Raw genomic sequence first — 54,795 nt, 5'->3', positions numbered from 1 at the left:
GGCGGCGGGTCGAGCCGGCGCACGAAGACGTGCACGCCGGTGAACCCGGCACGCGCGCGCGGTGCCTGCCCCAGCCCTGGATGCGCGATGCCTTCCGTCTCGACGGCAGCCTGAGGGACATTCGGGTCCTCGACACGACCCGGGTCGAGTGGATCGCGGTCCTCGAACGTCTGCGTGTCGCAGCCGACGAGACCGAGGTGGAGCACCCTTACTCCGCGCTTGATCCCGTGCGTCCGGCCTTCGCCGACCTCTTCCGCGTCTGGGCAGACGAGCCGGAGGGCCGGGGGACGAGTTTCGCCTTCCGGGCCCGCTTCGGCGCCGTCTGGTTCTTCGCCCTGCCCCACGACGAGGAGGAGATCGAGTTCTCCGTCCGGCCCGAGAGCGTCCTCGACGAGGCGGGGGTGGCCTCCGTGCTGCGGTTCCTGGCCGAAGTCGCGACGGCCGGCCGACGACGGGCCCTGATGACCGGCGAAACCGTTCGGTACGCCCCGGGGATGCCGACGCTGATCTCCCACGACCCCGTCACCGGCCTCACTTCCCACATCTGACCACATCTGAAGGGGCTCGTGGACGTGCACGCGACAAGGCTCTGTCGGGGGTCGTGCGCTGTCGCGGTCAGCTCACGGGCCGGGCCGCACCCGGCACATGTCCCTGGCCTTCGGTGACCACCCTGGTTTTCACGCCGGCCTGTTTGTTCCTGCCGGACGATGTGCGCCAGGACCTTCAGGCGAGAGCACCTGTCGGTGGGGTCACCGGCACTCGTTCTGGTCACGCCCGGTCCTGCCACACCCTCCCGCCGACGTCTTTGTCACCGCTGGCCGCACGCCGCTGACAGCGCAGGTTGAAACCGGTGTTCCCCTCCACCGTGCCGAGATAGAACTTGGAATCGTCTCCCGGATCGATGTAGACCCAGGACAACAAGCCGATGCCGTCCACGTAGAGTCGGCACCTTTCGCCCAGTGCGGCGTGGTCGGTCACCGTAATGGAGATTTTGCGCGGGCCCGAAGTCTTCCAGGCCGGCGGATACGGTTCGCACACCGTTCCCGCCGTCACAGCGGGATAGCAGTAGAAGGTCGTCGGCACTGTCGAGACCGCTGCCGAACTGTCGGGCGCCCCCGTGAAAGCGGCGGCACTCGCAACGACCAGTCCGGCCAGCCCTACAGCTGCACGTTTCATTCGTCTCTCCTGACGCGTTTCGTCGGCTGGGGACAGCGTGCTCACTCGCTCGGTCGGCCGTGCCAGTGAGAAGGGACGACCGGCCAGGATGTTTCCGTCGAACAGCACACTCCCCCGTCCGCTGCGGGGGCGGAGCCCCGGCCTCTCCAGCATCCACCGGGACGCCGACCGGGTACAAGGGGCGCACGCGCGCCCGGAGCCCGTCGAGACGGCGCACGCCGGCTGAGTGATCACACATGATGCTGCTGAGAGCCCGACCGCTCGGGTGGGAGACCCCGAAGGGGAAGTGGTGCATGCGCTGTTCCGCGAATCCACCTGCCGTACGGCGGTGATCCGGCCCTCGACTTCATCGTGTTCATCGTGCGAGCGCGGCCGGTGTTCATCGTGTGAGCGCGGCCGCCGGGTGAGCGTCGAGCCCCCGGTGCGCACCTGGGACGGCGACCGCCTCGACTGCTTTCACGGGGGGCCGATTCAGCCGATCACCTTTGCCGTTCGCTGGAGTTCGCGGTGCCGACGGGGGACGAGGCCGCCGACTGGCCGACTACCCGTACGTCGGAACGCCGGGATATCGACGTTCCGGCCCTGCCGAAAGCGCGGGCGCTCTCAGCTCGTCCGTCCGCATGCCGGACCTTCGGGCCAAGAACACAGCCGTCACCGGCGTTGACGGCCCGACGCCGGCGTACCGCCGGGACTCGTGCCGGCGCGGCCGTTCCCGGCGACGACGGTGCCGTCGCCGGTTTCGCCTGAAAAGGCCGGTGTCCTGCGATGCCCGGCCCGCGCGGCATGGCCGAACGGGCCTTCCACGTACGCCCGGAGGCCGACGGCCGCGTGTCCCCGGACCGGGTGTGGTCGGCGTGGTTGTGCGGTGGCCGCCCGGTGTCCGAGCGGCCCGAGGTCCTGTGCCGGTGCGCCAGCTACAGGGACGCGGTCGGCCGCCGGGGCCGACGCGCCTTCCTCGTCGGCGGAAGGGCTCGACACTCATGGGCCGGGTGGCCTGCGGCATCTCCCTGGAGGGGGCGCGACACCAGCACGAAGCCGAAGTGGAATGTGAATTCAACTTGAGAAGAGGTTTTCCACTTGTTACGTTGTGCGCATGGCAGAACGCCCCCTGCGCCGCGACGCGGAGCGCAATCGCCGACTCCTGCTGGAGACGGCCCACGCCCTGATGGCGCGTGACGGACTGGAGGTGACGTACGAGGAGATCGCCACCGCTGCCGGTACCGGCATGGGCACCGTCTACCGCCGGTTCCCCGATCGGCAGGAGCTCGTGGACATCCTGTTCGCCGAGCACATCGACGCGGTGGTCGAGCTCGCCCGGCAGGCGTGTCAGTACGACGACCCATGGGCCGGACTCACCTGGTTCATGGAGCAGCAGCTCGAACTGGAGGCGGGCAACCGTGGCCTCGGCCAGCTCTTGCGCGGCGGTCACCAGTCGTCCGAACTCGTGATCCGCGGGCGCGCTCGGATCACGCCGCTCGCAGCGGACCTGCTCAAGCGGGCGATCCGGGCCGGACAGCTGCCGGCCGCGGTCCTGCCCGCCGACCTGGTCACCATCCACCTCATGGTCGGTGCGGTGATGGATGCCGCCCGACACGTCGACCCGGACCTGTGGCGGCGCGCCCTGACTGTGGCACTCGCCGGGCTCCAGCACGCCGAGCTGCCCGCCAGGCAGCCGGACGACAACCTCATCGATCGCCTCTTCGGCGTCCCCGCCGCACCGCGAGACAAGAAAGCCGCCCATGAACCTGCCGAATGACCTGGTCGATGTCCTGCACACCCCGGCCCTCTGCTTCCTGACCACCCTCATGCCCGACGGCTCTCCGCAGATCACCCAGACCTGGGTCGACACCGACGGCGACAACATCCTCATCAACACGGTGACCACGCACCAGAAGACGAAGAACATCGCCCGCGACCCACGCGTCGCCGTCGCCATCGCCGACCCGACCGCGCCGGCCCGCTACTGGGCAGCCCGTGGCACCGTCACCTCGTCCACGACGCAGGGCGCCGAGCAGCACATCGACAAGCTGGCGCACAAGTATCTGGGGCGCCCCTACCCCCAGTTCGGCGGCCCACAGCAGGAACGCGTCCTGCTGACGATCAGTGTCGACACGTTGCACACCCCTCGGCGCTGAGCAGGCAGCGGAAGCCGGGGTCCGAGCGATCCGTTCGGGCCCCGGCCCCCGTCACGGGGTGCGCCGGATTCCCCGGCGCGTTCCATGAGCGGACCACCCTGCTCCCCGTCTCGACACCTCACGGCGCACGGCACGAGTTCGCAGCCGTGGAGAAGCCCGTGGCGGACGAGTCGTCGGTCCGCCGTGCCTGTGGCGACCGGCGTCCGCCTCCCGCCCGGTTCGGCTATCGCAGTTCGTCGTCCCCGGCCTCCGGGGCCGGGGGCTCCTGCCACGTCAGGGTCTGCAAGGGCGACCGCAGGCGCCGGGACGGGCCGGGCAGGGGTCTCATCACGGCGGAGGCTTCGTCGCTGAAGTAGGCGACAGGTCTGCCGGGGGCGCCCGCGGGCCCGGGTCCTGCTGTGCGTGGCATCTCGGTGGTCATCTGGTTCCCCTGGTTCGTCGCGGGCCATGCCCGGTTGAAGGCCGCCGCACCGGCCGGCTGCGAAAGCGTAACCAGTGGAAAGCCCCGGTCCGGCTCGGCGGGCGGAGCGGTCGGCGAAGATGAGGGGAACTGTTCACCCGTCATGTGCAAGGAGCGTCCGCGCAGATGCATCACTCCGGTTCCGGTTCCCGCCCGAGGCCGCCGACGATCTCCGACGTCGCTCAGGCAGCCGGGGTCTCCCGGACCACGGTCTCCCATGCGCTGAACGGCATCGGAAAGGTCGATCCCCGGACCCGTGAGCGCATCAAGCGGACCGCCGCCGAGCTGGGGTACCGGCCCAACCTCCGCGCCCAGCGGCTGCGGCGGGGCGAGGCGAAGACCATCGCGCTCGCCTCGTCGATGCCGTTCGCCGTGGCGGGCGGGCCGTCACGGCTCGGGTTCTACATGGAGGTCGCCGCGGCCGCCGCGGAGAGCGCGCTGCTGCACGACTACGCGCTGGTGCTCGTGCCGCCCGTGCAGTCGACGTCCGCGCTGTACTCCGTGGACATCGACGGGGCCATCGTGGTCGAGCCGGACGTGGGCGACGCCGCCGCGGCGCAGCTCGCGGAACGGAACCTCCCGTACGTGGCGCTGGGGCGGCCCGTATCGGAGGCCGAGCGGGTGCCGTACGTCGACCTGCGGGGCGGGCTCGTCGCCGAGCTCCTGCTGCGGCACCTGTACGAGCAGGGGGCCCGGCGGCCCGCGCTCATCGTCGGCGCCGGCGCGCGGCACTCCTCGGTCGACGCCCTCGCCGCGTACGAGCGGGTCGCCGGGCGGTACGGCTGGGAGCCCGTTGTGGCGAGTGCTCCGGAGGAGGGCGGCGAGCAGGCCGGTTACGAGAGCTGTGCGGCCCTGCTCGCCGCGCACCCCGGGCTCGACGCGGTGTGCGCCATGGTGGACGCGTTCGCGGTGGGCGCGGTGCGGGCCGTGACGGACAGCGGGCGGTCCGTACCGGACGACGTGCTGGTCGCCACCCGCTACGACGGGCTCCGCGCGCGCACCTGCGAGCCGCCGTTGACCGCCGTCGACCTGCATCTGGACCGTGCCGCGTCGGACGCCGTCGCCCTGTTGCTCGGCCGGCTGCGCGGCGAGGACGCCGCCGCGGTGGCGACGGCGCCCGAGCCGCGGGTGGTCGTACGCCGGTCGACGACGCGGTGAGTCCGCGGCAGCGGAACTCGCCCGCGCGGGCTCACCCCGTACGTCCGGGAGCGGTCACAGGCCGATGATGAGGACCGCGCCGGAGACCAGGGCGAAGACGAGGACGCACAGGCGCATGCGGCGCGCGTCGAGCCGGTGGTGGACCAGGCGGCTCAGCCAGGCGCCCACGGCGATCACCGGTATCAGCGCCGCCGCCAGGCCGAGGTCGGCGGGCCGCCCCTCCCCCGTCGCGAACAGCAGGAGCAGCGAGGCGACTTCGCCGACCAGGAAGCAGGCGGCGACGGTCGAGCGCAGTTCCGCGGGCGGCCGGTGCTGGTAGACGAGGGCGAGCGGGGGGCCGCCGACACCGGTGGCGGTCTCCGTCAGGCCGGTGACCGCGCCCGCCCCCACGTACGCCAGCCGGCCGGGGGTGAACGCGGGCGCGGCGAGGCTGACGACGGCGGCGAGCACGGTGGCGACGCCGACGAACAGGCCGATGCTGCGGTCCGGGATCAGCCAGAGCAGCGCGAGCCCGCCCGGTGTGGCGGCGAGCCGTGCCGCCGTGACCCATCCCGCGCCGCGCAGGTCCAGCGAGGCGCGTTCGCGCCAGGCGACGTACAGGTTGAGCGGGATCATGGCCGCGAGGACGAAGACCGGGAGCAGGCCGGGGTCGAGTATCCCCGCCACCGGGGCGACGATCAGGGCGAAGCCGAGGCCGCTGCTGCCCTGGACGAACGCGGCGACCGCCACGGTGACGGCGAGGATCAGGAGTGCTTCGGTGCTCACAGCGCGCGGCTCCGCTCGCGGGCGGCGGTGGAGGTGGGGTGCGCGCGGGTGATGGGTGCCTTGGCGACGGTGGCGCGGGCCAGCCGGGCGGCCTGCTCCACGAGGGCGGGGCCGTCCCAGTCGACGGGGTCGCCGCGCCACAGGCGCAGGCGTCCGGCGACGTACACGGCGGTGATCTGGTCGCGGTTGCCCCGGCGGACCAGTTCCCAGGGCACGTCCCAGGAAAGGGCGAGTTCGGGGCCGGTGACGTCGACGAGGAGGAAGTCGGCGGCCAGTCCCGGGGCGACGGTTCCGGTACGGGCGCCGAGGCCGGCCGCGTCGGCGCCGCCCGCGGTGGCGTGCTCCAGCCAGGTCCAGCCCGCGCCGCAGGAGGAGTCGCCGGTGGCCAGGCCGTACGCGATGCGCTGGGCGAACTCGGCCGCGTCCGCCAGCCGGAAGCCGTCGCCCCGGGTGCCGTCGGTGCCCAGGCCGAAACGGATGCCGCGCTCGGCCATCGCGGTGGCCGGGGCGACGGCGTTGCCCTTCCAGGCGCTGGCGACGGGGTTGTAGCTGACGGCGGTTCCGGTGTCGGCGAGCAGGGTCAGCTCGTGCGGGGTGAGCAACGTGACGTGGGCGGCGAGGAGTTGGGGTCCGAGGGCGCCGATGCGGTGGAGGTGTTCCAGGGGGCGCAGTCCGTGGCGTACGAGCGAGCGCTCGACGCTCGCCAGGTGCTCGTTGACGTGGATCTGCACGATCGCCCCGGCGTCGGCGGCGAGACGGGCGGTGCGGTGGAGGGTGTCCGGGGTGGCCGCCTCGGGGATGGAGACGGCGAGGGACGGGTGGATGAGGGGGTCGTCCGCGAACCGGGCGAGGTGCTTCTCGGCCGCTTCGGCGACGGGGGCGGCCGGGGCGGCGGGGCGTCCGGCGTCCGGGACGTCGTTGCAGACGAGTCCCAGCACACAGCGGATTCCGGCGTCCCGGGCGGCCGAGGCGACGACGCCGACGTCGACGGCCGCGCGCGTACCGGCGTCGGTCACGGTGGTGAAACCGCCGCGCAGGGCTTCCAGGGCCGCCAGCTTGGCGGAGACGTAGGCCGCTTCCTCGTCCAGCGCGCCTTCGAGGGGCACCCAGACCCGGCGGAAGATCTCCGACGGTTCCCCGAAGGCGAGTGCGGAGCCGAAGCTCTGGGTCAGGTGGTGGTGGGCGTCGACGAAGCCGGGCATCAGGAGGTGGCCCGGCAGGCGGACGGCGTCGAGTCCCGGATGCGCGCGCCGGAGGGCGTCGACGGGGCCGACGGCGCGGAAGACGCCGTCGGCGACGACGACCGCGTGGCCTTCGGCGAGGCCCTCGGGCAGGAGCACGGCGTCGGGGGCGAGGAGGACGGGGTGCGGGGTGTGCAGGAGGTCTGCCATCGCGGGCAGGGCGGGGGTGCGGGCCGGGTGCGGGGAGAGCTGGTTCATCGGTCGCTTTCCGTGCGTGCGGGGGTCGGCCGCGCGGCGATGCGCGGCCTGACGTGGTGGAAGAGGATGTTCAGTACGGCGGCGACGAACGCGCCGACGGCGACCCCGCTTTCGAGGAGGATGCGCAGGTTCGGCGGGAAGCCCGCGTACACGCCGGGGAGCAGGATCGGCAGCAGGCCGAACGCGAGGGCGACGGCGCAGATGAAGGTGTTGGTGTGCTGGTCGAGGTCGGAGCGGCCGAGCATCTGCACGCCGAGCACGGTGATCACCGCGAAGACGATCATGGCGGTCCCACCGACGACCGCCGAGGGGACGACGCTGATCGCCCGGGTGACCGGTGCGCAGAAGCCGATCACGACGAGGACCACTCCGGCGGCCGCGGTGACGTAGCGGCTGCGTACGCCGGTGACGCGGACGATGCCGATGTTCTCGCCGCTGGTCACCATCAGCGGCAGGCCGAAGAATCCCCCGAACACGGAGGTCAGGGCGTCCCCCCGGACGGTCCGGGGGACGGCGTCGCGGGTGTCGATCTCCTTGCCGACGGCTTCGGCGTTGATGACCGTCTGGCCGGTGGCCTCCGCCATCGAGGCGAGGCTGTAGAGCATCAGCGGCAGCGCGGCGACCAGGCTGAACTGCGGGGAGCCGAAGGGCATCAGCTCCGGCAGGCTCACCAGGCCGCCCTCGGCGGCGGCGCCGAAGTCGACGTGGCCGAGGAGGGCGGCGAGCACGGTTCCCGCGAGGAGGCCGAGCATCACGGCCAACTGCCGCAGCAGGCCCGTGAACAGGAGGTAGAAGACGACGGTGAATCCGATGGTCGCCATGCCGAGCATCAGGTTCGTCGGATCGGCGAAGCCGCTCTCGCCGGGCCGGCCGGTGACGAGCACGGCGCCGACCTTCACCAGGTTGACGCCGACGATGACGATCATCGTGCCGATCACCAGGGCCGGGAAGAACCGCAGGAGCCGCGCGAAGAGCGGCAGTACGACGAAGCAGAACACGGCGGTGAGCACGACCGCGCCGGTGGCGGTCCGTACCCCGTGCTGCTCGGCGATCGCGAGGAACAGGATGAGCGGCGCGCCGCCCGGCAGCATCACGAAGGGCAGCTTGGGCCCGAACTTCCAGGGTCCGAGCGACTGGATCAGCGATCCGACGCCGGAGAGGACGAAGGCGGCGGAGAGGAGGTTGACGGTCAGTTCGGGGCCGAGGCGCAGGGTGGCGCTCATCAGGAAGATCGCCGAGATGGGGGTGGCCGCCATGACCAGGACGTGCTGGATGCCGAACAGAACGATCCGCCCGGGGGGCCGGGCCTCGTCGACGGGGTGGACGGCGGGGCGGGGTGTGCCGGCGGGGGGCGTGGGGGCGGTTGGTGCGGGCTCGGGCGGCGTGGAGTCGGCTTGCGTGGAGTCGGCCTGCGCGGGGGCGGGTTGCGCGGGAGCGGGTTGTGCATGGTCGGCTCGTACGGGGTCGGCCTGCGCGGGGGCGGCTCGTACGGGGCTGGCGTGTGCGGGGCCGGCTTGTGCGGCGTCGGGGTCGTCGGCCGGACTGGTCCGTGGGGGTTCCGTCCCGGGCGGGGGCGTGCGGTGACTGGACATGTTCGAGCTCCGATCGGGCGTGGGACATGCTCGGACAGCAGAAGCGCTACGGCCCTGGACGGAGGGCCAAATCGATTTGGCCAAACCGATTTGGCCGTCAGTATGTGAGGCCGCTTCGACAGCCGTCAAGGGGTGTGCGTCGTCGCGCAGGACAGGCCGGAGCATCGGATTCGGCGGTCCGGGGAGGGGCGGGACGCCGGGTGACCAGGGGCTGGGCGCGGGTGAGGGTGGCCCGGACGTCGGTTGTTTCAGAGGCCGTGAGGCGGTGGTGTGAGTCGAATGACGGGCGGGGTGAGACGTACCAGCGGCGACCCGGGGGCGTACAGCGGCACGGGCCGGGCCGGGGGCCCGTGCCGGCCGTTCGCGGAGGCGGGTTGTGGCACTCGGCGACGGGTGGGGGCCGTGCGCGGGCACGCGCCGCCACCTGGGACGACTGCCGTGCGAGGGCACGCGCCGCCACCCGGGTGGCTACCCGTGGACGGGCGGAGCACGGAGGGAACGGACCTCTTCCGGCAACGCTCTGCCGAACGGGGGTCTACTACCGCTCCTCCGCGGGCGCCCGTCGGTCCGGCCGTCCTTCCGGGGCCGTCGGCCGGCGCAGCGGCCAGAGGGGGGCGGCGGCCGGGCGGTCGGGGGTCGACGCGGCCAGGTGGCGGAGGAGGAGGGCTGCCTGAGCCGGTGTCAGGGCGAGTTCCTCGGTGATGCGCCGCGTGGTCACGTATGCGATGCCCCGCAGCGCGGTGTTCCGTTCCCATGCGGCGTGCCGTGCCAGGAGGTCCGCGGGATCGGGGCCGGGAGCGGGGGCGGGCGGGGCGGTGGGGAGTCGGCGGGCGGCGCGGTCGCGTTCTCGGGCGATCTCGGAGAATCCGCAGACGGCCAGGGACGCCTGTTCCGCCCCGGCCAGATCGGTCGTCCGGGCGAGGGCGCGGGCCAGCGGGTTCAGGGCGAGGGCGCGGTCGAGGGTCAGTTCGTGCACGTGGGCGCTCGCGGGGCCGAGGAGGACCGGGTGCGGGAAGTCCCGGGTGCCGCACACCCCGCGCACCCCGCGCGCCGCCGCCACCAGCAGGGCGCTCGCCTCGGAGGGGTGCCACTGGAAGACCGCGTCCACCGCCTCCGTGTCCCCCGCGGTGAGGGTGAAGGCAGCGGGCCCGAGCCGCGGCAGCAGATCGCTTTCGGGCACTTCGCCGTCCAGCCCCGGCCCCGCGACGAGCACGCGCACACGCAGGCCCGTACGGGCGCAGGCGGCCAGGACGAGGGCGTCGCCGAGCGGGCTGCGCAGGGTGGGCTCGCGTCCGTCGGCCACCACGTCCCCACCGACGTCGACGACGTCCACCTCCCGCGTCCCGCAGAACACGGCCGCTTCGGCGATCTGCCGGGCCAGCGACTCCGCACCGCCGTAGGGGTCGAGCAGCCCCAGGCCCGGAGCCAGGTCGCGGGCGAGGCGGGGCAGCAGCGAGCCCGCCGGGGGGCGGGGCGCCGACCCCGCGACGACGAGGTCCAGGTGCGGCGTCACGGGCACGGTGCCGGTGAAGTCGGCGGGGCGGCGGGGACCCGGCACCGGGTCGACCACCAGGCGTTCCCAGGCGTACGTGAGGACCAGCGCCGGTGTCCGGGGCCCGTACAGGGCGCTGTGCACCATGGTCGTGGCGATGGCGTCCCCGCCGCCGCCCGCGGCGATGAGCAGCCGCCGGCCGGTGCTCGGCCCCCCGGCGTCCCTCGGCGCCCGCGCCGTCTCCCGCGTCATGCGCGCCCCCTCGTGTCCCGCTTTTCCTCGGCTCATGGGCACGACTTCTATCCCATCCGGACCCCGCATTTCCGGGGGCGGAGAAGAATGGCTGTTTTCCGACCTCGCATTGCTCGTACCAGCCGCCGCGGACAAGAAAGGGAAACAGCCCGTTTCGCATGTGCGCACGTTTTCCACAAGGGCAGGATCATGCAAATTCACCGGATGTCGAGATCGTCATGTTGTGGTTTCCGACCATATCCCTCCATGACGTTCCGTCACTAACCTTGCACACGGCGCGACATGGCCCGACACGACGAAGGGAACCACCCCCGTGGCCAACTCCGTACCGTTACACCTGACCTCCCGCGCACCCGAGGCCCCGGAGACGCCGTACAAGCAGTACGTGTACGCGTATCCGCACCAGAAGTCCTACCGGCTGCTGACGGACGGGCCCCTGCTGAGCGAGCTGTGGTCCCGGGAGCGGCTCGACGCCCTGTCGCTCTACGTGCACATCCCGTTCTGCGAGATGCGCTGCGGCTTCTGCAACCTGTTCACCCGCACCGGGGCCCCCGAAGAGGTCACCGGAGCTTTTCTCGGCACCCTGCAGCGCCAGGCGCGGGTCACCCGCGAAGCATTGGAGGCCAAGGGCGAAGAGATACGTTTCACGCTCGCCGCATTCGGCGGCGGCACTCCCACCTATTTGACGGCCGCCGAACTGACCCGGCTGTGCGACATCTGCGAAACGGAAATGGGGGTGGACCTCGACGCCGTGCCCTGGTCGGTGGAGACCTCGCCCGCCACCGCGACGGCGGACCGCCTCGCGGTCCTGGCCGAGCGCGGCGCGACCCGGCTGAGCATCGGCGTGCAGAGCTTCATCGACGCGGAGGCGCGCGCCGCCGTACGCCCGCAGAAGAGGTCCGAGGTCGACGCCGCGCTGGAGCGGCTCAAGGCGGCGGCGTTCCCCGTCCTGAACATCGACCTGATCTACGGCATCGACGGCCAGACGGAGGAGTCCTTCCAGGTCTCGCTCGACGCCGCCGTGGGCTGGGAGCCCGAGGAGATCTACCTCTACCCGCTCTACGTACGCCCATTGACGGGCCTGATGGCGCGTCACGACAAGAGCGGGGAGCTCTGGGACCAGCAGCGGCTGCGCCTGTACCGGTACGGGCGCGACCACCTGCTGGCGTCGGGGTACGAGCAGACGTCGATGCGGGTCTTCCGGCGGCTGGGCTCGGCGGCGGCGGAGAGCGCCGAGGACACCAGCATCAGCGAGTACAACCAGCAGGCGGGCATGGTCGGACTCGGCGTGGGGGCCCGGTCCTTCACCACCGACCTGCACTACACCACCGACTACGCGGTCGCGGTGCCGGAGGTGCGGCGCATCATCGACGACTACATCGCGACCCCTGACGAGACGTTCCGGCGGGCGCAGTGGGCGTTTCGGATGGACGACGACGAGCGGCGCCGGATGTTCGTGCTCCAGCAGCTCCTGGAGTCGGTGGGCATGCGCGGCACCGCGTACCGGGAGCGCTTCGGCACCCGCTTCGAGGACGACTTCCCCGCCGAGTTCGCCGAACTGTCCGCCGAGGACTGGGTGCGCGTGGAGCCCGGCGGGCTGCTGCGGCTGACCCCGGAGGGGATGGCCAGGGCCGACGCCATCGGGCCGATGTTCTTCTCGTCCCGGGTGAACGAGGCGATGGCCTCCTACCAGGACCGCTGAGGACGCGGGCGCCCACCGGGCCGGGTCGCACACCGGCACGGTGGGCACCCGTGGGGTCTCTTCAGTGCTGGTACTAGCGGCGGGCCGGGCGCTACGGGGCTGCGGCCGGCCCGTGTCAGCCGGGCGTGTTCCGGTCGTGGGGCTCCGGGGCGCGGCGTGCCGGCGCGGAGGGGACGCGGCCGGCGGCGGGGCGGACCCGAGCGGGCGGCACCGCGTTCGGCGCGGGCGCCGGGGTCCGGGGGCGGCGCGCGGGAGCCGGTACGGAGACGACGACCAGGCCCGCGAGCAGCAGGACGGCTCCCGCGCCGGCGGCCGGGCTCCAGTGCTCCCCCAGCAGGACCAGGCCGAGCACGGTCGCCACCAGGGGCTCGGCCAGGCTGAGGGTGCCCGCCGTGGCCGCGCTGATCCTGGTGATGCCCCGGGTGAACAGCAGGTAGCCCAGAGCCGTGGTCGCCAGGGCGAGCCAGCCGACCAGGAGCAGGGTGCGCGGCTCGGTCAGCCCCTCGGGGGCCACGAACAGCACCGGCGAGACCAGGAGTCCGGCGCAGACCACGCTGACGGGTGCCGCGGGCCTGGTGTCCGCTCCCCGGTCGGCGATGCGCTTGGTCATCGTGATGTAGACGCCGAAACTCGTTCCGGCCACCACGGCGAGGAGGATTCCGGCCGGATCGACCCGGCCCGATGAGCCCGGCACCAGCAGCAGGGCGATGCCGGCGATCGCGCAGGGAGTACCCGCCCACCAGGCCCGGGAGAGCCGCTCCCCCGTCAGGACGTAGGTGCAGATTCCGGCCACCACCGGCACCGTGCCGAAGGCGGCCGCGGTGGCCAGCGCGGCGCCCGCCTTGGCCACCGCCGCCAGGAAACAGGCCTGGAAAGCGGCGGTGACCAGGATGCTGACGGCCATGGGGCCCCGCACCCCGGGTCGCCACAGCGTGCGCAGTCCCGGCAGGCGTGCGGTGAACGCTCCGAGCACCAGCCCCCCGAGGAGCATCCGGCAGGCCCCCACCGCCACCGGCGACGCGCTCGATCCGGCCAACACCTGGGCGGGTCCGACCGTGCCCCACAGGAGGGCGGCGGCGAGCACCGGCGCCACTCCCGCGTAGCCCGCGTTCCGCGCGTCGGCGACACCGCCGCTGCTGTCCTTCACCTGTTCGCTCACCCCGTCCACCGGTTCCGACGCGTCGGCCGGGCGTCCGCGCAGGGCGTGGGTCACTGTGCGGAGTCTCCCGGCTTCACCTGCGCCCCACGCTAACGAGGCGTCAGAACGGCTGGCCATAGGGAGATCGCCCAACGCCGGACGGGAGGAGCGGCGACACGTCGTGCGTTTCTCCAGGCCCGTCGCGGGAGTGCCGGGGACGCACGTCCCTCCGCGTTGAAGCGGCCAGAATTCAGGTTGGTCGGGACGGCGAGGACTCGGGCTGCCGAGGCCGCCGGTGGCCGCCGGTGCGCTGGCCCCCCACACGCTCGGCCCGCCGTCGCCCTCGGTGTACCCGTCGTAGAGGTGGCGCCGTCGGTGTGGACGCCGGTGCGGCGGCAGACACCCGTGACCCCGTACAAGGTGTTCAGCGCCCGCGCCTCACCCCGGCTGCGGATGTCCTGGGCGGTCCACAGACGCACCAGGACACCGACCGCCGTCACGAGGACGGACTGCTCACCGCGGCTGCGGACCCGTCGCCGCCCGCGCAGGGCCCGGCGGCCCATCCTTCGCGTCGGCAGATGCCTGGCGCGGGCTGGATGATGCCTGGCAGAGGCAGCCTCCGGTGTCCGCCATCATCATTCGCGAGGACTGCGCAGCTTCGGGGTGCATGCGTCGCTGGACTGCCGAGCGGGTCATGTCGAAGCGTGATGTGCGGGTGTGCGGGGGCTCCGCCACGGTCAACCGACGCCATCAGGCCCGTCGAGCACGGCCAGAACTCGATGACGGTGGGCGGAGGGCGCAGCACGGATTCAGGGCTTCGGGTGGGCGTCCGTCTTCATCGCCCAGGCGCTGCCGGTGCAGCCCGCGGGCGTGGGCGGGAAGCGGTGGCCCTTCACGTCCGTGCTCCAGTGATGCCCCTCGCCGCAGTCGCACTCGTAGATGCCGCTCTCGGGCACGATCTCACCGGGATGCCATGTTCTCCGTGCGTCGCTCATACCTTCTGTGTACGCCGCTCCAGTGCACCCTGCGACTCGTGGGGTCCGGGCTCCGGCGGGGGATGCCTGCTGGGGTGCCGTCAGTCGCGAGAGCGTCGGTGGTTTCGCCGAGTGTCCGACGGGAAGGGCACGGGCGGCCCGCGTGCTATTGCCAGTACGTCCCTACTGCCGAACCCCGCCCCGTCGGGCAGAACGGGACCGGCGCGGTGCGGAGCCGTGTGGCGACAGCGGGCTTGGCGGTGCATGGAGAGGGGGAGCGGTGGCCCCGCGAACGTACGACGCACGGGACCACCGGTGCTTCGTCCTGAACGTGCATTCACGACCGTACGGATGCCTACGCTCAGCCGCATCCCAACAGGCACCGTGCCGACACGCGCGGGTGACAACCCACCAGGGCTACCGCGCCCGCCGTGGCACTCCGGCCTCCGTGCCGCGCACAGGGCACCTCCGAACCATGCCTCTCTTCCGTGCATGGGTGCTCGCAAGGACACCGTCCGAGACAGGTGTAGTTCCTTTGCGGGGAAAGGGTGCGTGCTCAGCCGGGCCGTGGCTATGTAGCGTCGGCGTAGGCAAGATGGGTGCCGCAGACGGTGCAGCGGAAGAGCATGGCGCTCGCTCCCTGCCCGAGGCGGGTCAGGAATTTCTCGAGCTGGGACGTGTCGTGCCAGCCACTCATCCGTAGGTCGAGACGAAGTTGGTCGAGTGCCTCGGGGTGGGCTGCCAGTTCCGCGTATCCGGCCTCGCCGAGGAAAGCGGCTGCGTCGTTGCAGTGGACGAGCCAGTACGGATCCTGCCAGGCGTGGAAGCCGGGGGTGCGGTGGGTGACCTGCTCCACGGTTTCCTCACTGACGCCGTCGAGGGCGTATGCGTCGGTGAATTCACCTTCGAACTGTTCGGCGGCGCTGCCGTCGGCGATGCACCAGGGGCAGAATCTCCCGCTGACCTCCTGGGCCGTGTAGAAGGTGGCCGTGTAGATCCACCCCATGCTGCGGTCGCAGCAGGCGCAAGCCTCGGCGCTTTCGCGGACGGACCCGCTTGCGACGGGGTCTGGGTGGTAACGGAAGTGGGGCAGGTCGGTACTCACTGGAGAGCCTGCCCTTGCACGGAGAGGTCCGTCTCGGTGTCGGTGGTCTGTGCGTCGGCAGGCATGCCTGTGAGCCTCATGGCGCGAAGTCTGTCCGCCAGCAGAACCGTGATCAAGTGGTGAGGTTGAAGTCCTGCTGGTCGGGTCGAGGCAGATGCGCTCGTGGCCGCGGGCGGTGCGTGAGTTGGGGGCATGCATCCCTACTTCGCTTGCGTACGCGAGGAGAAGTGCACCCCTGCGGAGGGTGGAGCGTGCCGTACGGGGTGGGGTGGCGACCGCACAGGGTTTCCTACCTCGTGCGAAGTCCGGAAGCGGGCCCTGTGCGGCGTGGACGGGGCCGCATCGTGATCAGAGCGGGCGCGTAGGCGCTGGCAGCCGGCGGCCTGGCGGCGGAGGTGTCGGTTCCGGCCGCGCGGCACACACCCCCGCGGACGACACCACGCGTGTGTCCGCCGGACCCAGCACGCCCGAACCCGCCCCCGCCGTGAAGCCGGCGCTCTTGTCACAGCGCACCGCGCTGATCCTCTTCATAATCGTCGTCTTCGGCACCAGCACCGACACCGGCGTGCTGACCTCCTTCGCCGTCGGGAAGTCCCACCTCTCCTCCCCCAAGGCGGTCCTTGCAGGCTCCATCACGGTCGGCACCCGCACGGCAGGGCTGCACAAGCTGCCCGGCCCCGGTGTCGCCGCTCGCGCGTCGGCCCGGAAGCAGGAGAGGCAGGTGCCGCCCGCCTTTCGGGTCAGCATGGGCACCGCGCTTGTGATTCCGGAATCGTGGTGGCCGTCCCGGCACCGGCGTTTCACCCAGCGCGCTCTGCTGTGAGGAGGTAGTAGTCGAGGATGCCGTGTTCGTAGGCGCGCAGGAAGTTCCGCGGCCAGGTCCCCGGCGCCCACCACCGGCTGAGCCAGAGGTCCCAGCCCGGCCAGACATGCGCCCCGATCGACTCGACCCGCACGTGCGTGAACCCGTCCTCCAGCAATGCGTCAGCGAGTGCGCTCACCGGGCGTGCGATGTCCAGGCCGTTGGCGTACGTCTCCAGCAGCTCCGCGAGCTCCCCGGGCCTGCCGGGCAGGTCGTCCACGGTGAAGAAGCTGGTGACAGCTACGCGGCCCCCCGGGCGCAGCACCCTCCTCGTCTCTGCTGCGAAGGCGCGGAGGTCCGGGAAGTGCTGTGCGGCCTCCACGCTGATGACCGTGTCGAACTCGCCGTCGCCTGCGGGCATGGTCTCCGCGGCGCCCTGGACGAACCGCAGCCGTCCGGGTTCCCGCCGGAGCAGGTCGGCATGGGTGTTGCGCGCCCGTCGTAGCTGGTCGGGGTGGATGTCCAGGCCGGTGACCGCGGCCGGGGCGTACTCCCGCAAGGTCACCTCGCAGCCCATGCCGAGACCGCAGCCCACTTCCAGCACGTGCGCCGCCCGTGGCGGGCCGGTGGCGTCCAGGACATGACGGTAGAGGTCTTCCTGGCTGCGGATGCGTTCCGTCTCGCTGAGCGGCAGGCCCAGGTCGATGGCGTCCCAGTACCCGAAGTTGACGAATCCCCCGGCAAAGATCGGGGCACCGCTCAGGTCCGCCGGACCGTAGGTCTCCCGCACCGCGGGATGCATGACGGGATGATCCTGCTGAGCACCGTCGGGCACCGTGCCGCACCTCCCTGAAGCGTCCCCGCCCGTGCGGCGGTACGCAGTTCTCCACCGAACACGCCCATGCTGCGGCACCCGCCCGGCCTGGGCAACGGCACAGTGGTGCCGGGTGTCTGCGTTCCCGGGTTCCGCTGTGCTGAGCCGGGTGGGTATCACTTCGGTCGAGCGGACCGCGTACCCGCGATGCGGAAGTCGGTTCCGGGGGCGGGGAGTTGCCTGTCGAGCCGGTGGAGGTAGCCGGTGGGACGTATGTCGCAGAGAAAGGCGTCGGCGTCAACCGGCGATGGACACCGGCAGGTCGGGGCCGTGGCCACGATCAGCACGCTGAGGACGCCGAGTGCCCAGCCAGCGGTCATGACGGTGTGTGGGCCGCGCCGGTCGAGGATGCGGCCGGCCCACCTGGATTCCGGCGAGGGCGGAGACGACGAGGCCGAGGGGGAACGCCGCGGTCGCCCCGTTCGGCCGACCGGTCGCGGCCGGTGTCCTGTCCCGGTCGCGGTCCCGTTGCCTGGGCGCTGCGGTCGGTCACGAGCTGCAGCAGCCGCCCGCGGGGGCTTCCCCGGTGACCGCCCCGGCTGCGGCGGGGGCGCCGAGCTGGACGAGCTGCGGGGTGGGCGCGCAGCAGCCGGCGCCCTCCTGGGTGTCGGGGGCGTCGAACAGGCCGGCGCCGCCGCACACTCCGGTTTCGGGCAGGGTGAGCTCCACGCGGTCGGCCGCGTCGAGGTCGCCGGCGAGGGCGGCGGCGACGGAGCGGACCTGTTCGTAGCCGGTCATCGCCAGGAACGTCGGGGCGCGGCCGTAGGACTTCATGCCGACCAGGTACACGCCCGGTTCGGGGTGGGAGAGTTCGCGGTGGCCGTGCGGGGGGACGGTGCCGCAGGAGTGCTGGTTGGGGTCGATCAGCGGGGCCAGCCCGACGGGTGCCTGGAGGCGCTCGTCGAGGCCCAGGCGCAGTTCGTCGAGGAAGGTGAGGTCGGGGCGGAAGCCGGTCAGGACGATGACCTCGTCGACCGGGTCCAGGCGGCGGCCGTCCTCTCCGACCAGGATCAGGCGGCCGTCGTCCGCCCGCTCGACGGCCTCGGTGCGGAAGCCGGTGACCGCGTCCGCGTGGCCCTCCTCGACGGCGGCCTCGGCCGCCAGGCCGAGCGCGCCGCGGGCCGGGAGCTGGTCGGCTTCGCCGCCGCCGAAGGTGGAGCCCGAGATGCCCCGGCGCAGGACCCACACGCCCTTGGTGCCCGCACCGTCGTCGGCGGTGGCGAGGTCCGCGAGGTGGGCGAGAGCGGTGAAGGCGGAGGCACCGGAGCCGACCACCGCGGTGCGCCTGCCCGCGTACCGGGCGCGGACGGCGGGGTCCTTCAGGTCGGGGACGCGGTAGGTGATCCGGTCGGAGGCGGCCTTCTCACCGAGCGCGGGAAGGCCGCTGCCGCCCGCCGGGGACGGCGTGGCCCAGGTGCCGGAGGCGTCGATGACGGCGCGCGCGAGAAGCCGCTCCTCGCGGCCGTCGGCGCAGGTGATGTGCACGACGAAGGGCTGCTGTTCGCGGTCGGCGTCGACGATGCGGTCGCGGCCGGCGCGGGAGACGCCGGTGACGGTGGCGCCGGTGCGGACGCGTTCGCCGAGGGCGTCGGCCAGGGGCTGGAGGTAGAGGTCGGCCCAGTCGCCGCCGGAGGGGTAGGCGGCCGGGTCGGGGCGTGTCCAGCCGGTGAGGGTCAGGAGCTTCTCGGCGGCGGGGTCGACGAGTTCGCCCCAGGTGGAGAACAGGCGCACGTGCGCCCACTCACGCACTGCGGCACCGGCCCTTGCGCCGGTTTCCAGGACCAGGGGCTCGATGTCCTGGTCGACGAGATGGGCAGCGGCGGCCAGTCCGGCGGGTCCGGCTCCGATCACGACGACGGGCAGCTCGGTGGTGGGCGCGTTCACGACGACTCCTCACGTATTTCGACGTTTGTCGATGGCTTGCGCGGCTCAGCATGGCATCTGTATTGATGAGCGTCAACATAGACGTTTGTCGAATTCAGGGGAGGGTGCTGATGGCGCACATCGATATCGCTGTGATGGGTGGCGGGCAGTCCGGACTCGCCACCGCACACGCGCTGCTGCGGCGCGGGCTGCGGCCGGTGGCGCTGGAGGCGCTGGAGGCGCTGGACCGTACGGCCGGATCGTGGTCGCGCCACTACGACGGCCTCACGCTGTTCTCACCCGCCCGGCACAGCCCCCTGCCCGGCTCGCCGTCCCCCGGGCGCCAAGGACCGTTACCCGCAGCGCGACGAGGTCGTCACCCGCCTCGCCGCCTACACCGGCCGCCTGAACGCGGAGATCCGCACCGATTGCCGTGTCAGCGCGGTCCGCCGTACCGGCGACGGCTTCACGGTGGAGCTGAAGGGCGGCGGCGAGCTGTCCGGGCGGGCCGCCGTGGCGGCATCCGGAACGTTCGGGCACCCGCACCAGCCCACACTGCCGGGGCTGGAGGAGTTCGCCGGGCAGGTGCCGCACGCGGCCGACCGCCGCGGTCCGGCCCCCTTCTCCGGCCGCCGGATGGTCGTGGTCGGAGCCGGGAACTCCGCGGTGCAGGCCGCCGCCGAGCTCGCCGAGACCCTACGGGGCACGCTCGCCACTCGCGGGCCGGTGTAGCTCGCAGCCCAGCGCGTCCTCGGCCGCGGCCTGCGTTTCCGGCCGACCCGTACCGGCCTGGACACCACCCCCCTCGGTCGACTCTTCGCGCGCCCGCCGACGCAGCCGGTCGTCGACGACGGCCGCCACCGGGCCGCCACCGGCCGCAGGCCGACCCGCCCGGCGGTCGCTGTTCACCGGCGCCGACGGGGCCGAACTCGTCCGGCCGGACGGGGCCGAGCTCACCCGGTCGGACGGGCAGCGGGAGAAGGTCGACGCGGTCGTGCTCACCACCGGCTGCCGCCCCGGCCTGCCGTACCCCACCGGCCTCGTCGGCGCTCTCGACGCCGACCGGAACCCCCGGCACCGCGAAGGCGTCGCCACCGGGGTGCCGGGGCTGGGGTTCGTCGGGCTGGAACGGCAGCGCAGCCTGTCGCCGAACTCCCTGCGCGGCGCGGGCCGGGACGCGGAGCGGGTCGCTCGGCCGCCCACCCCACGCGCCGGTGACGGCCTCCCCCGCTGGTTCGACATGTGTCAACATAGACACATGTCGAATGCCGAAGTGCTGCCGCTGCTCGAAGCCGACGGCCAGGTCGTGGTGCCGTGCTGCCCGCCGCTGGCCGAGCGCCCGATGACCGCCGAGGAGGCCGAGACCGCCGCGCGGATGTTCAAGGCTCTGGGTGACCCGGTCCGCCTGCGGCTGTTCTCCGCGGTGGCCTCGCACGAGGGCGGGGAGGCGTGCGTGTGCGACATCTCCGACGTCGGGGTCTCCCAGCCCACCGTCTCCCACCACCTGAAGAAGCTGAAGGAGGCCGGGCTGCTCACCTCCGAGCGGCGCGGCACCTGGGTGTATTACCGGGTCGAGCCGTCCGTACTGGCGGCGATGGGCAAGCTGCTGGCCCTGCCGGCCGCGGCCTGATGACCCGGCAGACGCAGGGGAAAACGGCGGGCGGGACGCGGAGCGCGGTGGTCGTGCCGCTGACACCGCGGCACGCGGAGCAGGTGATCGCCATCTACCAGGCCGGGATCGATGAGGGGAACGCCACCTTCGAGACCGTCGCGCCGGGCTGGGAAGCATTCGACGCGGCGAAACTGCCCGAGCACCGCTTCGCCGCCCTCGACGCGGACGGAACGGTGCTGGGCTGGGTGGCCGCGAGCGGGGTCTCGGACCGGTGCGCGTACGCGGGCGTGGTCGAGCACTCCGTCTACGTCCACCCCGCCGCCCGCGGCCGCGGCATCGCCTCCGCCCTGCTCGAGGCCCTGGTGGATTCCACCGAGCGGGCGGGGATCTGGACGATCCAGTCCGGGATCTTCCCCGAGAACGCCGCCAGCCTCGCTGTGCACCAGCGGGCCGGTTTCCGGGTCGTCGGCGTCCGGGAGCGGATCGGCCGCCATCACGGGGTCTGGCGCGACGTCGTTCTCGTCGAGCGCCGCAGCCCCGCCCTCACCTGACCGGTCACGACAGGCCGGCGATCGCGCGGGCGGCGTCGCGGGCCGGGCGGCCGACGCCGATGAGGGTGGCCGAGGCCGGGCCGGTCCAGTCGCCGTAGCCGAGCAGGTGCAGCCGCGGCTCACCGAGGGCGCGCGTGCCGTCGGTGGGAACGTGCCCGCGCGGGCCGCGGAGGTTCAGCGGGGCGAGGTGGGCCAGGGCCGGGCGGAAGCCGGTGCACCAGATGATCGCGTCCGCGCCGCTGTGGCTGCCGTCGGCCCACCGGACGCCGGTTGCCGTGAGCTGGGCGAACATCGGCTTCGCGGTGAGGAGTCCGGCGGCGCGGGCCGCGCGGACGGGCGGCACGGCCACGATGTCGCCGAGGGAGGCGACCCCGCCGGTGTCGGCGCGGCCGGCGTCCAGGGCGCGGCGGCGGGCGGTGGCGACGTCGAACAGGGCGCGGCCGTCGATGTCGTCGGGGAGGAAGCGCGGCGGTCGCCGGGTCACCCAGGTCACCTCGGCGCGGCCGTCCAGGGCGAGGTCGGCGGCGATCTGGGCGGCGGAGTTCCCGCCGCCGACCACGATGACGCGCTGCCCGTGGAAGTCTTCCGGACGGTGGTGGTTCACCGTGTGGAGCTGCCGTCCGGCGAAAGCACCGCGGCCGGGGACGGCGGGGAGGAAGGGCCGCGTCCAGGTGCCGGTGGCGCTGATGACCGCGCGGGCCTGCCAGGTGCCGGAGTCCGCTTCGACGAGGAGACGGCTGCCGTCGCGGCGTACGGCGTCCACGCGGGTGCCGTGCTGGACGGGCAGGTCGTAGCGCTTCTCGTAGTCGGTGAGGTAGTCCACCACGTGCCCGGCGTCCGGGTACGTCTCGCCGGGCTGGGCGGGCATGAGGCGGCCGGGCAGGGAGGAGTGCTCGGCCGGGGAGAACAAGTGCAGGGAGGTCCACATGTGCTGCCAGGACCCGCCCGGCGCCGGATCGGCGTCCAGGATCACGAAGTTCAGGCCCTGGCGGCGCAGGTGGTAGCCGGCGGCGAGCCCTGCCTGCCCGCCGCCGACCACCACCACGCCCGTGCGCTGCGTCACGGGACCGTCGTCACCGCGTCGGGGGCGAATTTCCGGCGCCAGGCCAGCGCGACGTACACCAGGCCGATCAGCACCGGGACCTCGATCAGCGGGCCGACCACGCCTGAGAGAGCTTGGCCGGAGGTGACGCCGAAGGTGGCGACGGCGACCGCGATGGCGAGCTCGAAGTTGTTGCCCGCCGCGGTGAACGCCAGGGTGGCGGTGCGGTCGTAGGCCATCCCGAGGCCCTTGCCGAGGAGGAAGGTGCCGAAGAACATGACCGCGAAGTACACCAGCAGCGGAAGTGCGATGCGTACGACGTCCAGGGGCTGGGAGGTGATCGTCTTCCCCTGGAGGGCGAAGAGGACGACGATCGTGAACAGCAGCCCGTACAGGGCCCAGGGGCCGATCCTCGGCAGGAACTTGGCCTCGTAGTTCTCGCGGCCCAGTTTCTTCTCGCCGAGGCGGCGGGTGAGGAACCCGGCCAGCAGCGGGACGCCGAGGAAGACGACGACGTTCAGGGCGATGTGCCACACGGACACGTCCAGGCCCTGGCCGTCGCCGAGGTGCAGCCAGCGGGGCAGCAGGTCGAGGTAGAACCAGCCCAGCAGGCCGAACGCCAGCACCTGGAAGACGGAGTTGAGCGCGACCAGGACGGCGGCGGCCTCGCGGTCGCCGCAGGCGAGGTCGTTCCAGATGATCACCATCGCGATGCACCGGGCCAGGCCGACGACGATCAGGCCGGTGCGGTACTCGGGCAGGTCCGGCAGGAAGATCCACGCGAGGGCGAACATCACCGCCGGACCGACGATCCAGTTGACGACCAGCGAGGAGACCATCAGCCTGCGGTCGCCGGTGACGCGGTCGAGCCGGTCGTAGCGGACCTTGGCCAGGACCGGGTACATCATCACGAGCAGGCCGAGCGCGATCGGCAGGGAGATCCCGCCGACCTCGATTCTCGCCAGCGCGTCGTTCATCCCCGGGACCAGGCGGCCCAGGCCCAGACCCACGGCCATGGCGAGCAGGATCCACACCGCGAGGTAGCGGTCCAGCGTGGAGAGCTTCTTGACAATCGAGTCGCCCCCACCGGCAGCCGGGACGGCGATGGGCCCGATGGGGGTCACGGGCAGGCCCTCTTGTTCCCGGCGGCGGTACGGGCGGAAGCGGCGAGTGCGGCGAACTGCCCGGACAGGCCGTCCAGAACCTCGGCCTTGAGCCGGTAGTAGGTGAACCGGCCGCACGGCTCGGTCTCCACGATCCCGGCTTCGCGCAGCACCTTCAGGTGATTGGACAGGTTGGTCTGCTTCGCTCCGGTCTCCTCGACCAAGTGCGTCGTGCAGAGCGTCTCGCGCGCCAGCAGGGTCACGATCCGGAGGCGGAGCGGATCGCCCAGCACCCGGATCACATCAGGATCGACTGAAGTCAGCATGCACTGATATTCTCACATCATCACTCGCTGATACCAGCGGGGGCTGAAGTCATTGGCGGCCGGGTTCCGCCCTGCGACGAGAGAGAACGATCACCATGGCCGACAAGCCGTCCGTCCTGTTCGTCTGCGTCCACAACGCCGGCCGCTCCCAGATGGCCGCCGCCTGGCTGACCCACCTGGCCGGGGGCCGCGTCGAGGTCCGCTCCGCCGGCTCCGACCCCGGCGACCAGGTCAACCCGGCCGCCGTGGCGGCCATGGCCGAGGTCGGCATCGACATCTCCCAGGAGACACCGAAGATCCTCACCGTCGACGCGGTCCGCGAGTCGGACGTCTGCATCACCATGGGCTGCGGCGACACCTGCCCCGTCTTCCCCGGCAAGCGCTACCTCGACTGGGAGCTGGAGGACCCGGCCGGCCAGGGCATCGAGGCCGTACGCCCCATCCGCGACGAGATCAGGACCCGCGTCGAGGGCCTGATCGCCGACATCGCCCCGGTCGGGCCTGCGGCCACGGCGTGAGCGGGACAGCCGAGGCCGTCGTCGTCGGCCCCGGCCCCGCCGGATGCACCGCCGCTCCCCGCATCTCCCGCGCCCAGCTCCCACTTCCCCGGCTCCGGAGAACACGCGGGCCCGGGCCGGGAAGTCCGGCTCCGTGATGACCCCGTGCTCGCCCTCGGCCCGACCAGCGCTCTGCGCAGCGGCAGCAACACCGAGGTGCGGGCCGAGCGCCTGCCCGGCCGGCCCGCCACTCAACTGGCGGAATACCTGGACCGCCACTCAACTGGCGCAGTACAAGGGCGCCGTGGGCAGCACCGCCGTTCCCGGCGACCCGGACACCGGTCGGGCCGTCGCGGGAGTCCGCTACGGCCGGTTCTCCGCCGGCCCGGCCGTCCAGCGGAACGTGGCGCCCTTCCCCGTCAAGAAGCTGCCGCCCCTGTTCCTCCTCGCCCTGGCCGGCTACATCTCCCCGTACTTTCCGCGCAGTTCGTCCAGCACCGGCGTAAGTGTCTCGGCAGGAACCAGCGCCGGTCCCCGCCCGGTCCGCTCCAGGGCGCCCGGTGGGAAGGCGTCCGTGCCCGGTACCGCACCCTGGGTCTTCAGGAGGCGGTCACGGTCGCGGACTTCCGTCTCGGCGTCCCTTCCACATGGTCCGGCCACGGCGCCCTCCCGGCTCGCACCCGCGAAACCCCGGAGGGCCACGTACGCCGCCATTTCGCCGACTCCGACGGTGGCTGCACCGTCACCAACGACCAGCACGTACTGCACATCGCGCGTCCGTAGCCCAGTGGGACGGTGTCCGAGGCGTCGTTCCCGTCCCGCAGCGGCTGCTCGCGTTTGCGGCGGGGGGTTATCCCCACCTCGCAGTGGCCTGCTGGCCCGAAATCGGGGAAGCCAGGTAACCGGATGGTTCCGTTCCTGTTGATGGCGGAGTCTTGAACACGTCGTACAGGCTCGTCGTATCGGAGAACCAGTGTTCCACTTGAAGTCCGTTCGCCCCACCAAGGCGCGCACCGCCACGGTCGTCCTCGCCGGAGCCGCATGTGCCGCCCTGATGGCCGGCAGTGCCCAGGCCATCGTCAACGGGTCCGACTCCACGCAGCGTTACCAGTCCATGGTGTCGATCCCGGTGTCGGGCGTGGACGACCCGACGTTCAAGGGCGTGTGCGGAGGAACGCTGGTCGCTTCCAACTGGGTGCTCACGGCCGCTCACTGCGTGGACCCCACGCTCGTCACCCTGGACGGCACCGTCCGGGTCGGCAGTGAGCACAAGACGTCCGGGGGCACCGTCCGGGCCATCAAGAAGACGGTCTCCCACCCCGGTTACAAGAACGGTGACGGCACCGGCCCCAACCGCGACGACCTCGCCCTGATCAAGCTGAACCGCCCGGTCTCCGAAACCCCCATCCGGATCGCCGACAAGGCCGGAAAGCCCGGCACCCCGACCCGGCTGCTGGGATTCGGCACCATCGATGACGCGCCCGACCCGGACAAGTGGGTCTTCCCCGAACGCCTCCAGGAGCTCGACACCCGCAGGGGCGCCGTCTCCGAGTGCGCGCCGGGATACGCCGACAGCAAGCGCCTGTGCACCATCAGCCAGACCCCCAAGGCCATGGCCTGCAACGGTGACTCGGGCGGCCCGCAGCTCCAGCGGAACCGCAAGGGCCGCTGGGAACTGATCGGCGTCACGACCGGCCCCGGCGCCCCTGGCGTGCGTTGCAGCGACGGCCCGGGCCTCTACACCAATGCGACCGCCTACTCGTCCTGGGTCCACAAGACGATGAAGCGCCACGGCTGATCCAGGCACGCACGCCCCGCCGCTCCGTCGGCGGGGCGCTCCCGGCCCCGTATCGCCGCTGCTTGGGCAGGGTCACCGGTGCGAGGCAGAGTGCCGAGGAAGGGCCCGAGCCGGGTTCCGGCGCCGGGACGCACGCCGGGTCGTGTCCGCGGACGGCCCGTTCCGTTCTCCGAACAGGGCAATGAGAACAGGGCGACGACCCGGGCGCGGCGAACCGAACCGGCTGATGTCGCGCGGTGTCAGCAGCCCGGGCAGGTGCCGCGGGCACCTGCCCGGCCGCGGTGCCCGTCGGTGCGGGCGGCGGTCAGCAGTTCCGTACCGGGTCGGTCTCGCTGTAGATCGCGGTGTCCTTCATGAAGCCCAGCTTGCCGTTGTCCGCGACGGTCATCAGCCAGCGGGTCGGGTGCGGGCCGCCGACCCAGTCCTGGCCGTCGAGCTTGCAGTAGAACCAGCTCGGGTTGGAGTACATGTGCCCGACGACCTTGGTGGGGTCCGGGTACAGGTGGTTGTTGCCGATGGTGCCGTACACCGGCGCGCCCGACACGTTGTTGCAGTACCACTTGATTCCGCCGTCGTTCGTCCAACAGCCGGGCGCCGCATGGGCGGCCGGCGCCACGACGGCACCGATCCCCATGGTCAGCGCCGCCGCTGCCAGCACCGCTCCGAGCCTCCTGCGCATACGCATGTCTCTCCCCGGGTCGCTCGTCGGCCGGCGCACACCTGTCGCGGTGTGCCGTCAGGTCACCGTAAAGGACGCGAGGGTCGCGCGGGAGGTTCCGTCCCGCTCGGTCAGCCGTCCGGCCAAAGCCGTTGACGAGCGGTCTCGAGTCGGTGGTCGTAGTCAGGCGCGAACAGCTCGGGGAGAGCCTTGTCGAGGGTTCCGGCGATGCGGTGGAGCGGTGCCCAGACCGCCGGATCGTCGACAACGCGGCCGGGGTCCGCCGTCTGGAGCTGCTCCAGCCAGTGCGACAGCACCAGTGCCTCATCCCTCGTGAGCTTGATCATGACCTGGCTGTCACTCATGCACACCCCTGCGGCTCGGCCCGCCATCGACCGTACGAACCTACTGGTCCGGGGCCCGGAGAGCCTCCACCGGCATCAGCCGTGGAAGCTCCACTGCCCGAAACGGGCCGGCAGCGCCTTCGCCGCCCGCACATCCGGGTCGGGTCCGGCCTACCTCGTCCGCGACGACCGGTACACCGAGCGGGGGGGGACCGGCCCGGAGCGTGCCGGACGCGACGGCCGGTACACCGGTTGGGAGCATGCCGGTGAGAGACCGCGTACGGCTGCCGCCGCGTACGTGCCGCTCGTCGGCCGGACCGCCGCCCTCGGCAAGGTCACCGCGGTCCTGCGCGCTCTCTAGCAACGCGCCGGCCTTCTGCGGGCGGGGGCGGTGCTACAGCCTCGTGCGGGGGTCTCCCTCCCAGCCGTCCGGTGTGTCCCGTTTCACAACCGGATGCGGGGCGGGTCCGGAACATCCACAAGGGGGGCGCTGTTCTGATGGATGTGGCTGCGGAGGGGACAGTGTCCCCGGGCCTCACCTCCAGCCCATGGGGACGATCGTTCGGCTGAAGCCCCATGGAGCCTTTCGCCGCGAGGCGACCGCCCTCCGCTGCCACACCTCTGCCGCCCCGGCTGGTCTCCCCCGTCCAGCCGGGGCTCTTCCCTGTCCTGGCGGCGGGCACTTCCTCCCCTTGCGGGCCACCACAGCGCACGGTGTCCGGGCTTCCGCCGCCCACGAAAACCGTGCATGTCCTCGCCGCCCGCCAACGGCATCGCCGAACGATCCACGAGCCGGGCCTCAATGGGGTCGGATACGCTCCGGCCCATGGCCGACACCGAACTGACCACGCTGCTCGGCGTGCTGAACAGCCAGCGCGCACACGTCCTGAGCATCGTGGAGGGCCTGGACGAGGAGGCGTTGCGACGCCCGGTGCTGCCGTCCGGCTGGACGTGCCTCGGGCTGGTGCACCATCTGGCCCTGGACGACGAGAAGTTCTGGTTCCGCGCGGTCGTGTCGGGGGAACCGGTGGCGATCGCCGAGATCCTTGAGGTGGAGGAGAACGCGTGGCAGCCGGCCCCGGAGAAGACGGCCGAGGAAGTCTTCGCTCTCTACCGCCGGGAAAGTGAACTCGCGGATGCCCTCCTCGCCGGCGCGGACCTGGAAGCGGCGCCGGGCTGGTGGCCGGACTTCTTCGGGAACTGGCGGTACGACAACGTGCGCGAGGTCATCCTGCACGTGATCACCGAGACCGCCGCTCACGTCGGGCATCTGGATGCCGTACGGGAACTCATCGACGGCAGGCAGCGCTTGGTCGTCCCCTGACGGGAGAACCGCTCCGCTCACCGGTGACCTCGGCACCCGCCTCGACCACGAACTCCAGAACGGCCCCCTCCTCGGCAGGGGTGCCGCCCTTCCTCCCTCGTCGAGAGAGGAGCAGGGGCGGAGATTCCGTACCGGTCCGGCCACAGCCGCACCGCGCTGCCGTTGCGGGCGTGAGCCTCCAACTCCTCCCGCAATGGGCCCGGTGGGCCACGACGAGTCGGGAGGCGCGGACCTTCAGACCTCGTCCGTCCACGGCGACGTCCTGCGGCCTGTCCGGGAGCTGGTCGAACACGATCCTGTCCGGGGTCCGGTGCGCGATGGCGTCCCAGCGGGTGGGTGACTCGTCGGCGCGGGATCAACGTGCGGTACTGGCCCCGCCGGGTCCGGTGGTGAAAGAGCGCAGGACAGGCACATGACCGTCTGCCGGGCCGAGCCGATCGTGGGCCCGTTCCTGCGGGCTGTGCCCGCCCCGCCGGAGAGCCGGACGGGCACAGCCCCCCGGGAAGGTCAGGTGGTCGATTCCGCTGACACGGCGGCCGTGGGGGCGGGGATCCGCCAGGTGACGAACCCGGCCGCGGCGAGCCCGACGAGAGCCAGGGCACTGCTAATCAGGAAGGGGTCGGCACCGTCCAGGGCGGGAGCGAAACCGATGCCGACGTACAGCGTGATCCCGGTGGAGCCACCCAGTTGGTCGGCGGCCCGCTGGACGCCGGAAGCGACGCCCGCGTCGTCCTCGGTCACGCCGGTCACCGCGATGTACTGCAACCCGACGATCCCGAGACACATCCCGGCGGCGACGCACACCATGGCCGGAATCATCGCCAAGCCGGTGGCCCCGAGGTGCGAGACCAGTGCGATGGCGGCCATGGCCGGTGCGGTGCAGCAGATTCCGGCCAGGACGCAAAACCGGGCACCCCGGCGTTCGAGCACCCGGGGAACCAGCGCCGAGGCCGCGATCAGGGACACCGCCAACGGCAGCATCGTCAGACCGGCCTGGAGCGGGCCGGCGTACAACCGGTCCTGCAGGTAGTACGTGAACAGCAGGAACGAGGTGGACAGTGCCGCGCTGACCAGAGCGGTGGCCAGGTTGGCCAGGACCCGGGTCCGGTTGCGGAAGATCCGCAGCGGCACCAGCGGGTGGGGCGAGCGCCGCTCGACCCCGAGGAACAGGGCCCCGGCCGCTGCCGCGCCCACCAGAGCCACTGGCGCGAGCCAGGGCGGCGCGCCGGTGCCTCCGCCCGCTTCGACGACTCCGAAGGCGAGGAGCAGCGGAGCCGCGACCAGCAGGAACGAACCGGGGAGATCCAACGGAGCCGTGCCGGCGGGCCGTTCGTCCGGCACGAGGAGAACGGCCGCCACGAGTACGACCAGGATGAACGGCACCGCCACCAGGAAGATCCACCGCCAGCCGAAGAGTTCGGTGATGAACCCGGAGACCACGAACCCGAGGACGAGGCCACAGCTCGCGACGGCCGCCCACCCGCTCAACGCCCTTGTCCTGCGTGGCCCTTCGGGGAACATGAGTACGATCACCGACATCGCAGCAGGAAGCGCGATCGCCTCGCCGGCCCCCTGCAGCAGCCGGGCCGTCACGAGCAGGGCGAAGGACGGCGCGAGTCCGGCCAGCAACGAGGCGCCGCCGAAGACGGCGGTACCGAGAAGAAGGACGCGACGCCTGCCGAGCACGTCGCCCAGCCGGCCACCGAGCATCAGCAGTCCGCCACCGGTCATCGTGTACCCGACGACCACCCAGGTCAGCGCACCGCCGTCGACGCCGAAGTCCGCCCCGATCGAGGGCAGGGCGACGTTGACCACCGTCACGTCGACCGCGATGAAGAACTGCAGCATGGCCATGCAGCACAGCACCAGCCGTGCCCGCACCGGGGACGATCCGTCCCGGCGCGCGAAGGGAATGCCTGAAATCACCAAGTGCTCCGTTGCTCAGAAGAAGTTCCGAGCAGCACCGACGTGCCGCTCCGGTTCGACCACGAAGCGACGACATGTTCTACAGAAGTGAGAGAGACGCCCCGCCGCTAGCGGAACGTCCTCGTCACTGCGGCACAGGCCGCGCACGAAGCAGCAGACATGGCGCCGAGAGTACCGGAACCGACAACGGGCGGCGGTTCCGCCTCCATCACTCCGCCGCGGTACTTGCCGCGTCATCCGCCGCGCGGCGAGGCCCCGCCCGCAGGCGGTCGCGACCGGGCGGCACGACTCGCCCGAGCCGGAGAGGGAAACAGTGGCCCGGTGCTCCCGTCCACCACGTACAACGAGCCGCTGGACCAGTACGTGAGCAGCGAGCGCTCCGGTCGTGCGACGCCCCCCGCTGGGTGATCCTGCGGGGTGGCGGGGCGTCGTCGGGCGCGAGGGCACGGCGTGTGCTCCCGCCTTGCCGCGTGCGGTCGGCCACGTCGCCGGCGCCCGCCGGTGCGTCCGCACCGTGGTCGGACGTCGGCGGCCGCGCGTCCTGCGAGAAGCGCTTCAGCAACTCCTCGACCCGTGCCCGCCAGGGTCCGCCGAGCGGCCTCCCGTACTCGCCGCATGGTAATGTGAGCAGTGCTTACTTTGAGAGGTGCTGATGGACGCGAAACCGGCCAGGCCCGGCTACCACCACGGTGATCTGCGAGCGGCGCTCGTGGCAGCCGCCCTGGAGATGCTGGAGGCGGGCGAGCCCTTCTCGTTGCGTGCGCTCGCCCGTCGGGCCGGTGTGTCCACCGCCGCTCCGTACCGGCACTTCGCCGACCGCGAGGAGCTGGAATCGGCGCTGGCCGTCCATGGGCTGCGCGAATTGATGAGCGACCTCGCTCCTGGGGGGCCGAGGCCGGCGTCCGCCGCCGAGCTCGGTGAGTTCGCCGTCGGGTACGTACGTTTCGCTCTGCGCAGGCCGGCGCTGTTCCGGCTCATGTTCGGGCAGGCGTGTGACGACCGGAACGACGAGAGGGTGCGCGCGTCCGCCGCGCTGCACGACCTCCTCGAAGGCATCATGGCCGAGGTCTTCCCCGCGTCCAATCCGGTCGTCCTGGCCACCGCCGGGTGGTCGCTCGCTCACGGGCTGGCCTTCCTGCACCTCGACGGCAAGCTCTCCTCCGCCGATCCCGCCGCCGTCGACGAGCGCGTCCGTTCGGCCGTCGCCGCCGTCTTCCCCCCGTCGTCCAGCCCGTGAACGAGGTCCCATGAGCAAGCGCATCGTGCTCGTCGTCACCAACGTCGACCACTACGAGACCGACCCCTCGCACCCGACCGGGCTCTGGCTGTCGGAGCTGACCCATGCCTACGACATCTTCGAGGAGCACGGCTTCGAGCAGACGATCGTGAGCCCCGCGGGCGGGAGGTCGCCGCTGGAGCCGCGCTCCCTGAAGTTCCCCGCCTACGACAGGTCCGCCAAGGCCTGGCACACCGATCCGGCCCGCATGGCACTGCTCGACGACACCGCGGGCCCCGAGCGGATCGACCCGGCGGACTACGACGCGATCTACTTCACCGGCGGCCACGCGGTGATGTTCGACTTCCCCGCCAGCGAGGGGCTGCAACGGATCACCCGGGAGATCTACGAGCACGGCGGCGTCGTCGGCGCGGTCTGCCACGGATACTGCGGACTGCTCGACACCACCCTTTCCGACGGAGGCCACCTCGTCGCCGGCCGCGACCTCACCGGGTTCTCCTGGCGGGAGGAAGTCCTCGCCCGCGTCGACAAGCTCGTGCCGTACAACATCGAAGAGCGGATGAAGGAGCGCGGCGCGCGCTACTCGAAGGCGCTGCTGCCGTTCGTCTCCCACACCGTCGTCGACGGCAGGCTCGTCACCGGCCAGAACCCCGGATCGGCCAAGGAGACCGCGGCCAAGGTCGCCGCGCTGCTCTGACAGCCCGTACCCCCCACACCCCCGTTCCGTCCCGAAGGGCAGCCCCCCATGCAGACCGTGCTCGGATCCGGCGGCCAGATCGCCGAAGAGCTCACCCGCGAACTGCACCGCGCGTACACCCACGACATCCGCCTGGTCAGCAGGCGCCCCCGCAAGGTGCACGAAAGCGACCAGCTCGTGCCCGCGGACCTGATGGACGCCGAGGCCACCGAAGCAGCGGTGGCGGGAAGCGACATCGTCTACCTCACCGTCGGCCTGCCCATGGACTCCGCGCTGTGGGAACAGCGGTTCCCGGCCATGATGGCCAACACGATCGCCGCCTGCCGCAAGCACGGCAGCAAACTCGTCTTCTTCGACAACACCTACATGTACCCGCGGACCTCCGTGCCCCAGACCGAGGACACGGCGTTCGAGCCGGCCGGCCGCAAAGCAGCCGTGCGTGCCCGGATCGCGACGACGCTGCTGACGGAGATGGACGCGGGCACGATCGACGCGGTGGTGTGCCGCGCCCCCGAGTTCTACGGCCCCGGCAAGACCCAGAGCCTGACCAACTCGGCCGTCTTCCACCGCATCAAGGAGAAGAAGCGGCCGATGGTGCCGCTCAACGCGCACACCCGGCGCACCCTGATCTGGACCCCGGACGCCAGCCGGGCCATGGCCCGCATCGGGAACACCCCCGATGCGTACGGTCAGACCTGGCATCTGCCGGTCGACCCGGACCGCCCGACCTACCACGACATGATCGGCGCGGCCTCGCAGATCACCGGGAGGAAGATTCCCTACTCCACGGTCCCCGGCTGGGCCTTCAGGCTCGGCGGGCTCATCAACCCAGCCGTCAAGGAGGCGGAGGAACTGCTGCCGCGCTACCGGCAGGACAACGTCTTCGACTCCTCGAAGTTCGCCGCGCGGTTCCCCGACTTCCCGGTCACGGGCTTCCGGGACGGCATCCGGCAGATCCTCACCGGCACGTGATGCCGGGCTGACGCGCTGCGGGCCGTCTCGGCGGCGGCCCTCAGCTTGACGGCGGCATCGGTGTCCGGCGTCCGCCGCCTCCACAGCAGCCGTCGGGCAGCGGGGTCACGCGGGCAGGCGGCCCTGTTGGCCTTGGCGATGGAGCCCGCGGGGTCCCGCCGCCCGGGCAGGTCCGCGTCCGGGTCTTCCGGTCGGCTGTCTCGATCACGCGCAGAACCTCGCGCTTGGGCGAGGAGAGGGCCTGCATGCTTTCGGCCTCGGTGCAGCCGTCCCGATGACGGCGGTGACGGCGGAGAGGGGGGTGGGAGGGGTGCGGGCAGAGCACGGGCGGAGGGTGGTGTGGGGTACACCCCGTGCCGGGTGCTGAGCGGATGGTTCGCTTCCGTATCGCCCGACACTCTTGAGACATGAAGAAGCACAGCTCAACAGCCGCTCTGGCCCTGCTCGTCACTCTCGGTACGGTGGCTCTCGCGCCCGCCTCCTCCGCCGACTCCGCCGGCGCGGCCACGTCTGCCACTGCGGCGAAGCCGTCGACGGCGTCGCCGGTGACCGCCCTCGAACGTGCCGCGCACCCGCTGCGCACCACCGATCCCCGAGGCGCCCTGGACGACCTGCGTCCGCTGGGGCGCATGGTGCGGGACGCCAAGGTGGTGGGTCTGGGCGAAGCCACCCACAGCTCGCACGAGTTCCTCGCGCTGAAGCACCGCGTCTTCCGCTACCTTGTCACCGAGAAGGGCTTCCGCGCCTTCTCCCTGGAGACGAGCTGGGGCAGCGGGATGCGCCTCAACGACTACGTCGTCCACGGCAAGGGCGACCTGCGGAAGATCATGGACGAGGAGTTCCAGGGCTCCTACTCCTGGTGGAACAACACCGACTACCGCGACCTGCTGCTCTGGATGCGCGCCTACAACCGTCAGCACCCGCAGGACCCGGTGCACTTCACCGGCAACGACTTCGGATTCGCCGGACCCGAACTCTACGACCGGATCACCTCGTACGTGGCCGCCCACCACCCCGCGCTGCTCCCCCGTTTCACCGAGCTGTACCGGGGGCTGCGGCCGACGGCCGCCATGGAGGCCCACCTGGCGTCCTACCTGGAACTGCCGTTGGCCGAGCGGAAGTCGATCGCGGAGCGGACGGCGAAGGCGCTGGCACTGCTCAAGCAGCAGAAGCCCGCGGGCGGTGGCGGTGCGAAGGCGGAGTCGGCGCGCGAGGCGCACGCGTGGGCCGTGCAGCATGCCACCGCCGTCGACCAGACCGCCCGCGGGTACGCCTTCGACTTCGAGGACCCCGCGCAGGGTGCGGAGTCGCGGCGCTACCGGGACTCGGCGATGGCGGACAACGTGCTGTGGTGGCAGCGTCACACCGGCGACAAGGTCCTGCTGGCCGCCCACAACGCGCACGTCTCCCTGCACACCCCGCTCCCGGAGGCGTACCCGAAGGTCCAGGGCGCCTTCCTCCGCGACAAGCTGGGCAAGAACTACCTGAGCATCGGCACCACCTTCGACCGGGGTTCGTTCAACGCGGTCGGCGAGGAGGGGAAGGTGCGCGAGTTCCGTCTGGGGCACGCGAAGCCGGGCAGCAACGAGAACACCCTGGACCGGGTCCGCCACCGGGACTTCGCCGTGGATCTGCGCAACGTCCGGGAGCCGGGACGGAGCTGGCTGGCCACGCCGCGCAACACCAAGTCCATCGGCACCGCCTATCCGGGCCCGGGGGCGGAGCTGCCGTTCTCGTTGTCCCGTTCGTACGACGTGGTGGTGCACCTGGAGGAGGTGGCTGCCGCACAGCTGCTGCCGTCGGCTGCGCGAGGCGCTGCCGGGAAGTGACGTCGGCGTCGTCCGGGGAGGGGCGGCGGGGCACCTCCGCGTCCCCCCGGCGGCGTGACGCGCCTGCCGGTGACGTTCCGCCGTGCGGCCGCCGCCGATGGGAGCGGGAGGTGCCCCGGAGCGCTCAGCGGACCGCCCGTCGGCTGCCCGGCCGTCCGGCCGAGCGCGGCGTCGACCCCGTCCTCGTCACCGGAACGCCGACCGACGTGTGCGGCGAGTCCTCGGCCCGGGACGCGGCCACCAGCGGCTTGCGTGTGCTGAGGGTCGCCGACGCGAACACGGCCCGCCGCGGCCTGGACCACAACTGCAACTCCGCCCTCCACACCGTCCACCGGTCGTTCGGCGACGTCCGGACCACCGCCGAAGTGCTGACGCTGATCGGACACGGGAACGCTCCCGAGCAGGGGGCCGCGGTACGCGTGGCCTCCTCGCGTCCGGCCGGCGCCGGGAGTCGCATTCGCCGTACCGCCGCCCGTTCCGCGCGCTACGGTACGGACACCCGTGCTCTCGCGGTCGAGGTGAGGAGATGACCTGTGCCCCCAGTGTGGGACCCGGCGGAGGCTCCGGTCGGTGACGTGGGCGCCGCGCTCCTGATGGTGGACGCGCGGATCAAGGAGATCCACGAGCCCGAGGACGAGTCCGAGGACGGCGCCGAAGCCGAACGCCGCGAGCTGAACAGGCTCTTCGTGGCGTCGGCGGGCGCCGAGGGGGTGCAGGAACTGCTCGACGGCACCTGCACCCTGCTCTACATGTTCATGCAGTGGCTGCGCCGCACGCATGAACACGGCGACAAGGACGTCATCGAATACGTCGTGCCCCCCTTGGTGGCCACGCTGCGCATGATGCCCAGGAGCGTCCGGCCGCAGACCGTCCCCACCATGGTCGCCCTGGTCGTCGCGGCCGGCACCCAGGTGAGCCCGAACGGCTGGCGCAGCCAGTACGGGGACTGGACGCCCGAGGAGATGAACGCCCTCGAAGCCACGGTGTTCCTGGTCGCCGAGCACATCAACCGCATCGCCGGCGACCACGGCTTCGCGGTCCGCATGATCGCCGAAACCCTGACCCGGGTCGAGACCGACGGGGACTGAGCCCGACGGCGCGGCCTTCCGCGCGGCCGGCACGAGGTCGCGGGTTCCGCTTTCTCCCGTTTCTCCGGCACCGTCCATCTGGTCTCCCCGCTGCCGGCCGTGGCTCCCGGGCCCCGGCCGGCAGCGGGTGAGGTCTCACCTCACCGTGCTCACACCACGGCGCCCGTGTCCCGCTCCCGCCGCTGCAGCGGGCTGCCCGTTCCGCCGGTCCCGCCGCGCCGGGGGCGCGTCGGCGGCGCCGGGCGGCTGCCCTCCAACTGCACGGCGATCGGCACGGCGGTGAAGACCGTCGACGCCATGCCGATCAGCACGCCCGCGATCAGCGCCACGGAGAAGTCGGCGAGCGAGTCGCCGCCGAGCACGGCCAGGGCCGCCAGGATGAACAGCGCGCCCATCCCGGTGTTCACCGTGCGCGGCAGCGTCTGGATGACGGCCTGGTTCGCGGTGGTTTCCAGGTCCGCCGCCGGGTCGCGGCGGCGTGCCTCGCGCACCCGGTCGAAGACGACGACGGTGTCGTTGACGGAGTATCCGACGACCGTGAGCAGGGCCGCCAGGAAGACGCTGTCGACGGGCCTGCCGAGCCAGGCGAACAGGCCCACCACCAGCACGATGTCGTGCACCATCGCCGACACCGCGGCGGCGGCGAAGGTCCACCGGAACCGCACGCTGAGGTAGACCATCTGGGTGGCGACGGCGATGCCGAGCGCGATGAGGGCGTACCGGCGCAGTTCGTCGCCGAGGCTCGGTCCGATCAACTCGTCGCGCTCGACGGTGACTTCGCCGCCCTCGGCGGCCAGCGCCGTCCTGATCGTGTGCTGCTCGTCGTTGCTCAGCTCCCCGGTGCGTACGGAGATGCCTCCGGCCCCCGACTCCTGCACGACCGCACGCGGGAACCCGGCGTCCGTGACCGCCGTACGCGCCGCGTCCACGTCCACGGGCGTGCTGGTGCTGTACTCCACCAGACGGCCGCCGGTGAACTCCACCCCGAACTCCAGGCCGCGCAGGCCGATCCCGGCGACGGCGGCCACGATCAGCAGCGCGCTGACGCCGAGCCAGCGGCGCCGGTGGTGCACCAGGCGGGGCCTGCGGTGGGCGAGCCAGGAACGGACCCGGCCACGGGAGGTGATCCCGGTCAGGCCGGGCCGGTCGCGGACGAAGCGGCGGCGGATCGCGAAGTCGGCGAGGGTGCGGGTGATCACCAGGGCCGACACCATCGAGACGAGGACGCCGATGGAGAGGGTGACGCCGAAGCCCTTGACGGGCCCGGTGGCGAAGAAGAAGAGCAGGCCGGCCGCGAGCAGCGTGGTCACGTTCGAGTCGACGACCGCGCTCCAGGCCTTGCGGAAACCGGTGCTGAGCGGCTTGTCCAGGGGCGCCGGAGACGACTTCGGGGCGCGCGCCCCCAGGTACTCCTCGCGGGCGCGCTCGAAGACGAGCACGTTCGCGTCCACCGCCATGCCGATCGCCAGGACGAAGCCGGCGAGTCCGGGCAGGGTCAGGGTCGCGCCCAGGGCGACGAGTGCGGCGTAGGAGATCAGCCCGTACAGGGCGAGCGCGAGGGTGGCCAGGGCGCCGAGCAGCCGGTAGACGACGACGATGAACAGCCCCGTCAGGGCGAGTCCGATGACGGCGGCCTGGGTGCTGGCGGCGATGGCGTCGGCGCCGAGCGTGGGTCCTACGGTGCGCTGCTCCACGACCTCGATGGGCACCGGCAGCGCGCCGCCCTTGACGAGCGCGGCCAGCTCGTGGGCCTCCGCCCGGCTGAAGCCGCCGGTGATCTGCGTGGAACCGCCGATGATGCCGACCTCGCACGCCACGTCGGCGGTGACGCCGGGCGCCGAGAGGATCTTTCCGTCCAGGACGATGGCGACGCGCCGTTCGGGGGCGTCCTGCGGGGCACAGGCCGCGGCCCCGGTGACCCGCGCCCAGTCCTTGCCCGCCTGCTCGCGGAAGGCGAGGCCGACCGTCCAGCCCGACATCGTCTGCTGGTCGAGCACGGCGTCGGCGTCCCGGACGCCCTCGCCGGTGAGGGCGGTGGGCCCGAGTTCGAGGAACGCCCCCGGCCGGCCGGGGTCGGCCAGGGTGCGCGAGCCGTCCTTGGCCGGTTCGCCCTTGCGTTCGTCCGGCTTGTCCGCCGCGCCGAGCACCGGGTGGACGGTCAGTTGGGCGGTGCGGCCGATGACCTCGGCGGCCTCGCGCGGGTCCTGGACGCCGGGCAGCTCGACGAAGATCCGCCGCTCGCCGGATCGGTAGAGGCTCGGTTCGGACACGCCGAGCGCGTCGACGCGCTGGCGGAGCACTTCCAGGGCCCGCTGGGTCGATTCGGCGTTGGCCTCGACCACGGGTGAGTTCTTGGTTTCCAGCACGATCTGGGTACCGCCGCGCAGGTCGAGGCCGAGGCGGGCGGACTGGGTGAGGGCGAAGAAGAGCGAGGCGGCGATCACACCGAGGGCGATGATCGCCCGCCACAGGGGCGCGCGTGACATGGGGTCTCCACGTGGGGCAGGCAGACGGAGCCGACGTCTGTCCCGGGCGCGGAGGCCAGTGGTCAGACGTCGATGAGGACTTCAGTGCTCCGTCGGGACGGCGGGCCGCGCGGGAGATGCGCGGACACGTCCCGGCCCGCCGTGACGGCCACGGCCGTGACGGCCACGGCGGGGCCGCCGACAGCGCGGTGCGGGGCCGCTGCCCCGGCGCCGGGGCCCGGGCAGGGCGGGGGCGGGTACGGCACGGCGTCGCCGTGGCCGGGTGCGGGGCGCACCACGGTGTGGGGCCGCTGCGCGTCGGCGGTCGCCCACGCCTGCGCCCGCGCGGTCGCGGCCACCGCGCCCGCCGAGGTGGGGCGGGAGGCCGAGGTGGCCGACGCGGGCGAGAGGAGGGTCAGAAGGGCGAACAGGGCGGAGAGCACGACCGCGGCCGGACGCGCGGAGTGTGCGCGGAGGTGCTGCACGCCTGTTCGCCCCCGGCCGGATCGTCGTACGGAATCTGCAGTTCACGCGGTGAACCGACGGCTCCGTCCCGTCGGCCGTCAGTGACCTGAACGGCGGTGCGCGTCCCGGAGTTCCCGGTCCGCCGCAGAAGGGGGAACTCTCCGGGCGGACCGGCGTCCCGCCCGTTCCCCGCGTCTGCCCTGCCGCGTACGGGCGGACCGGTGGAGCGCGTCCCGGCGGTCCGGCGTCCCCGACGTGGGGCCGTCGCCGGGCCGGGGGGTCACCCGGCCGTGCCCCAGCCCGCCGGCTGGGCGGGGTCGAGCAGCCGCCAGCGGGCCAGCACCTTGGGGTCCTGCGCGTCGAGCCAGTCGGTCAGTTCGCGGAAGGAGACGCAGCGCACCTCCTTGCGGGGGCAGACGTCCCGCATCACGTCCTCGACGGCGTCCATGTAGATCCCGCCGTTCCAGTCCTCGAAGTGGTTCCCGATGAACATCGGGGCCCGGCTGCCGTGGAACACCCGCCGGAATCCCGCGAGGTAGGCGTCCCTGGCCTCCTTCCGCCAGGTCTGGTGCATGGCCGGGTTCCCCTCGGTGCTGCCCTTCGACTGGTTGTAGAGGAAGTTGAAGTCCATGGACAGCACCTGGAACTGCTTCCGGGGGAAGGGCAGCAGTTGCAGCGGCAGGTCCCAGACGCCGTCCTTCTTGGCGGGCCAGATCTGGAAGTCCCCCGCTGAGCTGGCGTCGTAGCGCCAGCCGAAGGGCTTGGTCGCCGGTAGGAGGGTCTTCTGGCCCTCCAGGCACGGCGCCCGGCCGCCCACGACCTCACGGGTGGGGTCGAAGGGCAGCGGATCGAGGTCCTTCATGCCCGTGTTGGTCTTCCAGTTCTGCACGAAGGAGTAGAACTGGTCGATCTCGGACGTCCACTCCGCCGTGCTCCACTTGCCGCCGCCCTTCTTGCCGCAGAAGTGGCCGTTGAAGTGCGAGCCGATCTCGTTCCCCTCCTTCCAGGCCCCGGCGAGCTGTTTCAGCGTCATGCGGATGTGCGCGTCCGTCGGGTACGAGATCGCCGCCGCCCCGGTCTTGTGCTGCGGCGGCCGGTACAGGTCCTTCTTCTCCTTCGGCAGCAGATAGATGCCGGTGAGGAAGAACGTCATGTGGGCCTTGCTCTCCTTGGCCACGCGCCGGAAGCGGGAGAACAGCCGGTCGTCGCCCTCCAGCGCGCCGTCCCAGGAGAACACCACGAACTGGGGCGGCTTCTGCCCCGGCTTGAGCCGCTCCGCCTTCAACTGGCCGGGCTGCGGGCCGGTGTAGGACGTGGAGCCGTCCCCCAGCACCCGCACCTGCCCGTCCCACTTCTCCTCCTTGCCCTTGCCGGTGCCCGGCTGCCGCTTGCCGTCGGTGGGTTTCGGCGCGGCCGCGGTCGCCCGCGATCCGGGACCGGTGCCCGGCGTCCCGTCCGAGGGGGCGTCGGACACCGACACGGCGACCGCGGTGGAGAGCGACGCGACGAGCACGGCGGCGACACCGAGGCTGACGGCCGGCCGGGTGCGTATCCGAGCGCGCAGCGGGGCCGACTTCTTCCAGATCATCGCGACTGCTCCAGACAGAGGGGAAGGGCGGGCGGGGCGGGGCGGCGGCAGGACGGTGCGGGTCAGCGTCGCAGGGCGGCCGTGTAGCGGTCCCAGATCTCGGCGGGCATCCTCCGGGCCGCCGCGGGGTTGCGGCCCAGCGCCTTGAGGGGCAGGGGGGCGAGGCTCTTGGTGAGGTCCATGCGGTAGACGACGACCGCCGTGGACGCCTCCTCGGTGGAGCCGACGTACCAGCGCGCGGTGTCGTCGGGGGTGGTGCCCGTCTGGCCGGCGAAGTCGTCGCCGGGGCGGGTGAGGGCCTCGGTGACCCGGTCCGCCACGGCCGGGCTCAGGGCGCGCGTCGAGCGCGGGCGGGGCAGCGGCACCGGCTCGCCGTTGCGGGTGATCCTCCGTACCGAGTACGGGTCCGTGTGCCGGCCGCCGCCCGCGAACACCCCGTAGGCGCTGGCCGTGCGGATGGCGCTCGGGGTGGAGTTGCCCAGCGAGAAGGCGGGCACCGGCGGGCCGAAGTTGGCGGCGAGCATCCCGGACTTCTGGGCGGTGCTGCGCACCAGGTCGAGCCCGACGTCCATGCCGAGCTGGAGCAGGGGGGTGTGCACGCCCCGCGCCAGAGCGTCCCGCAGGGGGATGCGGCCGTAGGAGCGCCCGCCGTCGTTGCGGCCCTTGACCATCTTGCCGCCCCGGTCCCAGTAGGGGCCCTCCGGGGTCATCAGCGGCACGTCGTCGTTCCCGTCGTACAGGGTCCACGGGGTGACGGGGGTGCGGGGGCCGGTGCGCCCGCGCCGGACGCCGTGCTCCAGCGCGGCCGCGTAGACGAAGGGGGTGAACGACGAACCCGCGGGGACGGTGGCCGTGTTGGACTCGTTGAAGGCCTGCCGCTGGAAGTCGGGGCCGCCGTGCACCGCGAGTATCCGCCCGTCGGGGGCGATCGTGGCGGCTCCGAACTTGGTGTGCCGGTCGTCGGCGCGCGCCGTGGGGTCCAGGGAGTCGCGCGACTTCTTGACCGCCGCGGTGAGGGCGGTCGTCCTCCGCTTGTCGAAGGTCGTGTAGATCTGGTAGCCGCCGAGGTCGAAGGCCGCGTCGGGGATCTTGCCCGTGCGTTTCGCGTACGACTCGGCGAGCGCCACCAGATAGCCGTCCTGCCCGCTCGCGCTGGTCGTCCTGGGGGCCGCCCGGGGCTCGGGGAACGCGGTGTACCGGGCCCGCTCGGACCGGCTCAGCCCGCCGACCTCCACCATGCGGTCCAGCGTCCACTTCCACCGCTCGACGGCGCGTTCGCGGTTCTCGGGGCCGAGGGTGGGGTCGTAGAGCGCCGCGCCCTTGAGCAGGGCGGCGAGGAACGCGCCCTCGCTGGCGTTGAGCTGGGTGACTTCCTTGCCGTAGTACGCCTGGGCGGCACGTTGCAGGCCGTAGGAGCCCCGCCCGAACCAACTGGTGTTGAGGTAGTCCTCCAGGATCTGGTCCTTGGTCCGCTGCCGGTCGAGCTTGATCGCCATGAGCATCTCGGTGAACTTGCGCGAGAAGGAGCGGTCCTGCGAGAGGTAGACGTTCTTCACGTACTGCTGGGTGATGGTGGAGCCGCCCTGGGTGTCCCCGCCGCTGACCGTCCGCCAGAACGCGCGGGTGACGCCCTGGAAGGAGACGCCGGGGTCCGAGTAGAAGCTGTGGTTCTCGGCGGCCAGCACCGCCCCGCGGACGTGTTCGGGAACCTTCTCCAGGCTCATCTCCTGCCGGCTCACCCAGCCGGTGCGCGCCATGGGCGTGCCGTCCGCCCAGTAGTAGACGTTGTCCTGCTGGGTGGCGAAGGCGTTGAGGTCGTCGGGTATCTCCGTGCGGGCGTACGCGATGGCCACGGTCGCCGTCAGCAGCCCGACGAACACCACGGCCGTGCCCAGCACATGACGCCACGAGGGCACCCACCGCTGCCAGCCGTGCCTACCGGGCCGGGGGTAGTCCGGCCGCCCGGGCAGCCTCAGCCGCAGCCTCGCCGACCGCGTCCCGGTCCGCTTCCTCCGGCCCCGGCCCGGCGCCAGTGCCGCACGTACGGCCTGCGTGGCCCTGTCTAAGCTGTCGTGCTTGGTCATTCCCGTCCTGCTGTTAGCTGCCCCAGGCCGAAGCATCACGGAAGGTCACGTTCGCGAAGTCACGCAAAGATAACAGGAGCGGATTCCGCCCGGGGCGCCCCGCTCGTGAACGGCCGGTGAAGGGGGCCGATTTCGGCAGGCTCCGGGGGAGTCCGGCGCGGAGGGGCGGGGCGGATGCGCCCCCGGTCCGTTCCCGTGCCGGGGCCGCAGCTCCGCCGGCCCGCGAACGGCTCCGCACAGACTGGCGGCAGCCCTGCGACGCGAAGGACGACCACCGGTACCGGCCCGCGCGGTCGGGGCGCCGGCCCGAGGACTTCACGCCCGGCTGCCGCGAGCGCGGACCGGCTGCCGGACGCCGCCACGGCTCCGCAACGCCCGAAACCGTACGAACGAGAGGAACCCAGGCCCATGCCTCCCTTCACGACCCTCCACCGGTCCTTCGTCGAGCAGGCGGAGCGGCGGCCGGACAAGGTGCTCTTCGAGCTGCCCGACGGGCGTCGGGTCCGTTACGACGAGACGGCGCGCACGGTACGGCGGATCGCGGCCCGGCTCGTCGCCGACGGCGTCCGCCCCGGCGACCGGGTCGCCGCGCAGGTGGAGAAGTCCCCGGAGGCGATCGCCCTGTATCTGGCGACGTTGCGGGTCGGCGGGGTCTACCTACCGCTCAACACCGCTTACACCGATGCCGAGATGGCGTACTTCCTCGACGACGCGCGGCCCGGGGTGCTCGTCCGTTCACCGCGGCGCACGGCCGGTTCCGCGCACCGCGAGGGGGCCGGCCCGGTCGTCGAGACCCTCGGCACCGAGGGGGACGGGACGCTCCTGGAGGGCCACGGCTCCCCGGAGCACGAGGAGGTCTTCGACGCCTCGGCCGACGACCCGGCGGCGATCCTCTACACCTCTGGCACCACCGGGCGCTCCAAGGGGGCGATGCTCTCCCACGGCAATCTCGCCTCCAACTGCCGTGCGCTGCTGGACGCCTGGCAGTTCACGTCCGACGACGTGCTGATCCACGCGCTGCCGGTCTTCCACGTCCACGGGCTGTTCGTCGCCGCGAACATGGTCCTGGCGGCCGGCGCCTCCATGCACTACCTGCCGGGGTTCGACACGGAGGCGGTTCTGGACCTGCTGCCCCGGGCCACGGTGCTCATGGGCGTGCCCACCTTCTACACCCGGATGCTGGCGAGCGAACGGCTGACCCCCGAAGTCTGCGCTTCGGTGCGGCTGTTCGTCTCCGGCTCGGCCCCGTTGCGGGCGAGCGACCACCAGGCCTTCGAGGCCCGTACCGGGCACTCCGTCCTGGAGCGCTACGGGATGACGGAGACCGGCATGAACACCACCAACCCGTACGAGGGCGGCCCGCGCAAACCCGGCACCGTCGGCAGGCCGCTGCCCGGCGTCGAGGTGCGCGTGGTGGACCGCGAGAGCGGGAAGGCGCTGCCCGACGGCGGGACGGGCGGCATCGAGGTGCGCGGCCCGAACGTCTTCACCGGTTACTGGCAGATGCCGGAGAAGACCGCCGCCGAGTTCCGGGCGGACGGTTTCTTCATCACCGGCGACCTGGGCCGGGTCGACGAGGACGGCTACCTGTGCATCGTCGGGCGGGACAAGGACCTGGTGATCTCCGGGGGGTACAACGTCTACCCCAAGGAGATCGAGACGCTGCTCGACGCGCATCCCGCGGTGCTGGAGTCGGCCGTGGTGGGGGTGGAGCACCCGGACTTCGGGGAGACGGTGGTGGCCGTCGTCGTGCCCGCGGCGGGCAGGCGGCCCGACCCGGCGGAACTGCTGGAGTTCATCGCGGGCGACCTGGCCCGGTACAAGCACCCGCGTGCGGTGCGGGTCGTGGCGGAGCTGCCGCGCAACGTCATGGGGAAGGTGCAGAAGGCGGAGCTGCGGAAGCGGTTCGGAGGGCTGTTCACCGGCGTGGACGGCTGAGGGGGCGGGTGTGCTGCGCCTGCCGGGTGCGGGGTGCGCGCCCGGCAGGTCTGAACGGGTGATGTTCCGGGACGGGCCGTGACCGGGGTGCGTGGTGATTGTCGTACGGACATGACTCTCCTGACGCTCCCTCAGCAGCATTCCGCCGACCACGGCCGCCGGTCCCCCGACTCCGCACCGCCCGCGCTGCCCGCACCGGCAGCCCGTCGGCTCCTGCGTGAGGAATGGGGGCTGACGCGGCGTCAGGTGGCGGCGGCCTTCGGGGTCACCGTGGCCACCGTGCGGTCCTGGGAGACCGGGCGCACCTCCCCCGTGGGCCGCCGCCGGGTCGCCTACGCACACTTCCTCACGGGGCTCGCCGAGGCCGGGGCGGTCCGCGGGGCGGGGCGCCGCGAGGCGGCGGAGTCCTTCCGGCCGGTGCGCCTGCCGGTGCGGCCGGCGCCCGCCCCGGAGCCGCTCGCGCGGCCGGTGCCCGGGCCGCACCGGCTCGTGACCGGCCGCCCGCGCACAGGACCGGCTCGGCGGACCGCGGCGGCGCGGCCCGTGCCCGGCCGGCTGCCGACGGCGGCGGTGCGGCCGCTTCCGGTGGGCCCCGGGCCCGATCCGGTGTCCCCGCCGCGCCGACGGCGGATGCGCCACGCCCTCGTCGCCGCCGGGGTGTGGTGCACCCTGCTGCACCACCTGCTCGCCACCGGCGCCCCCCTGGACTGACGGGGCCGCGCGGGGCGGGCCGCGCAGGTCAGCCGATCCCGGCGACCGTCACCGTGATCTCCACCGGCAGCCCGCCCGCCGCCCGCTCGGCCGCCGCCCGGACCGCCCGCGCGACGTCCACCGCCCGGTGGCCCCGGCGCACCGTGAACTGCACGTCGACGAGCCACCGCGCGGTGTCCGGGTCCCGGCGCACCCGCACGCCCGCCGGGCCCCGGTCGGCCGCGGGCCCGCGCCGCAGGCGGGCGGCCGCCGCCGAGCCCCGCAGCAGATCGCTCAGCCGGGGGCGCAGGAACGCCACGCCGGCGACCTCGGCGGCGGCCCCGGCGACCGCCCGCGCCAGCCGCTCGCCCGTCTCGCGGGGGGCGGCGTTCCCCGTCGCGCCCACGTCGTCCGTCATCACAGCTCCTCACCGGCCGCGGGACCGTCCTCGTCGAAGAGGTCGACCACCAGTACGTCCACCGCGCCCACCCGCATCCCGAGCGCGTCGTCGGCGGCCCGGGCCACGGCCCGGCGCACCGCGTCCGCCAGTTCGGGCAGGGCGCGCCGGGCCCCCGCCTCCACCTCGACGGTGACCCGTGCCGGGGCCCGTGCGTCCGCCCCGGGTCCGGCCGCCGGTGCGACGCGGCAGCTTCCCGCCCGTACGCCCGCGACCGTCTCCGCGGCGCTCCGCAGGGTCTTCGCCGCGGCGGCCTCCACGATCCAATGGTCTTCCTCGGGTTCGCCCAGGGGGAGGGTCCGGCCGGGCCGCAGTTCGAGGCGTACCAGGTCCATCACCCGGGCGGTGACCGCCGACGCGTCCGGTTGCGGCGTGTTCGCGTCCTCGGTGCGCGTCCGCTGGACGAAGTCGTCGAGCGTACGGAGATCCTCCAGCGCGGCCGCGCAGTGGATGCAGTCGGCGGGATGCCCGCCGGGGGGCCGCGGGGGCGCCTGCGCGCCGGGCGCTGCCTCGTGCTGCGTCCACACGTCGTACAGCGGCCGTCCGCAGGGCAGCAGCTCCTCGCCGTCCGGACCCCACGACTGGTCGTCCTCGCGTCCGCCGTCGTATGCGCGTCCGCCGTCGTGCTCGCGTCCGCCGTCGTGCGGCGGGGCGCCGTGTCCGTTCATCGCCATGCCGCCATCGCCTCCATCAGAGCTCGGCGTGCGCGGAACATCCGGCCGCGTACCGCTTGCGGACTGATGCCGACCGTATCCGCGATCTCCTCGTACGACAGTCCGTGCATCTCGCGCAGCAGCCAGCAGGCCCGCTGTTCGGGCGACAGGCCCTCCAGCGCCCGCGAGAGCTCCCGTAGGGCGGCTCCGGCCTCGGCGTCGCGCACCGGGGAGCCCTCGTGCCCCGGCGTCTCGTGCTCCGGGACGGCGTCGAGGTGGGTGACGGGCCGCCGCGAGCGGAGCTGGTTCAGGCACCGGTTGGTGACGATGCGGTACATCCAGGTCAGGAACGCCGCGTCGCCGCGGAATTCCGGCAGGCTGCGCCACGCGCTCACGAACGCCTCCTGCACGGCGTCCTCCGCCTCGGTGGTGCTGGCGAGCATCCGGGTGGCCAGCCGCAGCAGTTCCGGGCCGTGCCGCCGTACGAGGACTTCGAAGGCCCCCTCGTCGCCCTCGCCCGCGCGTACGGCGAGCAGGCGGTCGGGCACGTCCTCCGCCGTGCCGTCCGCGATGTCGCCGGCGTTGCCGCCGTCACTCTGGTCATCCCCGTTTCCGGGCACTTGCCGGCTCCTCTCCTCGGCCCTGCGCGTGTTCGACACCGCTCGCCGCGTTCCGTCACGCGGACCAGCCGGAAGAACGAATCCGGAATCGGCGCGTAACGGATCGGCGGGTACGGAGTCCAACGCGTGACCGAGCAAGAGCAGCGCTACTTTCGGGAGACTCCTCATGGCTTCGCAGCAGACCGCCGGCCCCGTCGGCACCGCCGGCCCCGGCACTTCCCCGGCCGCCGCCCCCCGCCGGGGCGCTTCGGACCTGACCTCGGTGGGCCACGGCAGGCCCGGCCCGGACGAGCCCGCGGCCACCCGGGGCAAGACCGCCATCGCGGACCTCGTGGTCGTGAAGATCGCCGGAATCGCGGCCCGGGAGATCCCCGGCGTGCACGACATGGGCGGCGGCCTGTCGCGCACCATCGGCGCGGTCCGCGACCGGGTGCCGGTCGGCCGGCCGAGCGTGGGCCGGGGCGTCAAGGTCGAGGTCGGCGAGGTGCAGACGGCCATCGACCTGGAGCTGGTGGTGGAGTACGGGGTGTCCATCGCCGACGTCGCCCGTGACGTGCGGGAGAACGTCGTCTCGGCGGTGGAGCGGACCACGGGCCTGGAGGTCGTGGAGGTCAATGTGACGGTCAACGACGTCCACCTGCCGGACGACGACCAGGACGACGCATCCGGCGCCGAGGCCCGGGTCGCATGAACAGGTCGTCCCTGGGCGCCCTCGCGGGCCTCGCACTCGGCCTCGTCGGCTGGTTCGGCGGCTTCGGCGCCTTCCTCGTCGTCGCGCTCTGCGGCGCCGCCGGGTGGGCCGTGGGGCACCTCCTGGAGGACGAGGAGGCGAGGCAGCGGCTGTGGGACCGGCTCGACCGGTCCGGCGGGCCGGGCGAGGGCCGCCGGAGGGCCCGGTGAGCGCGCCCGCGTCCGCCGGGGCGGCTGCCGTTCCGCCCGCCGAGCGGGGGTCCACCACCGTCAGCGACCGGGCGGTACGCCGTATCGCCGCCCGGTCCTGCGCGGAGGCCGTCCCCGGCGGCGCCGGGCCGCCGTCGGCGTCGGTCGTACGCACCGGCCGCACCGCCGCCGTCGCGCTGGGCGTGACCCTGCCGTACGCGGCCGACCTGGCCGGCACGGCGGAACACGTCCAGCGGCACGTGGCCCGCACCACGGCGGAGCTGACGGGTCTGACGGTGCCGCCGCCGGAGGTACGGGTGACGGCCCTGACCGGGGGCGGGCCGGGCACGCGGGAGGGGCCGGGGGATGCGGGCGGCGTCGAAGCCGCGGCGGGCGGGCCGGTGTGTCCTGCGACCGTGCCGCGCCGCCCGTGGTCGCCGCGCCGGGGCGTCGCGCTCCTCGTCCTGTGCGTGGGAACGGCCGCCTGCGGCTACCTGCTCGCCGAGGGCGTCGCCCGTCGCACCGGGCACGTGCTGCCCGGTGCGCCCCGCCCCGATGTGCTGCACCGGGTGGCGACCACCTCCCTCGCGGACCCGGCGGCGCTCGTGGCGGGTCTCGCGGCGCTCGTCCTCGGGCTGTGGGTGCTGGGCGCGGCCGTGCTGCCGGGATGGCGTAACCGGCTGCCGATGGCCGTGCGGACGAACGGCACCCGCGCCGTGCTGGACCGTTCGGCGATCGCGCTGCTGGTGCGGGACACGGCGCTGGCCGTGCCGGGAGTGACCTCTGCCCGGGTGCGGGCGGGCCGTCGTCGCGTCACGGTCCGGGCGCTGGCCGGGTACGGCGAGCCCGCCGCTGTCGAGACCGGGCTGACCGAGGCGGTCGAGGGGGCGCTCGGCGCGCTGGGGCTGGCGCGGCCACCGCGTTCGCGCGTACGGCTGCGGGCCGCACCGGGCCGTGCCGGGGAGTCCGGCCGTACCGAGGAGGCAGGGACATGACGACCACGCCCGCGACGACGTTCACGACCCGGGCCGCGCTCCTGCTGCTGGGGCTGGTGTCCCTCGCGGCCGGGCTGTGGCTGGTCGTGGGCCATGTCGCCGTACGGCCGACGAGCGGGCTGCGCGCCCGCCTGCCGGGCTGGTGGCCGCTGCCGCGCGCCGAGGCGGGCGCGACGGGTGCGTACGCCTGGTGGGCGCCGGCGGTGTTGGCGGCCCTGGCGCTGGCGCTGCTGCTGGGCGTCGTACGGCTGCTCGTGCCGGTCGTGCGGTCGGCCCGCTCCCGGGCCCGCCTGCCCTTGGGGCGGCCGGGCCTGTGGCTTCAGCCGGGCGCCCTGCGGGCCGTGCTGGCGTCGCGGACGGCGGACGTGGCCGGGGTGCGGGGGGCCCGGGTCGCGCTGGGCCGGGCGAAGCACGTCGTGCACGTCCGGCTGACCGTCGACCTGGAGCCGTGCGCCGCGCCGGGGGAAGTGCTCCGGGAGGTGGAGGCCGGGCCGCTGGCCGCCGTACGGGCGGCACTCGCGCCGACGCCGGTGCGCGCCGAGGTGCGGCTCGGCGCCCGGCGGCGCGGGACACGGCGCGCGAGGTGAGGGCGCTCGGGGGCCGGTAGGGGCGGGGCGGGGCACGCCCGGCGGGCCGTGCGCCGTCCGGAGGAGGGCGGGGCGACGCGCGCCCGGCCGGCCGTGCGCCGTCCGAGACCGTCCCGTGCCGGAAGACCCCGCGTGCGCCCCCGGAGTCAGCGGCGGGCCAGGCGGCGCGTGCCGCCCACCCCGTAGTCGAGCTTGTAGTGGGCGAACACCGGCAGCTCCTCGTCGGCCGTCAGCTCGCCGTCCGTGTCGATGGAGGGGGCGTCCTTCACCACCTGCTTCGGCCAGGCCACCCGCAGGTGCGCGGGGGAGACCGAGGCGCCCTCCAACGGCACGAAGGTGATGCGTTTGCGGGTGGGCAGGCCCACCGTCACCGCCGCGAAGGCGGGCAGGTCGGTCGCCGTGTCGACGTACACGGACTCCAGGACACCGATCTTGCCGCCCTCGTCGTCGACGACGTCGCGTCCGAGCCAGTCACGGATGTTCTCGACTGCGAGCATGGGGTTCTTCCTCTGGTTCAGGAGCTTCGCGGCGGCCCCGGCAGAGCCGCTGGACTTCCGTCTGCCCCCGCCGGGCCCGCCCATGAGGCGCCCCGCGGAACCCGTGCCCCGGCGGCCCGGCCACGGCGGCCCGAAGTGGATATTCGGATTCCGCTGCATCCGGAGGAGGCCGACGGGCGGAAGAGGCAGGACATATTCCGGCCGGCGTCCAGGGAAGGCAGTGCGATGCACCGTACGCGGACGAGCGAGAGCGCTTGGGGCAACGGGCGGCTCCGTCCCGGGGCGGCACACGAACCGCGGGCCGCCCCGGCGCGGGGCCGGGTGCCGCACGGGCCGGAGTCCGCCGCCCCGGGGCGTGCCGCCGCCGTGCACCTCGTGGACGCGGACGTGCCGGGGGCCGTGCGGGAGGTTCTGCGGGGGGTGTTGGGCGAGCGGGTGCGGGAGTGCGCCGCGCTCGACGCCACCTTCGCGGCGGACGTGGCCGAGCGGGTCGCCGACTTCACGCTCGGCGGTGGAAAGCGGCTGCGGGCGCAGTTCCTGTGGTGGGGGCTGCGCTCCTGCACCGGGGGGCTGCGTCCGGGCGCCGCCGACACCGCGCTGCGGCTGGCCGCCGGGCTCGAACTCATCCAGACCTGTGCCCTGGTGCACGACGACCTGATGGACGGCTCCCCCGTCCGCCGGGGCAGGCCCGCCCTGCACGTGGTGCTGGGCGCGCGCCACGACGGTGCCGGGGCGGCCGGCCCGGGCGAGCCGTTCGGCAGGGCCGCGGCCGTGCTCGCCGGGGACCTGGCGCTGAGCTGGGCCGACGACGTGGTCGCCGAGGCCTGGGACGCGAGCTCGGTGAGCGGGGAGGTGCGTGCGCGGGTGCGCGCCCTGTGGCGGGCGATGCGGACCGAGATGGTGGCCGGGCAGTACCTGGACCTGCACGGCCAGGCCTCGGGGTCCCGGGCGGTGGGCGCCGCGATCCGTACCGCGACGCTCAAGAGCGCCCTGTACTCCGTGGAGCGGCCGTTGGCGCTGGGAGCGGCCCTCGCCGGGGCGGACCAGCGCACCACCGGGGCGCTGTGCTCCGCGGGCCGGTGCGCGGGCATCGCCTTCCAGTTGCGCGACGACCTGCTGGGGGCGTTCGGCGATCCCCGCGAGACGGGCAAGCCGGCCGGGGACGACCTGCGCGACGGCAAGCTGACGTATCTGACGGCGGTCGCCAGGGCCCGCGCCGAGGCGTCCGGCGACCGGGCGGCGGCCGCTCTCCTGGACCGCTGCCTCGGGAATCCCTCGCTCGGTGACGAGGGCGTGGAGCGGGTGCGGGAGGTGCTGGTGGAGACCGGCGCGCGGGACGTGACGGAGGCGAAGATCTCGCGTCTCGTGGCGGTGGCCCACCGGCACCTGGCGTCGGCGCCCCTGCTGCCCGACGCGCAGGCGCGGCTGCGGGAGTTGACGGGGGCGGTCGCGGCACCGCCCGTTCCGGCGGCGGGGGCCGCGAGGCCGGCCGGTGGTGGTCCACGACCGGCCGAACATGACGAGGAGGGGGTCCGGTGGGCTCGATGAGCAGGCTCAGGCCGACGCCGACGTCGGCGGCAAGGGCGGGGACGGGGGCCGGGAAGGCCCTGAAGGGGCGCACCGATCACGTCGTGGTGGTCGGCGCCGGGCTGGCGGGGCTGTCCGCCGCGCTGCACCTGCTCGGCGCGGGCCGGCGGGTCACCGTGATCGAACGGGACGACGAGCCCGGCGGCCGGGCCGGGCTGCTGGACCGGGGCGGTTACCGCATCGACACCGGGCCGACCGTGCTGACCATGCCGGACCTGGTGGAGGAGGCCTTCGCCGCCGTCGGCCACTCGATGGCGGGGCGGCTGGACCTGGTGCCGCTGCACCCCGCCTACCGGGCCCGCTTCGCCGACGGCAGCGCGCTGGACGTGCACACCGGGGGCGCGGCGATGGAGGAGGAGATCGCCCGGTTCGCCGGGGCCCGCGAGGCGCTCGGCTACCGGCGGCTGCGGGTCTGGCTGGAGCAGTTGTACCGGGTGCAGATGCGGCGGTTCATCGACGCCAACTTCGACTCCCCGCTCCAGCTCCTGCACCCCGACCTGGCGCGGCTGGCCGCCCTCGGCGGGTTCGGCAGGATGGACGCCCGGATCGGCCGCTTCCTCTCCGACGAGCGGCTGCGCCGCGTGTTCACCTTCCAGGCGCTGTACGCGGGGGTGCCGCCCGCCCGGGCCCTCGCCGCGTACGCGGTGATCGCGTACATGGACACGGTCGCCGGGGTCTACTTCCCGCGCGGCGGCATGCACGCCCTGCCGCGCGCCCTGGCGGCGTCGGCCGCCGAGGCGGGGGCCGACTTCCGGTACGGGCACGAGGTGACCCGGCTGGAGCGCTCGGGCACCGGTGAGCGGATCACCGCCGTCGTCACCGACCAGGGGCGCGTCCCCTGCGACGCGGTGGTCCTCACTCCGGACCTCCCCGTCGCCTACCGGCTGCTCGGCAGGCGTCCGCGCCGGGTGCCGCCGCTGCGGCACTCGCCGTCGGCGGTGATCCTGCACGCGGGCACCGACCGGACCTGGCCAGAGCTCGGCCATCACACGATCTCCTTCGGCGGCGCCTGGAAGGAGACCTTCCGGGAGCTGACCCGCACCGGGGACCTGATGTCGGACCCCTCCCTGCTGATCACCCGGCCCACCGCGACCGACCCGTCGCTCGCGCCCCCGGGGCGGCATCTGCACTACGTGCTGGCGCCCTGCCCCAACACGGTCGTCGGGCCCGGCGTGCGGGAGTGGGCGGACCTCGGGCCCCGTTACCGCGACAGCCTGCTGCGCACCCTCGACGCCCGGGGGCTGGCGGACTTCGGGGCGGCGATCGAGGAGGAGTGCCTGGTGACTCCGGCCGACTGGTCCGCGCAGGGGCACGGCGCCGGCACGCCCTTCTCCGCCGCCCACACCTTTCCGCAGACCGGCCCCTTCCGACCGCGCAACCTGGTGCGGGGCACCGAGAACGCGGTCCTGGCCGGCTGCGGCACCACCCCGGGGGTCGGCGTGCCGACCGTCCTCATCTCGGGGAAGCTCGCGGCCGCCCGCGTCGTCGGCGCCGGACAGGTCTCCCGGCAGGCCCCCGCTCGGCGCGCCTCCCCCGCCGGTTCCACCGACCCCGCCGGCCCGGCCGGCTCCCCGCCCGACGCCCGGAAGGCCCCCGTGCATGACCGACCGTGAACTCGACGCCGCCGGAATCTCCGATCCCGGGCTGCGCGCCGCGTACCGCCAGTGCCGCCGGCTCAACGCCCGGCACGGCCGCACCTACTTCCTGGCGACCAGGCTGCTGCCCGTCGCACGCCGCCCCGCCGTCCACGCGCTGTACGGCTTCGCCCGCTGGGCCGACGACATCGTCGACGACCTGCACTCCGCGGCCTCCCCGGCCGACCGGGCGGCCGCCCTCGACGGCCTGGCGGCACGGCTGCGGGACGGGCTGGCCGGACGGCCGAGCGAGGAGCCGGTCGTGCGGGCGCTGGTGGACACCGCCGCCCGGTACGACATCGAGCACGGCCACTTCACCGACTTCATGGCGTCCATGCGCAGCGACCTGGTCGTCACCGGTTATCCGACGTACGACCACCTGCGGAGGTACATGCACGGTTCGGCGGCGGTGATCGGGCTCCAGATGCTGCCGGTCCTGGGCACCGTCGTACCGCGTGCGGAAGCGGCTCCGCGGGCCGCCGCCCTCGGCGTGGCCTTCCAGCTGACCAACTTCCTGCGCGACGTGGGCGAGGACCTGGACCGGGGGCGGGTGTACCTGCCGGAGGACCTGCTCGCCGCCCACGGCGTCGACCGCGACCTGCTGGCGTGGAGCCGTCTGACGGGTCTTCCCGACCGGCGGATCACCGCCGCGCTGCAGAACGCCGCCGAGCTGACCCGGGCCGTGTACCGGGAGGCGGCGCCGGGGATCGCGCAGCTCGATCCGGTGGCCCGGCCGTGCATCCGCACCGCCTTCGTGCTGTACGGGGCGATCCTGGACGCCGTCGCCGACGACGGGTACCGGGTGCTGCACCGGCGGGCCGTGGTGCCGCGGCGGCGGCGGGCGGTGGTGGCCGTGGACGGGCTGGTGCGCGTCGCCGCGGCGAGGGCCCGGGCCGCCGGGCCCCGGCAGCGGTACGGTGCCGCCGCCGGGCCGCCCGGCCTCGTGGAAGCGGGCGGTGAGCCCTCGGCGCGCGAGGGACAGGTACGGAAGGAGACGGTGTGAACGACCCGGACGACGTGAACGGCCCGCATCGCGCGAACCGGCCGGGGAGCGGCTCGCCGCCCCGGGGCAAGCGCCTCCCCCTGCGGCTGCGCCGCAGCCCCGTGCCCTGGGAGCGGCAGCGGCCCACCTGGCGCGACGCCTCCCCCGCGGTGATCTCCGCCGCCCTGAAGCGGGCGCAGGCCCGCCCTTCGGGCAACTGGTACGTGGTGGGGGCGTCCGGCGACGTCCCGGCGGGCCGCCCGCTGGGGCGCGTGGTGGACGGCGCCGAGATCGTGCTCTGGCGCGGTGCGGACGGCGGCGTGCGCGCCGGAGCGGGGGCCTGCCCGCACCTGGGGGCGCCGCTGAAGGACAGCAGGGTGCGGTGCGGCACGCTGGTCTGCCACTGGCACGGACTGGCCCTGGACGGGGCCCCGTTCGCCGGGTGGGAGCCCTTCCCGGTGCACGACGACGGGGTGCTGCTGTGGGTGCGGCTGGACCGAGTGGGCGGTGAGGAGCCGCTGGAGCGGCCGGTGGTTCCCGCCCGGCCCGATCCGGCGGCCGCCGTGCCCGCGGTGTGCACGGTGGTGGGGCGGTGCGAGCCCGAGGACGTGATCGCCAACCGGCTCGATCCGTGGCACGGGGCCTGGTTCCACCCGTACTCCTTCGTCGATCTGACGGTCGTCGGCGCGCCGGAAGCCGAGGAGGGCGACGACTCCTTCGTGGTGGACGTCTCCTTCAAGGTG

At 73.1% G+C, this 54,795-nt stretch carries 54 protein-coding genes (2 of these 54 running past the window's edge); 29 read left to right on the top strand and 25 right to left on the bottom strand.

The features are described from left to right. A protein-coding gene (locus ACZ56L_RS12695; protein WP_401761902.1) for a hypothetical protein crosses the window boundary here: on the top strand, window positions 1-548 show its 3' portion. It extends 19 nt beyond the left edge of the window; the window shows 548 of its 567 coding nt (coding positions 20-567); the start codon falls outside the window, past its left edge; it ends in the stop codon at window positions 546-548. A 220-nt stretch (window positions 549-768) separates the two neighbouring features. Here ACZ56L_RS12695 and ACZ56L_RS12690 read toward each other — a convergent pair whose 3' ends face one another. Further along, entirely contained in the window at window positions 769-1,284 is a 516-nt protein-coding gene (locus ACZ56L_RS12690) for a hypothetical protein (protein ID WP_471063672.1), read from the bottom strand. 985 nt (window positions 1,285-2,269) lie between these two features. Between ACZ56L_RS12690 and ACZ56L_RS12685 the strand changes: the two genes are divergently transcribed. The 3 genes from ACZ56L_RS12685 to ACZ56L_RS12675 all read left to right on the top strand — a co-directional run bounded on the left by ACZ56L_RS12685 (window position 2,270) and on the right by ACZ56L_RS12675 (window position 4,929). Then, on the top strand, window positions 2,270-2,932 hold the full coding sequence (locus ACZ56L_RS12685) for a TetR/AcrR family transcriptional regulator (RefSeq protein ID WP_401761907.1): 663 nt from the start codon (window positions 2,270-2,272) through the stop codon (window positions 2,930-2,932). Beyond that, a complete protein-coding gene (locus tag ACZ56L_RS12680) occupies window positions 2,916-3,311 on the top strand; it encodes a PPOX class F420-dependent oxidoreductase (RefSeq protein WP_471063670.1) in 396 nt (131 codons plus the stop codon). The genes ACZ56L_RS12685 and ACZ56L_RS12680 overlap by 17 nt, the downstream gene beginning before the upstream one ends. Window positions 3,312-3,897: 586 nt before the next feature. Next, the gene (locus ACZ56L_RS12675; protein ID WP_468689186.1) at window positions 3,898-4,929 is read left to right on the top strand and encodes a LacI family DNA-binding transcriptional regulator; all 1,032 of its coding nucleotides are present in this window, start codon (window positions 3,898-3,900) and stop codon (window positions 4,927-4,929) included. A gap of 54 nt (window positions 4,930-4,983) precedes the next feature. Here ACZ56L_RS12675 and ACZ56L_RS12670 read toward each other — a convergent pair whose 3' ends face one another. The 4 genes from ACZ56L_RS12670 to ACZ56L_RS12655 form a co-directional block, all read right to left on the bottom strand. Beyond that, window positions 4,984-5,694: a TSUP family transporter gene (locus tag ACZ56L_RS12670; RefSeq protein WP_401761912.1), complete on the bottom strand. Its 711-nt coding sequence runs from the start codon at window positions 5,692-5,694 to the stop codon at window positions 4,984-4,986. Further along, a complete protein-coding gene (locus ACZ56L_RS12665) occupies window positions 5,691-7,133 on the bottom strand; it encodes an amidohydrolase family protein (protein WP_471063667.1) in 1,443 nt (480 codons plus the stop codon). The genes ACZ56L_RS12670 and ACZ56L_RS12665 overlap by 4 nt, the downstream gene beginning before the upstream one ends. Continuing rightward, window positions 7,130-8,725 carry a uracil-xanthine permease family protein gene (locus ACZ56L_RS12660; RefSeq protein WP_471063665.1) on the bottom strand — a complete coding sequence of 532 codons (1,596 nt, stop codon included), beginning with the start codon at window positions 8,723-8,725 and terminating at the stop codon, window positions 7,130-7,132. The genes ACZ56L_RS12665 and ACZ56L_RS12660 overlap by 4 nt, the downstream gene beginning before the upstream one ends. 538 nt (window positions 8,726-9,263) lie before the next feature. Then, on the bottom strand, window positions 9,264-10,469 hold the full coding sequence (locus ACZ56L_RS12655) for a DUF1152 domain-containing protein (protein WP_471063663.1): 1,206 nt from the start codon (window positions 10,467-10,469) through the stop codon (window positions 9,264-9,266). A gap of 313 nt (window positions 10,470-10,782) precedes the next feature. Between ACZ56L_RS12655 and ACZ56L_RS12650 the strand changes: the two genes are divergently transcribed. Next, window positions 10,783-12,171 (top strand): STM4012 family radical SAM protein, encoded by a 1,389-nt coding sequence (locus ACZ56L_RS12650; RefSeq protein ID WP_471063661.1) that lies wholly within the window; start codon window positions 10,783-10,785, stop codon window positions 12,169-12,171. Window positions 12,172-12,286: 115 nt separating this feature from the next. Here the strand turns inward: ACZ56L_RS12650 and ACZ56L_RS12645 are convergent, their stop codons facing one another. The 3 genes from ACZ56L_RS12645 to ACZ56L_RS12635 form a co-directional block, all read right to left on the bottom strand. After that, on the bottom strand, window positions 12,287-13,384 hold the full coding sequence (locus tag ACZ56L_RS12645; protein WP_471063659.1) for a DMT family transporter: 1,098 nt from the start codon (window positions 13,382-13,384) through the stop codon (window positions 12,287-12,289). 734 nt (window positions 13,385-14,118) lie between these two features. After that, window positions 14,119-14,304, bottom strand: a complete 186-nt coding sequence (locus ACZ56L_RS12640) for a hypothetical protein (protein ID WP_345227247.1) — start codon at window positions 14,302-14,304, stop codon at window positions 14,119-14,121. A gap of 550 nt (window positions 14,305-14,854) precedes the next feature. Beyond that, window positions 14,855-15,388: a CbrC family protein gene (locus ACZ56L_RS12635; protein WP_471063656.1), complete on the bottom strand. Its 534-nt coding sequence runs from the start codon at window positions 15,386-15,388 to the stop codon at window positions 14,855-14,857. A 445-nt stretch (window positions 15,389-15,833) separates the two neighbouring features. Between ACZ56L_RS12635 and ACZ56L_RS12630 the strand changes: the two genes are divergently transcribed. Then, window positions 15,834-16,211: a hypothetical protein gene (locus ACZ56L_RS12630; protein WP_471063654.1), complete on the top strand. Its 378-nt coding sequence runs from the start codon at window positions 15,834-15,836 to the stop codon at window positions 16,209-16,211. Here ACZ56L_RS12630 and ACZ56L_RS12625 read toward each other — a convergent pair. Together ACZ56L_RS12625 and ACZ56L_RS12620 are read right to left on the bottom strand one after the other, a co-directional pair. Then, window positions 16,189-16,992: a class I SAM-dependent methyltransferase gene (locus ACZ56L_RS12625; protein WP_471063653.1), complete on the bottom strand. Its 804-nt coding sequence runs from the start codon at window positions 16,990-16,992 to the stop codon at window positions 16,189-16,191. The two genes, ACZ56L_RS12630 and ACZ56L_RS12625, sit on opposite strands and share 23 nt — an antisense overlap. A 561-nt stretch (window positions 16,993-17,553) precedes the next feature. Then, the gene (locus ACZ56L_RS12620; protein WP_471063652.1) at window positions 17,554-18,948 is read right to left on the bottom strand and encodes an NAD(P)-binding domain-containing protein; all 1,395 of its coding nucleotides are present in this window, start codon (window positions 18,946-18,948) and stop codon (window positions 17,554-17,556) included. Window positions 18,949-19,086: 138 nt separating this feature from the next. Here ACZ56L_RS12620 and ACZ56L_RS12615 point away from each other — a divergent pair, with 138 nt between their 5' ends. From ACZ56L_RS12615 to ACZ56L_RS12605, 3 genes are all read left to right on the top strand, one after another. Then, the gene (locus ACZ56L_RS12615) at window positions 19,087-19,659 is read left to right on the top strand and encodes an NAD(P)-binding domain-containing protein (protein ID WP_471063651.1); all 573 of its coding nucleotides are present in this window, start codon (window positions 19,087-19,089) and stop codon (window positions 19,657-19,659) included. Window positions 19,660-20,185: 526 nt separating this feature from the next. Next, window positions 20,186-20,557 carry an ArsR/SmtB family transcription factor gene (locus tag ACZ56L_RS12610; protein ID WP_345227260.1) on the top strand — a complete coding sequence of 124 codons (372 nt, stop codon included), beginning with the start codon at window positions 20,186-20,188 and terminating at the stop codon, window positions 20,555-20,557. Next, the gene (locus ACZ56L_RS12605; RefSeq protein ID WP_471063650.1) at window positions 20,557-21,090 is read left to right on the top strand and encodes a GNAT family N-acetyltransferase; all 534 of its coding nucleotides are present in this window, start codon (window positions 20,557-20,559) and stop codon (window positions 21,088-21,090) included. The genes ACZ56L_RS12610 and ACZ56L_RS12605 overlap by 1 nt, the downstream gene beginning before the upstream one ends. A gap of 4 nt (window positions 21,091-21,094) precedes the next feature. Here ACZ56L_RS12605 and ACZ56L_RS12600 read toward each other — a convergent pair whose 3' ends face one another. Genes ACZ56L_RS12600 through ACZ56L_RS12590 form a run of 3 tightly spaced genes read right to left on the bottom strand, consistent with a single transcriptional unit; the run spans window position 21,095 to window position 23,561 of the window. Beyond that, window positions 21,095-22,153: an ArsO family NAD(P)H-dependent flavin-containing monooxygenase gene (locus tag ACZ56L_RS12600; protein WP_471063649.1), complete on the bottom strand. Its 1,059-nt coding sequence runs from the start codon at window positions 22,151-22,153 to the stop codon at window positions 21,095-21,097. Next, window positions 22,150-23,256 carry an ACR3 family arsenite efflux transporter gene (gene arsB / locus ACZ56L_RS12595; RefSeq protein WP_471063647.1) on the bottom strand — a complete coding sequence of 369 codons (1,107 nt, stop codon included), beginning with the start codon at window positions 23,254-23,256 and terminating at the stop codon, window positions 22,150-22,152. Before arsB ends, ACZ56L_RS12600 begins: the two co-directional genes overlap by 4 nt. Beyond that, window positions 23,253-23,561, bottom strand: coding sequence for an ArsR/SmtB family transcription factor (locus ACZ56L_RS12590; protein ID WP_345227266.1), 309 nt, complete (start codon window positions 23,559-23,561; stop codon window positions 23,253-23,255). The genes arsB and ACZ56L_RS12590 overlap by 4 nt, the downstream gene beginning before the upstream one ends. A 95-nt stretch (window positions 23,562-23,656) precedes the next feature. On the opposite strand from ACZ56L_RS12590, the gene ACZ56L_RS12585 reads away from it, so the two are divergent. After that, window positions 23,657-24,079: an arsenate reductase ArsC gene (locus ACZ56L_RS12585; protein ID WP_468689153.1), complete on the top strand. Its 423-nt coding sequence runs from the start codon at window positions 23,657-23,659 to the stop codon at window positions 24,077-24,079. 438 nt (window positions 24,080-24,517) lie between these two features. On the opposite strand, the gene ACZ56L_RS12580 is transcribed toward ACZ56L_RS12585, so the two are convergent. Further along, on the bottom strand, window positions 24,518-24,772 hold the full coding sequence (locus tag ACZ56L_RS12580) for a hypothetical protein (protein WP_471063644.1): 255 nt from the start codon (window positions 24,770-24,772) through the stop codon (window positions 24,518-24,520). A gap of 259 nt (window positions 24,773-25,031) precedes the next feature. Between ACZ56L_RS12580 and ACZ56L_RS12575 the strand changes: the two genes are divergently transcribed. After that, window positions 25,032-25,856, top strand: coding sequence for a S1 family peptidase (locus tag ACZ56L_RS12575; RefSeq protein WP_468689148.1), 825 nt, complete (start codon window positions 25,032-25,034; stop codon window positions 25,854-25,856). A 304-nt stretch (window positions 25,857-26,160) separates the two neighbouring features. Here ACZ56L_RS12575 and ACZ56L_RS12570 read toward each other — a convergent pair whose 3' ends face one another. Beyond that, window positions 26,161-26,541: a hypothetical protein gene (locus ACZ56L_RS12570; protein ID WP_345227272.1), complete on the bottom strand. Its 381-nt coding sequence runs from the start codon at window positions 26,539-26,541 to the stop codon at window positions 26,161-26,163. A 104-nt stretch (window positions 26,542-26,645) separates the two neighbouring features. Further along, window positions 26,646-26,879, bottom strand: coding sequence for a hypothetical protein (locus ACZ56L_RS12565; protein ID WP_471063641.1), 234 nt, complete (start codon window positions 26,877-26,879; stop codon window positions 26,646-26,648). On the opposite strand from ACZ56L_RS12565, the gene ACZ56L_RS12560 reads away from it, so the two are divergent. Both ACZ56L_RS12560 and ACZ56L_RS12555 read left to right on the top strand, forming a co-directional pair. Next, window positions 26,878-27,219 carry a hypothetical protein gene (locus ACZ56L_RS12560; protein ID WP_471063639.1) on the top strand — a complete coding sequence of 114 codons (342 nt, stop codon included), beginning with the start codon at window positions 26,878-26,880 and terminating at the stop codon, window positions 27,217-27,219. The two genes, ACZ56L_RS12565 and ACZ56L_RS12560, sit on opposite strands and share 2 nt — an antisense overlap. A 465-nt stretch (window positions 27,220-27,684) precedes the next feature. Beyond that, window positions 27,685-28,182 carry a DinB family protein gene (locus ACZ56L_RS12555; protein ID WP_471063637.1) on the top strand — a complete coding sequence of 166 codons (498 nt, stop codon included), beginning with the start codon at window positions 27,685-27,687 and terminating at the stop codon, window positions 28,180-28,182. A 507-nt stretch (window positions 28,183-28,689) separates the two neighbouring features. Here the strand turns inward: ACZ56L_RS12555 and ACZ56L_RS12550 are convergent. Then, complete coding sequence (locus ACZ56L_RS12550; protein WP_471063856.1) at window positions 28,690-30,036, bottom strand: MFS transporter; 1,347 nt, start codon at window positions 30,034-30,036, stop codon at window positions 28,690-28,692. Window positions 30,037-30,760: 724 nt separating this feature from the next. Between ACZ56L_RS12550 and ACZ56L_RS12545 the strand changes: the two genes are divergently transcribed. The 6 genes from ACZ56L_RS12545 (at window position 30,761) to ACZ56L_RS12520 (ending at window position 35,931) form a co-directional block, all read left to right on the top strand. Continuing rightward, a complete protein-coding gene (locus tag ACZ56L_RS12545) occupies window positions 30,761-31,345 on the top strand; it encodes a TetR/AcrR family transcriptional regulator (RefSeq protein WP_471063635.1) in 585 nt (194 codons plus the stop codon). 10 nt (window positions 31,346-31,355) lie between these two features. Continuing rightward, window positions 31,356-32,042 carry a type 1 glutamine amidotransferase domain-containing protein gene (locus tag ACZ56L_RS12540; protein WP_471063633.1) on the top strand — a complete coding sequence of 229 codons (687 nt, stop codon included), beginning with the start codon at window positions 31,356-31,358 and terminating at the stop codon, window positions 32,040-32,042. Between the two features lie 48 nt (window positions 32,043-32,090). Next, window positions 32,091-33,014, top strand: a complete 924-nt coding sequence (locus ACZ56L_RS12535) for an NAD-dependent epimerase/dehydratase family protein (RefSeq protein WP_401761947.1) — start codon at window positions 32,091-32,093, stop codon at window positions 33,012-33,014. A 407-nt stretch (window positions 33,015-33,421) separates the two neighbouring features. Next, window positions 33,422-34,843, top strand: coding sequence for an erythromycin esterase family protein (locus ACZ56L_RS12530; protein ID WP_471063631.1), 1,422 nt, complete (start codon window positions 33,422-33,424; stop codon window positions 34,841-34,843). A gap of 110 nt (window positions 34,844-34,953) precedes the next feature. After that, a complete protein-coding gene (locus ACZ56L_RS12525) occupies window positions 34,954-35,373 on the top strand; it encodes an isochorismatase family protein (protein ID WP_471063629.1) in 420 nt (139 codons plus the stop codon). A 3-nt stretch (window positions 35,374-35,376) separates the two neighbouring features. Further along, complete coding sequence (locus tag ACZ56L_RS12520; RefSeq protein WP_401761953.1) at window positions 35,377-35,931, top strand: hypothetical protein; 555 nt, start codon at window positions 35,377-35,379, stop codon at window positions 35,929-35,931. A gap of 149 nt (window positions 35,932-36,080) precedes the next feature. Here the strand turns inward: ACZ56L_RS12520 and secD are convergent, their stop codons facing one another. The 4 genes from secD to ACZ56L_RS12500 all read right to left on the bottom strand — a co-directional run bounded on the left by secD (window position 36,081) and on the right by ACZ56L_RS12500 (window position 42,533). Then, the gene (gene secD / locus ACZ56L_RS12515; protein WP_471063626.1) at window positions 36,081-38,417 is read right to left on the bottom strand and encodes a protein translocase subunit SecD; all 2,337 of its coding nucleotides are present in this window, start codon (window positions 38,415-38,417) and stop codon (window positions 36,081-36,083) included. A gap of 62 nt (window positions 38,418-38,479) precedes the next feature. After that, complete coding sequence (locus ACZ56L_RS12510) at window positions 38,480-38,881, bottom strand: hypothetical protein (protein ID WP_471063624.1); 402 nt, start codon at window positions 38,879-38,881, stop codon at window positions 38,480-38,482. A gap of 260 nt (window positions 38,882-39,141) precedes the next feature. After that, window positions 39,142-40,449 carry a polysaccharide deacetylase family protein gene (locus ACZ56L_RS12505; protein ID WP_471063622.1) on the bottom strand — a complete coding sequence of 436 codons (1,308 nt, stop codon included), beginning with the start codon at window positions 40,447-40,449 and terminating at the stop codon, window positions 39,142-39,144. A 62-nt stretch (window positions 40,450-40,511) separates the two neighbouring features. Further along, the gene (locus ACZ56L_RS12500) at window positions 40,512-42,533 is read right to left on the bottom strand and encodes a transglycosylase domain-containing protein (RefSeq protein ID WP_468689126.1); all 2,022 of its coding nucleotides are present in this window, start codon (window positions 42,531-42,533) and stop codon (window positions 40,512-40,514) included. Window positions 42,534-42,941: 408 nt separating this feature from the next. Here ACZ56L_RS12500 and ACZ56L_RS12495 point away from each other — a divergent pair, with 408 nt between their 5' ends. Both ACZ56L_RS12495 and ACZ56L_RS12490 read left to right on the top strand, forming a co-directional pair. Then, window positions 42,942-44,471 carry an AMP-binding protein gene (locus tag ACZ56L_RS12495; RefSeq protein WP_471063620.1) on the top strand — a complete coding sequence of 510 codons (1,530 nt, stop codon included), beginning with the start codon at window positions 42,942-42,944 and terminating at the stop codon, window positions 44,469-44,471. Window positions 44,472-44,582: 111 nt separating this feature from the next. Then, window positions 44,583-45,182: a helix-turn-helix domain-containing protein gene (locus ACZ56L_RS12490; protein ID WP_471063618.1), complete on the top strand. Its 600-nt coding sequence runs from the start codon at window positions 44,583-44,585 to the stop codon at window positions 45,180-45,182. A 28-nt stretch (window positions 45,183-45,210) separates the two neighbouring features. Here the strand turns inward: ACZ56L_RS12490 and ACZ56L_RS12485 are convergent, their stop codons facing one another. The 3 genes from ACZ56L_RS12485 to ACZ56L_RS12475 are packed head-to-tail and all read right to left on the bottom strand — an operon-like array spanning window position 45,211 to window position 46,891. Next, complete coding sequence (locus ACZ56L_RS12485) at window positions 45,211-45,579, bottom strand: Asp23/Gls24 family envelope stress response protein (protein WP_345227303.1); 369 nt, start codon at window positions 45,577-45,579, stop codon at window positions 45,211-45,213. After that, window positions 45,579-46,292 (bottom strand): hypothetical protein, encoded by a 714-nt coding sequence (locus ACZ56L_RS12480; protein WP_471063616.1) that lies wholly within the window; start codon window positions 46,290-46,292, stop codon window positions 45,579-45,581. The genes ACZ56L_RS12485 and ACZ56L_RS12480 overlap by 1 nt, the downstream gene beginning before the upstream one ends. Continuing rightward, window positions 46,283-46,891: an RNA polymerase sigma factor gene (locus ACZ56L_RS12475; RefSeq protein WP_380837143.1), complete on the bottom strand. Its 609-nt coding sequence runs from the start codon at window positions 46,889-46,891 to the stop codon at window positions 46,283-46,285. The genes ACZ56L_RS12480 and ACZ56L_RS12475 overlap by 10 nt, the downstream gene beginning before the upstream one ends. A gap of 166 nt (window positions 46,892-47,057) precedes the next feature. Here ACZ56L_RS12475 and ACZ56L_RS12470 point away from each other — a divergent pair, with 166 nt between their 5' ends. Genes ACZ56L_RS12470 through ACZ56L_RS12455 form a run of 4 tightly spaced genes read left to right on the top strand, consistent with a single transcriptional unit; the run spans window position 47,058 to window position 49,352 of the window. Beyond that, window positions 47,058-47,582 (top strand): Asp23/Gls24 family envelope stress response protein, encoded by a 525-nt coding sequence (locus ACZ56L_RS12470; protein ID WP_401761968.1) that lies wholly within the window; start codon window positions 47,058-47,060, stop codon window positions 47,580-47,582. Beyond that, window positions 47,579-47,791: a hypothetical protein gene (locus ACZ56L_RS12465; RefSeq protein ID WP_471063613.1), complete on the top strand. Its 213-nt coding sequence runs from the start codon at window positions 47,579-47,581 to the stop codon at window positions 47,789-47,791. The genes ACZ56L_RS12470 and ACZ56L_RS12465 overlap by 4 nt, the downstream gene beginning before the upstream one ends. Further along, a complete protein-coding gene (locus tag ACZ56L_RS12460; protein WP_471063611.1) occupies window positions 47,788-48,765 on the top strand; it encodes a DUF6286 domain-containing Asp23/Gls24 family envelope stress response protein in 978 nt (325 codons plus the stop codon). The genes ACZ56L_RS12465 and ACZ56L_RS12460 overlap by 4 nt, the downstream gene beginning before the upstream one ends. Then, window positions 48,762-49,352, top strand: a complete 591-nt coding sequence (locus tag ACZ56L_RS12455; RefSeq protein WP_471063609.1) for a hypothetical protein — start codon at window positions 48,762-48,764, stop codon at window positions 49,350-49,352. Before ACZ56L_RS12460 ends, ACZ56L_RS12455 begins: the two co-directional genes overlap by 4 nt. 146 nt (window positions 49,353-49,498) lie before the next feature. Here the strand turns inward: ACZ56L_RS12455 and ACZ56L_RS12450 are convergent, their stop codons facing one another. Beyond that, window positions 49,499-49,849, bottom strand: coding sequence for a PRC-barrel domain-containing protein (locus tag ACZ56L_RS12450; RefSeq protein WP_401761973.1), 351 nt, complete (start codon window positions 49,847-49,849; stop codon window positions 49,499-49,501). A 225-nt stretch (window positions 49,850-50,074) separates the two neighbouring features. Here ACZ56L_RS12450 and ACZ56L_RS12445 point away from each other — a divergent pair, with 225 nt between their 5' ends. The 4 genes from ACZ56L_RS12445 to ACZ56L_RS12430 form a co-directional block, all read left to right on the top strand. Further along, entirely contained in the window at window positions 50,075-51,397 is a 1,323-nt protein-coding gene (locus ACZ56L_RS12445; protein WP_471063607.1) for a polyprenyl synthetase family protein, read from the top strand. Then, complete coding sequence (crtI, locus tag ACZ56L_RS12440) at window positions 51,394-53,049, top strand: phytoene desaturase family protein (protein WP_471063605.1); 1,656 nt, start codon at window positions 51,394-51,396, stop codon at window positions 53,047-53,049. The genes ACZ56L_RS12445 and crtI overlap by 4 nt, the downstream gene beginning before the upstream one ends. Beyond that, entirely contained in the window at window positions 53,036-54,073 is a 1,038-nt protein-coding gene (locus ACZ56L_RS12435; protein WP_471063603.1) for a phytoene/squalene synthase family protein, read from the top strand. The genes crtI and ACZ56L_RS12435 overlap by 14 nt, the downstream gene beginning before the upstream one ends. An 80-nt stretch (window positions 54,074-54,153) precedes the next feature. After that, on the top strand, window positions 54,154-54,795 hold the 5' portion of the coding sequence (locus ACZ56L_RS12430; RefSeq protein WP_345227970.1) for a DUF5914 domain-containing protein. 330 nt of this gene lie beyond the right edge of the window; the window shows 642 of its 972 coding nt (coding positions 1-642); it begins with the start codon at window positions 54,154-54,156; the stop codon falls past the right edge of the window.

Source organism: Streptomyces sp. NPDC039736 (assembly GCF_055596485.1).
This window is presented reverse-complemented; position numbering and strand designations above follow the sequence as displayed.

Coding starts and splice junctions, on each gene's coding strand:
- ACZ56L_RS12550 (WP_471063856.1), bottom strand. CDS start 30,036: ATGGCCATGCTGCAGTTCTTCATCGCGGTCGACGTGACGGTGGTCAAC.
- crtI (WP_471063605.1), top strand. CDS start 51,394: ATGAGCAGGCTCAGGCCGACGCCGACGTCGGCGGCAAGGGCGGGGACG.
- ACZ56L_RS12495 (WP_471063620.1), top strand. CDS start 42,942: ATGCCTCCCTTCACGACCCTCCACCGGTCCTTCGTCGAGCAGGCGGAG.
- ACZ56L_RS12570 (WP_345227272.1), bottom strand. CDS start 26,541: ATGCGTATGCGCAGGAGGCTCGGAGCGGTGCTGGCAGCGGCGGCGCTG.
- ACZ56L_RS12535 (WP_401761947.1), top strand. CDS start 32,091: ATGCAGACCGTGCTCGGATCCGGCGGCCAGATCGCCGAAGAGCTCACC.
- ACZ56L_RS12580 (WP_471063644.1), bottom strand. CDS start 24,772: ATGGCGGCGTACGTGGCCCTCCGGGGTTTCGCGGGTGCGAGCCGGGAG.
- secD (WP_471063626.1), bottom strand. CDS start 38,417: ATGTCACGCGCGCCCCTGTGGCGGGCGATCATCGCCCTCGGTGTGATC.
- ACZ56L_RS12490 (WP_471063618.1), top strand. CDS start 44,583: ATGACTCTCCTGACGCTCCCTCAGCAGCATTCCGCCGACCACGGCCGC.
- ACZ56L_RS12590 (WP_345227266.1), bottom strand. CDS start 23,561: ATGCTGACTTCAGTCGATCCTGATGTGATCCGGGTGCTGGGCGATCCG.
- ACZ56L_RS12485 (WP_345227303.1), bottom strand. CDS start 45,579: ATGACGGACGACGTGGGCGCGACGGGGAACGCCGCCCCCCGCGAGACG.
- ACZ56L_RS12530 (WP_471063631.1), top strand. CDS start 33,422: ATGAAGAAGCACAGCTCAACAGCCGCTCTGGCCCTGCTCGTCACTCTC.
- ACZ56L_RS12465 (WP_471063613.1), top strand. CDS start 47,579: ATGAACAGGTCGTCCCTGGGCGCCCTCGCGGGCCTCGCACTCGGCCTC.
- ACZ56L_RS12685 (WP_401761907.1), top strand. CDS start 2,270: ATGGCAGAACGCCCCCTGCGCCGCGACGCGGAGCGCAATCGCCGACTC.
- ACZ56L_RS12680 (WP_471063670.1), top strand. CDS start 2,916: ATGAACCTGCCGAATGACCTGGTCGATGTCCTGCACACCCCGGCCCTC.
- ACZ56L_RS12565 (WP_471063641.1), bottom strand. CDS start 26,879: ATGAGTGACAGCCAGGTCATGATCAAGCTCACGAGGGATGAGGCACTG.
- ACZ56L_RS12545 (WP_471063635.1), top strand. CDS start 30,761: ATGGACGCGAAACCGGCCAGGCCCGGCTACCACCACGGTGATCTGCGA.
- ACZ56L_RS12660 (WP_471063665.1), bottom strand. CDS start 8,725: ATGTCCAGTCACCGCACGCCCCCGCCCGGGACGGAACCCCCACGGACC.
- ACZ56L_RS12445 (WP_471063607.1), top strand. CDS start 50,075: ATGCACCGTACGCGGACGAGCGAGAGCGCTTGGGGCAACGGGCGGCTC.
- ACZ56L_RS12640 (WP_345227247.1), bottom strand. CDS start 14,304: ATGAGCGACGCACGGAGAACATGGCATCCCGGTGAGATCGTGCCCGAG.
- ACZ56L_RS12605 (WP_471063650.1), top strand. CDS start 20,557: ATGACCCGGCAGACGCAGGGGAAAACGGCGGGCGGGACGCGGAGCGCG.
- ACZ56L_RS12665 (WP_471063667.1), bottom strand. CDS start 7,133: ATGAACCAGCTCTCCCCGCACCCGGCCCGCACCCCCGCCCTGCCCGCG.
- ACZ56L_RS12675 (WP_468689186.1), top strand. CDS start 3,898: ATGCATCACTCCGGTTCCGGTTCCCGCCCGAGGCCGCCGACGATCTCC.
- ACZ56L_RS12625 (WP_471063653.1), bottom strand. CDS start 16,992: ATGCATCCCGCGGTGCGGGAGACCTACGGTCCGGCGGACCTGAGCGGT.
- ACZ56L_RS12455 (WP_471063609.1), top strand. CDS start 48,762: ATGACGACCACGCCCGCGACGACGTTCACGACCCGGGCCGCGCTCCTG.
- ACZ56L_RS12500 (WP_468689126.1), bottom strand. CDS start 42,533: ATGACCAAGCACGACAGCTTAGACAGGGCCACGCAGGCCGTACGTGCG.
- ACZ56L_RS12435 (WP_471063603.1), top strand. CDS start 53,036: ATGACCGACCGTGAACTCGACGCCGCCGGAATCTCCGATCCCGGGCTG.
- ACZ56L_RS12655 (WP_471063663.1), bottom strand. CDS start 10,469: ATGACGCGGGAGACGGCGCGGGCGCCGAGGGACGCCGGGGGGCCGAGC.
- ACZ56L_RS12610 (WP_345227260.1), top strand. CDS start 20,186: ATGTCGAATGCCGAAGTGCTGCCGCTGCTCGAAGCCGACGGCCAGGTC.
- ACZ56L_RS12470 (WP_401761968.1), top strand. CDS start 47,058: ATGGCTTCGCAGCAGACCGCCGGCCCCGTCGGCACCGCCGGCCCCGGC.
- ACZ56L_RS12480 (WP_471063616.1), bottom strand. CDS start 46,292: ATGGCGATGAACGGACACGGCGCCCCGCCGCACGACGGCGGACGCGAG.
- ACZ56L_RS12540 (WP_471063633.1), top strand. CDS start 31,356: ATGAGCAAGCGCATCGTGCTCGTCGTCACCAACGTCGACCACTACGAG.
- ACZ56L_RS12560 (WP_471063639.1), top strand. CDS start 26,878: ATGCACACCCCTGCGGCTCGGCCCGCCATCGACCGTACGAACCTACTG.
- ACZ56L_RS12585 (WP_468689153.1), top strand. CDS start 23,657: ATGGCCGACAAGCCGTCCGTCCTGTTCGTCTGCGTCCACAACGCCGGC.
- ACZ56L_RS12555 (WP_471063637.1), top strand. CDS start 27,685: ATGGCCGACACCGAACTGACCACGCTGCTCGGCGTGCTGAACAGCCAG.
- ACZ56L_RS12505 (WP_471063622.1), bottom strand. CDS start 40,449: ATGATCTGGAAGAAGTCGGCCCCGCTGCGCGCTCGGATACGCACCCGG.
- ACZ56L_RS12450 (WP_401761973.1), bottom strand. CDS start 49,849: ATGCTCGCAGTCGAGAACATCCGTGACTGGCTCGGACGCGACGTCGTC.